Origin of the sequence: Mycobacterium avium subsp. avium, from assembly GCF_009741445.1 — a bacterium.
Lineage (GTDB): Bacteria > Actinomycetota > Actinomycetes > Mycobacteriales > Mycobacteriaceae > Mycobacterium > Mycobacterium avium.
This window is the reverse complement of sequence record NZ_CP046507.1, coordinates 4,281,785-4,337,958: the sequence shown is the minus strand read 5'-3', so window position 1 is coordinate 4,337,958 and position 56,174 is coordinate 4,281,785. Positions and strand designations below refer to the sequence as shown.

56 protein-coding genes and 2 pseudogenes (2 of these 58 running past the window's edge) are annotated in these 56,174 nt (G+C 71.8%); 34 read left to right on the top strand and 24 right to left on the bottom strand.

Annotated elements, in window-relative coordinates; all coding sequences use genetic code 11:
• The 5 genes in view from hemC to MAA44156_RS20260 are tightly spaced (at most 55 nt apart) and all read left to right on the top strand, a layout consistent with a single transcriptional unit that may run on beyond the window.
• Positions 1–336: the 3' portion of a hydroxymethylbilane synthase gene (hemC, locus tag MAA44156_RS20280; protein ID WP_003873693.1), read on the top strand. The gene continues 612 nt to the left of window position 1, outside the view; the window shows 336 of its 948 coding nt (coding positions 613–948); its start codon lies off the left edge, out of view; its stop codon occupies positions 334–336.
• A 23-nt stretch (positions 337–359) separates the two neighbouring features.
• Positions 360–2,018, top strand: coding sequence for a bifunctional uroporphyrinogen-III C-methyltransferase/uroporphyrinogen-III synthase (locus MAA44156_RS20275; protein ID WP_023880599.1), 1,659 nt, complete (start codon positions 360–362; stop codon positions 2,016–2,018).
• A gap of 6 nt (positions 2,019–2,024) precedes the next feature.
• Positions 2,025–3,005, top strand: coding sequence for a porphobilinogen synthase (gene hemB, locus MAA44156_RS20270; RefSeq protein WP_009979289.1), 981 nt, complete (start codon positions 2,025–2,027; stop codon positions 3,003–3,005).
• A gap of 55 nt (positions 3,006–3,060) precedes the next feature.
• Positions 3,061–3,579: a transport-regulating membrane protein Mce1N gene (locus MAA44156_RS20265; protein WP_009979288.1), complete on the top strand. Its 519-nt coding sequence runs from the start codon at positions 3,061–3,063 to the stop codon at positions 3,577–3,579.
• Positions 3,576–3,836, top strand: a complete 261-nt coding sequence (locus MAA44156_RS20260; RefSeq protein WP_003873689.1) for a hypothetical protein — start codon at positions 3,576–3,578, stop codon at positions 3,834–3,836. The genes MAA44156_RS20265 and MAA44156_RS20260 overlap by 4 nt, the downstream gene beginning before the upstream one ends.
• Here MAA44156_RS20260 and MAA44156_RS20255 read toward each other — a convergent pair.
• Complete coding sequence (locus MAA44156_RS20255; protein WP_009979287.1) at positions 3,820–4,260, bottom strand: STAS domain-containing protein; 441 nt, start codon at positions 4,258–4,260, stop codon at positions 3,820–3,822. The genes MAA44156_RS20260 and MAA44156_RS20255 overlap by 17 nt on opposite strands.
• Positions 4,261–4,625: 365 nt before the next feature.
• Here MAA44156_RS20255 and MAA44156_RS20250 point away from each other — a divergent pair, with 365 nt between their 5' ends.
• Complete coding sequence (locus tag MAA44156_RS20250) at positions 4,626–5,864, top strand: acyltransferase family protein (protein ID WP_009979286.1); 1,239 nt, start codon at positions 4,626–4,628, stop codon at positions 5,862–5,864.
• A gap of 90 nt (positions 5,865–5,954) precedes the next feature.
• Positions 5,955–6,644 carry an Rv0518 family GDSL lipase gene (locus tag MAA44156_RS20245; protein ID WP_003873686.1) on the top strand — a complete coding sequence of 230 codons (690 nt, stop codon included), beginning with the start codon at positions 5,955–5,957 and terminating at the stop codon, positions 6,642–6,644.
• Between the two features lie 190 nt (positions 6,645–6,834).
• Here the strand turns inward: MAA44156_RS20245 and MAA44156_RS20240 are convergent, their stop codons facing one another.
• Together MAA44156_RS20240 and MAA44156_RS20235 are read right to left on the bottom strand one after the other, a co-directional pair.
• The gene (locus MAA44156_RS20240; RefSeq protein ID WP_009979283.1) at positions 6,835–8,955 is read right to left on the bottom strand and encodes an acyltransferase family protein; all 2,121 of its coding nucleotides are present in this window, start codon (positions 8,953–8,955) and stop codon (positions 6,835–6,837) included.
• A 51-nt stretch (positions 8,956–9,006) separates the two neighbouring features.
• Positions 9,007–9,870: an alpha/beta hydrolase gene (locus MAA44156_RS20235; RefSeq protein ID WP_100226200.1), complete on the bottom strand. Its 864-nt coding sequence runs from the start codon at positions 9,868–9,870 to the stop codon at positions 9,007–9,009.
• A 458-nt stretch (positions 9,871–10,328) separates the two neighbouring features.
• On the opposite strand from MAA44156_RS20235, the gene MAA44156_RS20230 reads away from it, so the two are divergent.
• The 3 genes and pseudogenes from MAA44156_RS20230 to MAA44156_RS20220 all read left to right on the top strand — a co-directional run bounded on the left by MAA44156_RS20230 (position 10,329) and on the right by MAA44156_RS20220 (position 14,239).
• A complete protein-coding gene (locus MAA44156_RS20230; protein WP_009979281.1) occupies positions 10,329–11,474 on the top strand; it encodes an LLM class flavin-dependent oxidoreductase in 1,146 nt (381 codons plus the stop codon).
• 5 nt (positions 11,475–11,479) lie between these two features.
• Positions 11,480–12,829 (top strand): annotated as a pseudogene (locus MAA44156_RS20225) (MFS transporter).
• Positions 12,830–12,889: 60 nt separating this feature from the next.
• Positions 12,890–14,239, top strand: a complete 1,350-nt coding sequence (locus MAA44156_RS20220; protein WP_029248619.1) for an amino acid permease — start codon at positions 12,890–12,892, stop codon at positions 14,237–14,239.
• A 70-nt stretch (positions 14,240–14,309) separates the two neighbouring features.
• Here MAA44156_RS20220 and MAA44156_RS20215 read toward each other — a convergent pair whose 3' ends face one another.
• Genes MAA44156_RS20215 through MAA44156_RS20205 form a run of 3 tightly spaced genes read right to left on the bottom strand, consistent with a single transcriptional unit; the run spans position 14,310 to position 16,811 of the window.
• Positions 14,310–15,227 carry a ketopantoate reductase family protein gene (locus MAA44156_RS20215; protein ID WP_011726161.1) on the bottom strand — a complete coding sequence of 306 codons (918 nt, stop codon included), beginning with the start codon at positions 15,225–15,227 and terminating at the stop codon, positions 14,310–14,312.
• Positions 15,224–16,408, bottom strand: a complete 1,185-nt coding sequence (locus MAA44156_RS20210; RefSeq protein WP_023880603.1) for a mandelate racemase/muconate lactonizing enzyme family protein — start codon at positions 16,406–16,408, stop codon at positions 15,224–15,226. The genes MAA44156_RS20215 and MAA44156_RS20210 overlap by 4 nt, the downstream gene beginning before the upstream one ends.
• 7 nt (positions 16,409–16,415) lie before the next feature.
• Positions 16,416–16,811, bottom strand: a complete 396-nt coding sequence (locus tag MAA44156_RS20205; protein WP_003873669.1) for a nitroreductase family deazaflavin-dependent oxidoreductase — start codon at positions 16,809–16,811, stop codon at positions 16,416–16,418.
• Positions 16,812–16,885: 74 nt separating this feature from the next.
• Between MAA44156_RS20205 and MAA44156_RS20200 the strand changes: the two genes are divergently transcribed.
• From MAA44156_RS20200 to MAA44156_RS20165, 8 genes are read left to right on the top strand one after another with little or no spacing between them, the layout of a single operon-like run.
• A complete protein-coding gene (locus MAA44156_RS20200) occupies positions 16,886–17,230 on the top strand; it encodes a hypothetical protein (protein WP_009979275.1) in 345 nt (114 codons plus the stop codon).
• Positions 17,231–17,288: 58 nt separating this feature from the next.
• Positions 17,289–18,626, top strand: a complete 1,338-nt coding sequence (gene hemL, locus MAA44156_RS20195) for a glutamate-1-semialdehyde 2,1-aminomutase (RefSeq protein WP_009979274.1) — start codon at positions 17,289–17,291, stop codon at positions 18,624–18,626.
• Entirely contained in the window at positions 18,626–19,234 is a 609-nt protein-coding gene (locus MAA44156_RS20190; protein WP_003873664.1) for a histidine phosphatase family protein, read from the top strand. The genes hemL and MAA44156_RS20190 overlap by 1 nt, the downstream gene beginning before the upstream one ends.
• Positions 19,235–19,251: 17 nt before the next feature.
• Entirely contained in the window at positions 19,252–19,824 is a 573-nt protein-coding gene (locus tag MAA44156_RS20185; RefSeq protein ID WP_003873663.1) for a TlpA disulfide reductase family protein, read from the top strand.
• The gene (locus MAA44156_RS20180; protein ID WP_003873662.1) at positions 19,821–20,600 is read left to right on the top strand and encodes a cytochrome c biogenesis CcdA family protein; all 780 of its coding nucleotides are present in this window, start codon (positions 19,821–19,823) and stop codon (positions 20,598–20,600) included. Before MAA44156_RS20185 ends, MAA44156_RS20180 begins: the two co-directional genes overlap by 4 nt.
• The gene (resB, locus tag MAA44156_RS20175; protein ID WP_009979268.1) at positions 20,600–22,240 is read left to right on the top strand and encodes a cytochrome c biogenesis protein ResB; all 1,641 of its coding nucleotides are present in this window, start codon (positions 20,600–20,602) and stop codon (positions 22,238–22,240) included. The genes MAA44156_RS20180 and resB overlap by 1 nt, the downstream gene beginning before the upstream one ends.
• Complete coding sequence (gene ccsB / locus MAA44156_RS20170) at positions 22,237–23,214, top strand: c-type cytochrome biogenesis protein CcsB (protein WP_009979267.1); 978 nt, start codon at positions 22,237–22,239, stop codon at positions 23,212–23,214. Before resB ends, ccsB begins: the two co-directional genes overlap by 4 nt.
• Before the next feature lie 44 nt (positions 23,215–23,258).
• Complete coding sequence (locus MAA44156_RS20165; protein WP_009979266.1) at positions 23,259–24,557, top strand: MinD/ParA family ATP-binding protein; 1,299 nt, start codon at positions 23,259–23,261, stop codon at positions 24,555–24,557.
• 34 nt (positions 24,558–24,591) lie between these two features.
• Here MAA44156_RS20165 and MAA44156_RS20160 read toward each other — a convergent pair whose 3' ends face one another.
• Positions 24,592–24,753: a hypothetical protein gene (locus MAA44156_RS20160; protein WP_003873658.1), complete on the bottom strand. Its 162-nt coding sequence runs from the start codon at positions 24,751–24,753 to the stop codon at positions 24,592–24,594.
• 55 nt (positions 24,754–24,808) lie between these two features.
• Between MAA44156_RS20160 and MAA44156_RS20155 the strand changes: the two genes are divergently transcribed.
• On the top strand, positions 24,809–25,135 hold the full coding sequence (locus MAA44156_RS20155; protein ID WP_003873657.1) for a DUF4229 domain-containing protein: 327 nt from the start codon (positions 24,809–24,811) through the stop codon (positions 25,133–25,135).
• A 55-nt stretch (positions 25,136–25,190) separates the two neighbouring features.
• On the opposite strand, the gene MAA44156_RS20150 is transcribed toward MAA44156_RS20155, so the two are convergent.
• Positions 25,191–26,147 (bottom strand): beta-ketoacyl-ACP synthase III, encoded by a 957-nt coding sequence (locus MAA44156_RS20150; protein WP_009979265.1) that lies wholly within the window; start codon positions 26,145–26,147, stop codon positions 25,191–25,193.
• A gap of 83 nt (positions 26,148–26,230) precedes the next feature.
• Positions 26,231–27,103 (bottom strand): 1,4-dihydroxy-2-naphthoate polyprenyltransferase, encoded by an 873-nt coding sequence (locus tag MAA44156_RS20145; protein WP_121035796.1) that lies wholly within the window; start codon positions 27,101–27,103, stop codon positions 26,231–26,233.
• A gap of 69 nt (positions 27,104–27,172) precedes the next feature.
• Here MAA44156_RS20145 and MAA44156_RS20140 point away from each other — a divergent pair, with 69 nt between their 5' ends.
• Both MAA44156_RS20140 and MAA44156_RS20135 read left to right on the top strand, forming a co-directional pair.
• Positions 27,173–27,949 (top strand): S-methyl-5'-thioadenosine phosphorylase, encoded by a 777-nt coding sequence (locus MAA44156_RS20140; protein WP_009979257.1) that lies wholly within the window; start codon positions 27,173–27,175, stop codon positions 27,947–27,949.
• The gene (locus MAA44156_RS20135; RefSeq protein ID WP_003873653.1) at positions 27,946–28,974 is read left to right on the top strand and encodes an NAD-dependent epimerase/dehydratase family protein; all 1,029 of its coding nucleotides are present in this window, start codon (positions 27,946–27,948) and stop codon (positions 28,972–28,974) included. Before MAA44156_RS20140 ends, MAA44156_RS20135 begins: the two co-directional genes overlap by 4 nt.
• Before the next feature lie 3 nt (positions 28,975–28,977).
• Here MAA44156_RS20135 and MAA44156_RS20130 read toward each other — a convergent pair whose 3' ends face one another.
• Complete coding sequence (locus tag MAA44156_RS20130; protein ID WP_065370853.1) at positions 28,978–30,705, bottom strand: DUF7937 domain-containing protein; 1,728 nt, start codon at positions 30,703–30,705, stop codon at positions 28,978–28,980.
• A 309-nt stretch (positions 30,706–31,014) separates the two neighbouring features.
• On the opposite strand from MAA44156_RS20130, the gene MAA44156_RS20125 reads away from it, so the two are divergent.
• The 3 genes from MAA44156_RS20125 to MAA44156_RS20115 are packed head-to-tail and all read left to right on the top strand — an operon-like array spanning position 31,015 to position 34,034.
• Entirely contained in the window at positions 31,015–32,715 is a 1,701-nt protein-coding gene (locus tag MAA44156_RS20125; RefSeq protein ID WP_065370852.1) for a DUF7159 family protein, read from the top strand.
• 3 nt (positions 32,716–32,718) lie between these two features.
• Positions 32,719–33,381 carry a glycosyltransferase family 2 protein gene (locus tag MAA44156_RS20120; protein WP_003879339.1) on the top strand — a complete coding sequence of 221 codons (663 nt, stop codon included), beginning with the start codon at positions 32,719–32,721 and terminating at the stop codon, positions 33,379–33,381.
• Positions 33,378–34,034 (top strand): TIGR04282 family arsenosugar biosynthesis glycosyltransferase, encoded by a 657-nt coding sequence (locus MAA44156_RS20115; protein WP_065370851.1) that lies wholly within the window; start codon positions 33,378–33,380, stop codon positions 34,032–34,034. The genes MAA44156_RS20120 and MAA44156_RS20115 overlap by 4 nt, the downstream gene beginning before the upstream one ends.
• An 8-nt stretch (positions 34,035–34,042) precedes the next feature.
• On the opposite strand, the gene MAA44156_RS20110 is transcribed toward MAA44156_RS20115, so the two are convergent.
• From MAA44156_RS20110 to MAA44156_RS20065, 10 genes are all read right to left on the bottom strand, one after another.
• A complete protein-coding gene (locus tag MAA44156_RS20110) occupies positions 34,043–35,419 on the bottom strand; it encodes a hypothetical protein (protein WP_029248618.1) in 1,377 nt (458 codons plus the stop codon).
• A gap of 11 nt (positions 35,420–35,430) precedes the next feature.
• Complete coding sequence (gene menE, locus MAA44156_RS20105) at positions 35,431–36,522, bottom strand: o-succinylbenzoate--CoA ligase (RefSeq protein WP_009979239.1); 1,092 nt, start codon at positions 36,520–36,522, stop codon at positions 35,431–35,433.
• Between the two features lie 68 nt (positions 36,523–36,590).
• Positions 36,591–36,893, bottom strand: coding sequence for a DUF3349 domain-containing protein (locus MAA44156_RS20100; protein WP_003873645.1), 303 nt, complete (start codon positions 36,891–36,893; stop codon positions 36,591–36,593).
• A 56-nt stretch (positions 36,894–36,949) separates the two neighbouring features.
• Entirely contained in the window at positions 36,950–37,258 is a 309-nt protein-coding gene (locus tag MAA44156_RS20095) for a hypothetical protein (RefSeq protein ID WP_009979238.1), read from the bottom strand.
• On the bottom strand, positions 37,255–38,496 hold the full coding sequence (locus MAA44156_RS20090) for an inorganic phosphate transporter (RefSeq protein WP_003879342.1): 1,242 nt from the start codon (positions 38,494–38,496) through the stop codon (positions 37,255–37,257). Before MAA44156_RS20090 ends, MAA44156_RS20095 begins: the two co-directional genes overlap by 4 nt.
• Positions 38,497–38,593: 97 nt before the next feature.
• Positions 38,594–39,001, bottom strand: coding sequence for a VOC family protein (locus MAA44156_RS20085; protein ID WP_003873642.1), 408 nt, complete (start codon positions 38,999–39,001; stop codon positions 38,594–38,596).
• A gap of 27 nt (positions 39,002–39,028) precedes the next feature.
• The gene (locus tag MAA44156_RS20080) at positions 39,029–39,925 is read right to left on the bottom strand and encodes an SDR family oxidoreductase (protein ID WP_009979236.1); all 897 of its coding nucleotides are present in this window, start codon (positions 39,923–39,925) and stop codon (positions 39,029–39,031) included.
• Between the two features lie 157 nt (positions 39,926–40,082).
• Positions 40,083–40,985 (bottom strand): 1,4-dihydroxy-2-naphthoyl-CoA synthase, encoded by a 903-nt coding sequence (locus MAA44156_RS20075; RefSeq protein ID WP_023862203.1) that lies wholly within the window; start codon positions 40,983–40,985, stop codon positions 40,083–40,085.
• 4 nt (positions 40,986–40,989) lie between these two features.
• Positions 40,990–41,445, bottom strand: coding sequence for a nitroreductase family deazaflavin-dependent oxidoreductase (locus MAA44156_RS20070; RefSeq protein ID WP_003879345.1), 456 nt, complete (start codon positions 41,443–41,445; stop codon positions 40,990–40,992).
• On the bottom strand, positions 41,432–42,352 hold the full coding sequence (locus tag MAA44156_RS20065; protein ID WP_009979231.1) for an aldo/keto reductase: 921 nt from the start codon (positions 42,350–42,352) through the stop codon (positions 41,432–41,434). Before MAA44156_RS20065 ends, MAA44156_RS20070 begins: the two co-directional genes overlap by 14 nt.
• An 88-nt stretch (positions 42,353–42,440) precedes the next feature.
• Here MAA44156_RS20065 and MAA44156_RS20060 point away from each other — a divergent pair, with 88 nt between their 5' ends.
• The gene (locus MAA44156_RS20060) at positions 42,441–42,980 is read left to right on the top strand and encodes a TetR/AcrR family transcriptional regulator (RefSeq protein ID WP_009979230.1); all 540 of its coding nucleotides are present in this window, start codon (positions 42,441–42,443) and stop codon (positions 42,978–42,980) included.
• 236 nt (positions 42,981–43,216) lie between these two features.
• Here MAA44156_RS20060 and fadD8 read toward each other — a convergent pair whose 3' ends face one another.
• Entirely contained in the window at positions 43,217–44,851 is a 1,635-nt protein-coding gene (fadD8, locus tag MAA44156_RS20055; protein WP_394818175.1) for a fatty-acid--CoA ligase FadD8, read from the bottom strand.
• A gap of 85 nt (positions 44,852–44,936) precedes the next feature.
• On the opposite strand from fadD8, the gene MAA44156_RS20050 reads away from it, so the two are divergent.
• From MAA44156_RS20050 to MAA44156_RS20025, 6 genes are all read left to right on the top strand, one after another.
• A complete protein-coding gene (locus tag MAA44156_RS20050; RefSeq protein WP_009979228.1) occupies positions 44,937–46,541 on the top strand; it encodes an amidohydrolase in 1,605 nt (534 codons plus the stop codon).
• Positions 46,538–47,518 (top strand): o-succinylbenzoate synthase, encoded by a 981-nt coding sequence (locus MAA44156_RS20045; RefSeq protein WP_009979226.1) that lies wholly within the window; start codon positions 46,538–46,540, stop codon positions 47,516–47,518. Before MAA44156_RS20050 ends, MAA44156_RS20045 begins: the two co-directional genes overlap by 4 nt.
• Positions 47,515–48,300 carry an alpha/beta fold hydrolase gene (locus tag MAA44156_RS20040; protein ID WP_009979225.1) on the top strand — a complete coding sequence of 262 codons (786 nt, stop codon included), beginning with the start codon at positions 47,515–47,517 and terminating at the stop codon, positions 48,298–48,300. The genes MAA44156_RS20045 and MAA44156_RS20040 overlap by 4 nt, the downstream gene beginning before the upstream one ends.
• A 95-nt stretch (positions 48,301–48,395) precedes the next feature.
• Positions 48,396–50,033, top strand: coding sequence for a 2-succinyl-5-enolpyruvyl-6-hydroxy-3-cyclohexene-1-carboxylic-acid synthase (gene menD / locus MAA44156_RS20035; RefSeq protein ID WP_003879350.1), 1,638 nt, complete (start codon positions 48,396–48,398; stop codon positions 50,031–50,033).
• The gene (locus MAA44156_RS20030; protein WP_023862207.1) at positions 50,030–50,554 is read left to right on the top strand and encodes a DUF3592 domain-containing protein; all 525 of its coding nucleotides are present in this window, start codon (positions 50,030–50,032) and stop codon (positions 50,552–50,554) included. Before menD ends, MAA44156_RS20030 begins: the two co-directional genes overlap by 4 nt.
• 51 nt (positions 50,555–50,605) lie before the next feature.
• Complete coding sequence (locus tag MAA44156_RS20025) at positions 50,606–51,760, top strand: glycosyltransferase family 4 protein (RefSeq protein WP_009979219.1); 1,155 nt, start codon at positions 50,606–50,608, stop codon at positions 51,758–51,760.
• Positions 51,761–51,776: 16 nt separating this feature from the next.
• On the opposite strand, the pseudogene MAA44156_RS20020 reads toward MAA44156_RS20025, so the two are convergent.
• Positions 51,777–51,980, bottom strand: a pseudogene (locus MAA44156_RS20020) (short-chain dehydrogenase); the annotation flags it as partial.
• A gap of 64 nt (positions 51,981–52,044) precedes the next feature.
• On the opposite strand from MAA44156_RS20020, the gene MAA44156_RS20015 reads away from it, so the two are divergent.
• Positions 52,045–52,737 carry a demethylmenaquinone methyltransferase gene (locus tag MAA44156_RS20015; protein WP_003879353.1) on the top strand — a complete coding sequence of 231 codons (693 nt, stop codon included), beginning with the start codon at positions 52,045–52,047 and terminating at the stop codon, positions 52,735–52,737.
• Positions 52,738–52,744: 7 nt separating this feature from the next.
• On the opposite strand, the gene MAA44156_RS20010 is transcribed toward MAA44156_RS20015, so the two are convergent.
• The gene (locus MAA44156_RS20010; protein ID WP_009979216.1) at positions 52,745–53,149 is read right to left on the bottom strand and encodes a DUF732 domain-containing protein; all 405 of its coding nucleotides are present in this window, start codon (positions 53,147–53,149) and stop codon (positions 52,745–52,747) included.
• Positions 53,150–53,181: 32 nt separating this feature from the next.
• On the bottom strand, positions 53,182–54,420 hold the full coding sequence (gene menJ / locus MAA44156_RS20005; protein ID WP_031348247.1) for a menaquinone reductase MenJ: 1,239 nt from the start codon (positions 54,418–54,420) through the stop codon (positions 53,182–53,184).
• 22 nt (positions 54,421–54,442) lie between these two features.
• Here menJ and grcC1 point away from each other — a divergent pair, with 22 nt between their 5' ends.
• Both grcC1 and htpX read left to right on the top strand, forming a co-directional pair.
• A complete protein-coding gene (gene grcC1, locus MAA44156_RS20000) occupies positions 54,443–55,450 on the top strand; it encodes a nonaprenyl/(2E,6E)-farnesyl/geranylgeranyl diphosphat synthase (RefSeq protein WP_009979212.1) in 1,008 nt (335 codons plus the stop codon).
• A gap of 93 nt (positions 55,451–55,543) precedes the next feature.
• A protein-coding gene (gene htpX / locus MAA44156_RS19995; protein ID WP_003879358.1) for a zinc metalloprotease HtpX crosses the window boundary here: on the top strand, positions 55,544–56,174 show its 5' portion. Its footprint extends 233 nt past the window's final position; 631 of the gene's 864 nt are visible here — the first part of the coding sequence; its start codon is at positions 55,544–55,546; the stop codon falls past the right edge of the window.

Sequence of the window (56,174 nt, the reverse complement as noted above, 5' to 3'; positions counted from 1 at the left end):
GCCGCGGTGCTGGCGGAGCTGGACGATGCCGACACGCGCGCGTCGGTCACCGCGGAGCGAGCCCTGCTGGCCGAACTGGAGGCCGGTTGCTCCGCACCGGTGGGCGCGATCGCCGAAGTGGTCGAGTCCATCGATGAGGACGGCCGGATCTTCGAAGAGCTGTCGCTGCGCGGTTGCGTGGCGGCGCTGGACGGGTCCGACGTGATCCGCGCGTCCGGCATCGGCACTCCCGGTCGGGCCCGAGAGCTGGGGCTTTCGGTCGCCGCCGAGCTGTTCGAGCTGGGCGCGCGCGAGTTGATGAGCGGAGCGCGGCACGACCCGGCGCGAGGAAATTAAGTGCGAGTTACCTGGGAGCGACAATGACGACGCGAGGGCGTAAGCCGACACCCGGCCGCATCACGTACGTGGGCTCCGGCCCGGGTGACCCGGGACTGTTGACGGCCCGGGCCGCGACGGTGCTGGCGAACGCCGCGCTGGTGTTCACCGACCCCGATGTGCCCGAGCCGGTGCTGGCGCTGATCGGCAAGGACCTGCCGCCGGTGTCCGGCCCGGCGCCGGCCGAGCCGGCGTCCAACGGCGAGGGCTCCGGCTCCGAGCAGGGGCAGGCGCAGCCGGCGGTGATCTCCGGTGGCCCGGACATCCGCCCGGCGCTGGGTGATCCGGCCGAGGTGGCCAAGACGCTGACCGCCGAGGCGCGCACCGGCGCCGACGTGGTGCGGCTGGTGGCCGGTGACCCGCTGACCGTCGACGCCGTCATCACCGAGGTCAACGCCATCGCCCGCAGCCACCTGCACATCGAGATCGTGCCCGGGCTGGCGCCCACCAACGCCGTCCCGACCTACGCGGGCCTGCCGCTGGGCTCCTCGCACACCATGGCCGACGTGCGCGGTGACGTGGACTGGGAGGCGCTGGCCGCCGCGCCCGGCCCGCTGATCCTGCAGGCCACCGCGTCGCACCTGGCCGACGCGGCGCGCACCCTGATCGAACACGAACTGGCCGAGAACACCCCGTGCGTGGTCACCGCGCACGGCACCACCTGCCAGCAGCGCTCCATCGAGACCACGCTGCAGGGGCTGACCGACTCGGCGGTGCTGGGCGGCACCGACCCCGCCGGCCCGCTGACCGGTCCGCTGGTGGTGACCATCGGCAAGACGGTGAGCGCCCGGGCCAAGCTGAACTGGTGGGAGAGCCGCGCCCTGTACGGCTGGACCGTGCTGGTGCCCCGCACCAAGGACCAGGCCGGCGAGATGAGCGAGCGGCTGACGTCGTACGGCGCGCTGCCGATCGAGGTGCCGACCATCGCCGTCGAGCCGCCGCGCAGCCCCGCGCAGATGGAGCGTGCCGTCAAGGGATTGGTCGACGGCCGCTTCCAGTGGGTGGTGTTCACCTCCACCAACGCGGTGCGCGCGGTGTGGGAGAAGTTCGGCGAGTTCGGTCTGGACGCGCGCGCGTTCTCCGGGGTCAAGATCGCCTGTGTGGGCGAGTCGACGGCCGACCGGGTGCGGGCGTTCGGGATCAGCCCCGAGCTGGTGCCGGCGGGCGAGCAGTCCTCGCTGGGTCTGCTCGACGACTTCCCGCCCTACGACAGCGTTTTCGACCCGGTGAACCGGGTGCTGTTGCCGCGGGCCGACATCGCCACCGAGACGCTGGCCGAGGGGCTGCGCGAACGGGGTTGGGAGATCGAGGATGTCACGGCCTACCGGACGGTGCGGGCCGCGCCGCCGCCGGCGGAGACCCGGGAGATGATCAAGACCGGCGGCTTCGACGCGGTGTGCTTCACGTCCAGCTCCACGGTGCGCAACCTGGTCGGCATCGCCGGCAAGCCGCACGCCCGGACGATCATCGCCTGCATCGGTCCCAAGACCGCCGAGACCGCCGCCGAGTTCGGCCTGCGGGTGGATGTCCAGCCCGAGACCGCGGCGGTGGGCCCGCTGGTCGACGCTCTGGCCGAACACGCCGCGCGGTTGCGCGCCGAGGGGGCGCTGCCACCGCCGCGCAAGAAGAGCCGCAGGCGCTAGCGTCTCATGGCTTACCCGCGGCAGCGTCCGCGCCGGCTTCGCTCGACCCCGGCGCTGCGCCGCCTGGTGGCCCAAACCTCCTTGGAGCCAAGGCATTTGGTGCTGCCGATGTTCGTCGCCGACGGTATCGACGAGCCGCGTCCGATCGCCTCGATGCCGAAGGTGGTGCAGCACACCCGCGACTCGCTGCGCGCCGCCGCCGCCAGCGCCGTCGCCGCCGGGGTGGGCGGTCTGATGCTGTTCGGTGTGCCGGGCGACGAGGACAAGGATCCGATTGGTTCGGCCGGCACCGACCCCGACGGCATCCTCAACGTCGCGCTGCGCGATCTGGCCAAGGACCTCGGCGATGCCACCGTGCTGATGGCCGACACCTGCCTGGACGAGTTCACCGACCACGGGCACTGCGGCGTGCTGGATGACCGGGGCCGGGTGGACAACGACGCCACGGTGGCGCGCTACGTGAATCTCGCTGTGGCGCAAGCGGAGTCGGGCGCCCACGTGGTCGGGCCGAGCGGGATGATGGACGGTCAGGTGGGCGCGATTCGCGACGGACTGGACGCCGCCGGCTTCACCGACGTGGTGATCCTGGCCTACGCCGCCAAGTTCGCCTCGGCGTTCTACGGCCCGTTCCGGGAGGCGGTCAGCTCCAGCCTGTCCGGGGATCGGCGCACCTATCAGCAGGAGACCGGTAACTCCCGCGAGGCGCTGCGCGAGATCCGGCTGGACCTCGACGAGGGCGCCGACATCGTGATGGTCAAGCCGGCGATGAGCTATCTGGACGTGGTGGCCGCCGCGGCGGAGGTCTCGCCGGTCCCGGTGGCCGCCTACCAGGTGTCGGGGGAGTACGCGATGATTTGTGCTGCGGCCGCGAACAATTGGATCGACGAGCGCGCCGCGGCGCTGGAGTCTCTGACCAGCATCCGACGCGCCGGAGCCGATATCGTTCTGAGCTATTGGGCCGCGGATGCGGCAGGGTGGCTGTCGTGAGACGGGGCTTGCGTTGACATCAGACACGACCGGGGACGACGTCCAGCCGAAGCGGTTGTTCTACGAGCCGGGGGCCAGCTGGGGGTGGGTGGCCTGCGGGCCGGCGTCCGCGGCGGCCATGGTGCTGATCGAAATCTGGAGCGGCGCCAAGGTGTCGCTGGTGGTGCCCGCGATCTTTTTGGTGCTGGTGTCGGCGTTCGTGGGCTTGCAGGTGAAGGCGGCGCGCATCCACGTCTCGGTCGAGCTCACCGAGGAGGCGTTGCGCCAGGGCACCGAGACGATCCTGGTGCGCGAAATCGTCAAGGTGTACCCGGAGGCCGAAAACAACGAGGCCTCCGGCAAGGAGCTGGCGCGCTGGCAGTCGGCGCGGGCGCTGGGCGAGCTGGTCGGGGTGCCGCGCGGGCGGATCGGCATCGGCCTCAAGCTGACCAACGGCCGCACCGCCCAGGCGTGGGCACGCCGTCATCGCCAGCTGCGCGCCGCGCTGACCCCGCTGGTGCAGGAGCGGGTGGAACCGAGCCGCACGGACGTGCTGGACCGCGATCCCGACGACGACGCCGGGACGGCGCAATGATCGCCGGCTCCCGCGCGGTCGTCGAACTCGTCCTGGCCGTCGCCGCGCTGGCCGGGTCGGCGGTGAGCTGGGTGCGCTCGCATCACAGCGTGGCCGTCGCGCCCATCGCCGACGGGCAGCCGTTCACCACGTCGGTGGTGTACGACCCGCAGCTGCTGCTGCTCACACTGGTGTTGTTGACGAGTGCCGGGGTGTTGGCCGTGGTCGGGATCACCCGGCTGCGGCGCGCCCGTTCGGCCGCTACGACGTCTTCTTGACCAGCGGCAACGCCATCCGGCGGCGGACCGCGATGGCGTCGGCCCGATCCCGCAGCACCTCGTGAACCGAGCGCATGATCGGGAAGCTGGCGTCGTGACCGGTGTCGTCGAGCACCGCGGTGACCGCCGAGCTGGCGACCAGCGTCCACTCCACCTCGGCGGCGCGACAATCGGCGTCGAAGGCGTACAGCAGCGAGATGCCGGCCTCAGCAAATTGGGAGACATCGGCGACGTCGAGCACCACCGGGTTTTCGCCGAGGGTGAAACGCCGAATGTGGTGGCTGATCCGGTCCACGTTGGCGTCGTCGATCACGCCGCGGATGTGCACCACGGTCGCCAGGTGACGGTGATGTGCCCGGACCTGAGCGCCGTCGCAGTCAAACACGCAGTTGTCGTGGCGCGTCTCGGTACCTGCGATCGTCATGAGGACCCCTCACTCGCCGTGGCGCTCGCGCTGCCTTCGAAGGGCGCCTCCACACCCACCGAAGCTGCCTCAAACGCTAGGCCGCAAGCCTAAGGAGACCGGTAGCCGCGTCTAACTCTTTGCTAAGAAGCCGCTGAGGCCGCCGCGACGGCCCCGGCCCAGCGAAACCCGAGCAAACGCCGCCCGGCCAAAGGCCCGGGTGAACGCGGTGTGGCACACCACAACCGTCCACCCATCGGGGCGATTGCGCTGCTAGGCTGCCATGGCTGCCGGTTGCCGGTCGGGGGCTGGTGAGACGGCCGCCGCGCCCGCTCAGCCGGGCGGCACGAGAACGCAACAGCAGGATCCAGACGGGAAAGAGCAACGTGCGGGGCGGAGAGATCAGGGGCGAGATCAAAGCCCTGACGGGACTCCGTATCGTCGCCGCGCTGTGGGTGGTGCTGTTTCACTTCCGGCCCATGCTCGGCGATGCCTCACCCGATCTGCGCGACGCGCTGGCACCGGTGCTCAATTGCGGCGCCCAGGGCGTCGACCTGTTCTTCATCCTCAGCGGATTCGTGCTGACGTACAACTATCTCGACCGGATGGGCCGGTCCTTCTCGACGCGGGCCACGCTGCATTTCCTGTGGCTGCGGCTGGCGCGGGTGTGGCCGGTGTACCTGGTCACGTTGCACCTGGCCGCGCTGTGGGTGATCTTCACGCTGCACGTCGGGCACGTGCCGTCGCCGGACGCCGCGTCGCTGACCGCGATCAGCTACGTGCGCCAGATCCTGTTGGTGCAGTTGTGGTTTGTGCCGTTCTTCGACGATTCCAGCTGGGACGGCCCGGCCTGGTCGATCAGCGCCGAATGGCTGGCCTACGTGCTGTTCGCCGGTATGGTGCTGGTGCTGCTGCGGATGAAGCAGGCGACCCGGGCGCGCAGCCTGATGGTGCTGGCGTTCGCGGCGTCGCTGCCGCCGGTGGTGATGCTGCTGGCCAGCGGCCACTTCTACACGCCGTGGAGCTGGTTGCCGCGCATCGTCACGCAGTTCACCGCCGGCGCGCTGGCGTGCGCGGCGGTGCGCAGGTTGCGGCTGACCGACCAGGGCCGCCGGATCGCGGGCTACATCTCGCTGCTGCTGCTGGCCGCCATGGTGGGCGTGCTGTATTGGTTTGGCGCACACCCGATATCGGGTGTGGTCGAGAACGACAGCGGCGGCGTCGTCGACGTGTTGTTCGTCCCGCTGGTCATCTCGCTGGCCGTCGGCCTGGGCAGCCTGCCGCGTGTGTTGTCGGCCCGGGCGATGGTCTACGGCGGCAAGATCTCGTTCTGCCTGTACATGGTGCACGAGCTGGTGCACACCTCGTGGGGATGGGCGGTCGAGCAGTTCGAGCTGGTGACCCAGGACAACCCGTGGAAATGGAACGTCATCGGCCTGCTCGCGATCGCCCTGGCCGGCGCGGTCGTCTTGTATCACGGCGTGGAAGAGCCCGCCCGCCGGTGGATGCGCAAGATGGTCGACGTGCGAGCCGTCAGCGCGAGAAGCGACCCCGGCGAACCGGCCAACACCAAGCTGCATCCGATCGACCGTCCGCTGGAAGCGATTTCGGCCCGCGCGGTGTGATGGCCGCCTTAGCGGCCGGCCGCGACCTACTGGCAGTATTCGGTGAGAACGCGGCGGCGCCCGACCATGCCGTTGACAGTGGAGGTAGGAGTGAGTCGTCTGGCCACCTTTCTCATCGGGGTGAGTCTTCTGCTGGGCGTGGGCCTTGTGGCATACCCGGCGCAGCTGCGCACGTACGAGACGCTGACGCTGGACTTCCGGCTGAATCATGTGGCAGTGATTGGGGATTCGTACACCACCGGGACCAACGAGGGCGGCCTGGGCGCCAGGTCGTGGCCGTCGCGCGCGTGGCAGGTGCTCAGCGCGCGCGGGTCACGGGTGTCGGCCGACGTGGCGGCCGAGGGCAGGGCCGGTTACGCCGTGACCGGCGACCACGGCAGCATCTTCGAGGATCTGACCGCCCGCGCGGTGCAGTCCGATGACGCGCTGGTGGTGTTCTTCGGCTCCCGCAACGACCAGGGGGTCGATCCCGGGCTGCTGATCGAAAAGACGCACGCCGCTTTGGATCTGGCCCGCCGGCTGGCGCCGGCCGCGCGCCTGCTGGTGATCGGACCGCCGTGGCCGACCGCCGACGTGCCGCCGTCGATGTACCTGATCCGCGACATCCTCGGCGGCGCGGCCGGGGCGGCCGGGGCGACGTTCATCGACCCGATCGCCGAACACTGGTTCGTCGGCCGGCCCGACCTGATCGGCGCGGACGGGGTGCACCCGAATGACGCGGGGCACCAATACATGGCGGACAAGATCGCACCGCTGATCCGCACCCAGCTGTCGACCTGACCGGGGCGTCAGTCGTCGGCGTGCCGCTCGTAGTCCCAGCGTTCCAGCCGGGCCTGCAGCTGCAGCAGGCCGATTCCGGCGAAGGGTGCGGCGACGGCCACACAGACCAGCAGCAGCGGAGACATGTCCTACAACCTCCAATAACCCTTCACTGATCTGACGTTCGACGGCGCCGAGCGGTTCATCGCGCTCACCCGTCCGCCAGGGCGCGGTCGGCCAGCGCGCCCAGCACCGGCGCCAGCAGCCGCGCATACTCGGTCGTCACATGGTTGTCGTCGCGGAACACCAGGGTGTTGCCGACGATCAGCGGGCACCGGTCGGGCGTGCAGAACAAATCGGACAAATCGGCGTAGTGACCGCCGTTGCCCAGCGTCGCCGCCTGCTCGGCGGCGACGCCGTCGCCGTCGATCGCCGCGGATCTGGTTGGCGCACAAGCGGTTACATCGTCGAGATGAGCGGACAGGCAGACCGGTGCCGACGAATGCGGGTCGGGCGCGGGCCCCAGCACCAGCACGGTCGCGCCGGTGCCGCGCAGCTGCGCCACGGTGCGGCCCAGGGTGTCGATCCAGGCCGGGTCGTAGGAGGTGAAACCGAAGTCGGCGCCGTAGCGCCGGCTCATGTCCAGCACGACCAGCCGCGGGTGGTCGGCGTTCATCCGGGCCATGATCTGGGCACGCCACTGCTCGCATTCGGTGTACTCGCGGCCCAGATACGGGCTGACGATGTGCAGCTCGGCCAGTGGGCAGGTCACCTTCGCCAGGGTTTCCAGCCGCCAGTGCCGTTGCCCGGCCAGCTGCTCGAAGGCCGGATTCCACATGGCGGCGTGCGAGTCGCCGATCAGGGGCACGGTGGTCGGCGAGGCGGTGTCGCCGGTCGCGCACTCGCTCTGGCCGACGTCGCGCCAGGACCGCACGCAGCCGTTGACGAACACCGCGGCCTTGTCGGCGGGTGCCTGGGCCAGCGGCGGGTCCAGGTTCGACGGGACGGCCCGCACGCCGGCGGCGGCCGCGAGGATGACCCGGGCCTGCGCGAAGGCCTGACGAACCGCGGCCTCCTGCGCGCTGACGGCGGGGACGTTGGACGGGGGCGTCGCGATGATGTTCGCGCGGGGAGCGGCCACGCCGTGCCCCACCGGGGCGGGTATCACGTTGAGCAGCACGAGGCATGCGCACGCGGTGGCGGCACTCGCGCCGCCCGCGACCACCAGGCTGACTTTCGCCGAGCGGCGCAGCGCGGCGGCGAAGCGGCCGGGATTCTCCACCAGATGCAGGGTGAGCACGGCCAATCCCGCCGACACCGCCGTCGCGCTCAGCCGGGCCGGCAGCCCCGCGGGCTCGCCGAGCAGCGCGGGCATCAGCAACAGCACCGGCCAGTGCCACAGGTACCAGGAATAGGAGATCCGGCCGATCGCGCGCATCGCCGGGCGGCACAGCAGCCGGCCCGGCCCGAGCCCGCCGGTGACGGCGCCGCCACCGATGATCAGCGCGGTGCCCAGCACCGGCAGCAGCGCCTCGGTGCCGGGATACGGGGTATGGGCGTTGAGCTGGGTGCAGGTCAGCAGGATCAACGCCAGACCGCCCCACCCGGCGATCGACGCCGTTCGCAGCGACAGCCGGCGCCACTGCTGGATCGACAGGGCCACCAGGCCGCCGGCCGCCAGCTCCCAGGCCCGGGTGGGCAGCGAGAAGAACGCCCACGACGGCGAGGTGCGGGTCCACAGCACGCCCGCGACCAACGACGCCGCCCCGATCAGCGCCAGCACCACCGCGTACGGCACCGGGCGCGGCGTCGCCCGCAGCGGCCGGACACGCCGCACCGACGCCGCGACGGCGATGATGAGCAGCGGCCACACCAGATAGAACTGCTCCTCCACCCCCAGCGACCAGTAGTGCTGGAACGGCGACGGCGCGTCGGCGGTCAGGTAGTCGGTGCCGCGCAGCGCGAACCGGTAGTTGCCGACGTACAGGGCGCTGGCGACGCCGTCGAGGAACACACTGCGGGCCTGCAGCGGCGGCAGCACCGCGGCCGCGCCGATGGCGGTGACGGTGCCGACGATGGCCGCGGCCGGCAGCAGGCGGCGGGCCCGCGCACCGTAAAAGCGGCCCAGCGCAACGGTATTGGTGGTGGACGCTTCCCGGAAGAGCAGGCCGGTGATGAGGAAGCCGGAGATGACGAAGAAGACGTCCACGCCGATGTAGCCGCCGCCGATCCCGGGAATGCCGGCGTGGTAGAGCACCACGGCGATCACCGCGACGGCGCGCAGTCCCTCGATGTCGGGCCGGAATCCCCTTCGGAAGCCCCGCCGCTCCACGGGCTGTGGGCTGCTGGCGAGCGATTCCGGCCGGGGTGTCATCTGCGTGGGCTAGGTCGCCATCCAGGCCAGTTCGGCGGGGAGTTGACTGCGCCAGAAGGCGATATCGTGTCCGCCGAGGGAGAAGCTGCCTGCCGGTGGTGTCTTCAACTGGTAGACGAATTGCTTTGTGGCGAAATAGAAGCGGTCGAAGTTGCCGCAATCCACCCGCAGCGGAATCGAATTCAGCGCGGGCAGGCCCAACACGCTGTTCTGCACGAAGTCCTCGTTGCTGTCGAACGCCCCGGGCGCACTGGTGGCGTACGAGGTGTACAGCGCCGGGCTGATCGCGCAGATGCCGGCGGTGCGCGACGGGCCCAGCTTGGCGCCCAGGCGAAGCGCCCCGTAGCCGCCCATCGACCACCCCATGAACCCGACCCGGGAGGTGTCGAAGCCCATGGTGGACAGCATCGGCAGCAGCTCGTCGAGCACCATCGCACCCGAGTCCTCGCCGGAAGTCCTTTTGTGCCAATAGGTGTTGCCGCCGTCGACACCCACCACCGCGAACGGCGGCTTGCCGGCCTTGACCAGCTGGGCCAGCCCGTCGGGCACGCCCATGTCGAGCATCTGGTTGGCGTCGCCGTCCACGCCGTGCAGCGCGATCACCGGACGCAGCATCCCGGTCTGCCCGGGCGGGATGGCGATCACGTAGTTGGTCTTGATGCCGCCGCGCGCCGCCGACACGAACGATCCGGTGAGCCGGGTCGGCAGCGTCTTGCCCGCCGTCGGCGGCTCGAACGGCGCCGGGGCCTGCGGCAGGGTGGCGGCGCGCGCCGTGCCCGGATCCAGCAGGGCGCTGAGCGCGAACACGCCGGCGGCGCCGAGGCTGGCACCGGCGCCCATCCGGAGCACCGCCCGGCGTGTGAGGTCAGGCATGATCGCAATAATGCCGCGCCCGGCGGGCATAACCCGCCGAGCCACGCCGTATTGCAAGCATTGTGTGATCTGACGTGACCTTGCGGTCACGAACCGGTGATCATTCGCCGCGAGCGACGCTCGATTTGCGCGGTCGGCCGTAGTCATCCTAGCGCCCCGCGCGGTGGCCGCCGTCACTTTCCGCGGGTCCGCATGTTCCGGCGCGCCCACCGCGTGCCGCGCGGCAAAACGCGCAGTCGCGCTTGACTTCTGGCGCGGCGGCGGCCGCCTCCGGTCCCGCCGCCGCAACGACACCCCGGCCGTCACCGCCGCCGCTGGCGCGCCCCGACGCCGGCGCTGATCGCGGCGGCGCGTGGGGATGCAATCTCGAAGGTTTCAACCCTGGCCCGCCGGCGGCACCGCGACCAGGATGGAACCCCTGTGCACGGGGGCGAACGCGCAACGAAGAGGATTGTGAATTGAGTCTGGCGTTTCACTGGTTTCTGCCGACCTACGGCGATTCGCGGAACCTGGTCGCGGGCGGGCACGGCACGCCGATGTCCGGTGACCGGCCGGCCACGCTGCGGTACCTGCACCAGATCTGCTCGGCCGCCGAGGACAACGGCTTCGAGGCCGTCCTCACGCCGACGGGATTGTGGTGTGAGGACGCGTGGTTGACGACGGCGATGCTGGTCGAATCGACCGAGACGCTGAAGTTTCTGGTCGCGTTCCGTCCCGGGCTGTTGAGCCCGACGCTGGCCGCGCAGATGGCCGGCACCTTCCAGCGGCACTCGCAGGGACGGCTGCTGCTCAACGTGGTCACCGGCGGCGAACCGCACGAGCAGCGCGCCTACGGCGACTTCCTGGACAAGGAGGCGCGGTACGCGCGCACCGCCGAATTCCTGCACGTGGTGCGGCAACTGTGGACCTCGCCACAGCCGGTCACCTTTGCGGGAGAACACATCCGGGTCGAGGGCGCGCAACTGAACAACCCGCCCGACCCGATACCCGCGGTGTTCTTCGGCGGCTCCTCGGCGTCGGCCGGGCCGGTGGCCGCCAAGCACTCCGACGTCTATCTCACCTGGGGTGAACCGCTGACCGCGGTCGCCAAGAAGCTGGACTGGGTCCGCGGGCTGGCCGTCGACGCCGGGCGAATCCTGCAGTACGGCTTGCGGATTCACGTGATCAGCCGCGACACCTCGGACGCGGCGTGGGCCGAGGCCGACCGGCTGCTGTCGGCGATCGACCCGGCCGACATCGAGCGGGTGCAGGCCAGCCTGGCGCGCAGCGAGTCCGAGGGCCAGCGCCGGATGCGGGAGCTGCACGGCGGCGACAGCGGCAAACTGCTTGTCGGCCCGAACCTGTGGGCCGGGGTCGGCCTGGTGCGCGGGGGAGCGGGCACCGCCCTGGTCGGCTCGCACGCCGAGGTCGCCGAGCGGCTGGCCGAATACGCCAAACTGGGCATCACCCACTTCATCCTGTCGGGGTATCCGCATCTGGAAGAGGCCTACTGGTTCGGCGAGGGCGTGCTGCCGTTGCTGGAGCGGATGGGGTTGTGGCGGCATCCCAATCGTCGGTCGCGTCCGGCGGCGACGACGCCGTTCGCGGTGGCCTCGGCGCACTGACGGCCATGGCAGCCACCTTGCCCGCGCCGGCGCCCGCCGGGCTCGCCGACGGCCGTCCGCTCGACGAATCCGCCGAGCAGCAGCGCCGCCGACTGCGCATCGTGGTGGCCGCCAGCCTGCTGGGCACCACCGTCGAGTGGTACGACTTCTTCCTGTACGCTACGGCGGCCGGGCTGGTCTTCAACAAGGTATTCTTCCCGAACGAAAGTTCTTTGGTGGGAACGCTATTGGCGTTCGCGACGTTCGCCGTCTGATTCGTCATGCGGCCCATCGGGGGCCTGGTGTTCGGCCACATCGGCGATCGGATCGGCCGCAAGCGCAGCCTGGCGCTGACCATGCTCATCATGGGCGGCGCGACCGCGCTGATCGGGGTGTTGCCGACGGCCGCGCAGATCGGGGCCTGGGCGCCGGTGCTGCTGCTGGTGTTGCGGGTGCTGCAGGGGTTCGCGCTCGGCGGCGAGTGGGGCGGGGCGGTGCTGCTGGCCGTCGAACACAGCCCGGGCGACCGGCGCGGCCGCTACGGGGCGGTGCCGCAGGTCGGGCTGGCACTCGGATTGGCTTTGGGCACAGGCATATTCGCTTTCCTGCAGATCGTGCTGGGCCCGGCCCGGTTCCTGTCCTACGGCTGGCGCATCGGGTTCCTGTTGAGCGTGCTGCTGGTGGCGATCGGCATCGTGGTGCGGTTGCGGGTGGAAGAGACACCGGCGTTCCGGGAACTGCAGGACCTGCAGGCCGCGTCCACCGTGCCGATCCGGGACATCCTGCGCGAGCGGCGTTCCCGGCGTAACACGGTGCTGGGGCTGCTGTCACGGTGGGCCGAGGGCTCGGCGTTCAACACCTGGGGCGTGTTCGCCATCAGCTACGCCACCGGGGCGCTGGGACTTAACCGGGTCTCGGTGCTGATCGCGGTGACCATCGCCGCATTGCTGATGGCAGTGCTGCTGCCGGTGTCCGGCGTCCTGACCGACCGATTCGGTGCCCGCCGGGTGTATCTGGCCGGCATCGCCTGCTACGGCCTGGCCGCGTTTCCGGCCTTCGCGTTGTTCGGCACCAAGAAGCTGCTGTGGTTCGGGCTGGCGATGGTCATCGTGTTCGGCGTCGTGCACGCGCTGTTCTACGGTGCCCAGGGCACCCTGTATTCCGCGCTGTACCCGACCAACACCCGCTACACCGGGCTGTCGTTCGTCTACCAGTTCTCCGGTGTCTACGCCTCCGGGGTCACCCCGATGATCCTGACCGCGCTGATCGCCGCGCTGGGCGGCGCGCCGTGGCTGGCGTGCGGCTACCTGGTGGCCACCGCGGTCATCAGCGTGCTGGCGACCGCGCTGATCCGCGATCGCGATCTGTACCTCTAGCCGCGCCAAGCGCGGCCCTCGGCTGGCGCTGCCGATCCCGATGTGCTGTGGTTGATGCTCATGGCGGGCACTTCGCAACTGCGCCAAGGGCTGTCGCAGCGGCAACTGAGCATGATCGCTCTGGGCGGGGTGATCGGCGCCGGCTTGTTCGTCGGGTCCGGCGTGGTGATCAAGGACACCGGGCCGGCCGCGTTCCTCACCTACGCCCTGTGCGGCCTGCTCATCGTGCTGGTGATGCGGATGCTCGGCGAGATGGCGGCCGCGAACCCGTCCACCGGATCGTTCGCCGACTACGCGGCCGCGGCGCTGGGCCGCTGGGCCGGATTCTCGGTCGCCTGGCTGTATTGGTACTTCTGGGTGATCGTGGTCGGCTTCGAGGCGGTCGCCGGCGGCAAGGTGCTCAACTACTGGTTCCACGCCCCGCTGTGGGTGCTGTCGCTGGGCCTGATGCTGTTGATGACCGCGACCAACCTGTTCTCGGTGTCGTCGTTCGGCGAGTTCGAATTCTGGTTCGCCGGAATCAAAGTCGCCACCATCGTCATCTTCCTGGTGGTGGGCGCGGCCTATGTCGTCGGATTGGTGCCGGGGCATCACGACGGCCTGACCAACCTGGTGTCGCACGGCGGGTTCTTTCCCCGCGGGGTGGGCGCGGTGTTCGCCGCCATCGTGGTGGCGATCTTCTCCATGGTCGGCGCCGAGATCGTCACCGTCGCCGCCGCGGAAAGCCGCGACCCGCGGCGGGCGGTGCAGAAGGCGACCAGATCGGTCGTCACCCGGATCGGGATCTTCTTCGTCGGCTCGGTGTTTCTGCTCGTGGCGATCCTGCCGTGGGACTCGGTGGAACTCGGCGCCTCGCCGTATGTGGCCGCGCTCAAACACCTGGGCCTGGCGGGAGCCGATCAGGTGATGAACGCAGTCGTGCTCACCGCGGTGTTGTCCTGCCTGAACTCCGGGCTGTACACCGCGTCACGCATGTTGTTCGTCCTCGCCGAGCGGGGCGAGGCACCCGCCCGGTTGGTGCGGCTGAGCGGGCGCGGCGTTCCCCACATCGCCATCCTGTGCTCCTCGGCGGTCGGCTTCCTGTGCGTCGTCATGGCCCGGGTCGCACCCAACACCGTGTTCCTGTTCCTGCTCAACTCCTCGGGCGCCATCATCCTGTTCGTGTACTGGTTGATTGCGTTGTCGCAGATCGTCCTTCGCCGCCGGACGCCGGCACAGCGGCTGAGCGTGAAGATGTGGTTCTTCCCGGTGCTGTCGGTTCTCACCCTGGCCGGCATCACCGCGGTGCTGGTGCAGATGGCCTTCGACGCCACGGCGCGCAGCCAGTTGTGGCTCAGCCTGTTGTCCTGGGCGGTGGTGGTGGCGCTGTACTTCGTGGCGCGCTCGCGCGGCCGGGTCGCCGCGCGGTGACCGCGCTCAGCCGGTGTGCGCGCCGGCGCGGTGCCGTATACCCGCCCCGGCCCGTTCTAGCGGAGCCCGGTCAGCGCCACCGCCGTTCGATGGACTTGACCACGGCCGTCAGCGTCGCATTCACCGGCGCGTCGACGCCGACCCGCGCGCCCTGCCGCGGCACCGCGCCGTTGATGACGTCGATCTCGCTGACCCGGCGGGCCTCGTGATCCAGCAGCGCCGAGGGTTTCGCGTCGGGCATCTGCGCCCCGAAGGCGCGGACATGCTCGACCGCGTCGGCGACGGCGATCGCGACACCGGACGCGCGCGCCACCGACCACGCCTCGGTGGCCGCCGCCCGGCTGACCGGACCCATCTCGGCGTCGTCCATCACCTGGCCGACCGTCATGCCGGTCAGCGCGCACGGCGCGCTGTAGGCGACGTTGCAGATCAGCTTCTCCCACTGCATCGCGGCGATGTCGGTGACCGCGGCCGCGTCGAACCCGGCGTGCGCCCAGGTCCGGGCGATCGATTCCACCCTCGCGTGCGGCAGCGACGAGTAGGGGCCGAAGCGCATCGCCCGCATGGCGTTGTGGTGGACATGGCCCGGCGCCACCCGGGACGCGCCGAACCCGCTGGCGATCCCGACCGCGACCCGCTGTGCACCGACGACGCCGGCGACGGTCTCCGCCGACCCCAGGCCGTTCTGGATGGTCAGCACCGCGGTATCCGGCCCCAGCATCGGAAGTGCTTGGCGCGCAGCGGCTTCCACGTCGGCCGCCTTGACCGCCAGCACCACCAGGTCCATCGTCTCGTCGACCGCGCCGGTGCTGGCCCGCAGCGGCACCACCTGGTCGCAGCCGGGGCCGGTGACGCGCAGCCCGTCCCGGTTGATCCGCTCCACACTGGGCCGGTGCCGGTCGACCGCCAGCACCTGCTCGCCCGCGGCGGCCAGCTTCGCAGCGTAGATCGAACCCATTGCACCGCAACCGATTACCGCGATCTTCATCGGCGGTCTCCCGTCAGCTCGGCGATCAGTTCGGCCAGGCCGGGTTTCTGCTCCAACCCGAACCCGGCGGCGTCCGGCGGCGCGATCATGCCCGACGAGACGACGCAGCCGTCCGGATAGCCGCCGAACGGCGCGAACACCCCCGGGTAGGCCTCGCAGCCACCCAGCCCCAGCCCGGCCGCGACGTGCAGGTTGATCAGATGCCCGCCGTGCGGGAACGCGCAGCCGCGGTCGAAACCATGATCCGCCAGCACGTCGAGCATCCGCAGGTACTCGGACAACCCGTAGCTCAGGCCCGGATCCATCTGGAACACATCGTGATCCGGCCGCATGCCGCCGTAGCGGACCAGGTTGGTCACGTCGGGCACCGAAAACAGGTTCTCGCCGGTGGCCACCGGGCCGTCATAGCAGTCCGTCACCGCGCGGTGCAGCGCGTAATCCAGCGGGTCGCCCGGCTCCTCGAACCAGCGCAGGCCGTAGCCGGCCAGCGCGCCCGCCCACCGGATGGCCTCGGCCCGGCCGAACCTGCCGTTCGCGTCGACCGCGACCCGTCCGGCGTCGCCGACGACGTCGATGACGGCCTCGACCCGGGCCAGGTCCTCGCCCAGCGCGGCGCCGCCGATCTTCATCTTGACCGCCCGATAGCCCAGCTCGAGATACTCGCCCATCTCCCGGCGCAACGCATCAACGCCGCCCGCCGGGCGGTAGTAGCCGCCGGCGGCGTACACCGGCACCGCCGGCGCGGGCTGCCGCCCGGCGTGCCGGGCGATGGTCACGCAGGCGGGTTCGTCGCGCAGCTTGGCGTTCAAATCCCAGCACGCCAGCTCCAGCGCGGCCACCGCCGCCGCCCGGTCGCCGTGGCCGCCGGGTTTCTCGTCGGTGAGCGCGCACGCCGCCACCGCGGCCGGGTCGAGGAACCCGGAGCCGTCCAGCAGCGCGTCGGGGGCGGCGGCCAGCACCCGCGGGATCAGCCGGTCGCGCAGGATTCCGCTCTGGGCGAACCGCCCGATCGAGTCGAACGCCACGCCCGCCACCGGCCGCCCGCGCCGCACCGCGTCGGTGAGCACCGCCACCAGCGAGACCGTGTGGCCGGAGAAGTCGACCACCGCATTGGCCGGCCCGCCGCGGCCGGGCGCGTCGAGACGAACCGCCCGCTCGACGATCCCGGTGATCCGCACCAACGGGGGTTCAGGGCGTCCGGGTGAGCAACACCGCCTGCTCGAACGGCAGCCGGGCGAACACGCCGCGCACCCCGGGCCGCAGGTGCGACGCCGCCTCGGCCTTGCTGACCACGCGCGGATCGGCGACGCCGAACGTCTTGCCCCGGCTGCGAATCCGGCCGCCGCCCGCCGCGGTCAGGTTCTTCAGCCAGTCCCGGTCCGGGCCGTAGGTCAGCAGGATGGCCACCCCGGGCTTGCCGTCGACGTCGGCGCTGAACAGGTTGACGGGGGTGCGGTACGGCTTGCCCGAACGCCGTCCCACGTGCTCTACGATGCCGAACGGCGGGAGCCAACCGGCCCACATCCGCTGAATCGGGTTGGTGACGTGACGGTTGAACCGGGCAAGCCCTTGTGGGAGTTGCATACCGCCATCCAACTCGCAGGCGCCGGGCGACATCAACCCGATCTTTTCCCCGCCGCAGCGACTAAGGTCAGGTGATGGGCGACACACCGGGAATCGCGGCGGGCCGTCGCGGCTCGGAGCTGTCGCGCCGGGGCCGGGACCTGGCCGCCGGGAAGGTCATCACCGCGGCCGACGTGCAGTGCGCCGCCGAGCGCGCCGAGACGTCCCGTCAGCGTGACCTGGATGCGCACCGCCGCGACGAGCACCGCCACTATCAGGCGGCCATCGCCCACGAGCGGGTCGCCGAGGTCGAGGACAGGGCCGTCGCCGAGGGCCTCGGCGACGTCGCCGCGCACCAACGGGCCGCGGACCGGGAACGCGAGGCCGCCCGGCGCAACTTCATGGCGGCCCAGCAAGCCAACTCCTACGACGCCGACTAGCACCCTTCTGCTACACCCTGTAGTTGGAGGGGTGGCGAAGGCTGGGACACTGGTCGTCATGGGAAGCAGTGATCAGGCGACCGCGCACGCCAGGGCCCAGGCTGCCTCGGCGCGGTTGTTCGACGACGCCTGCGCCGTCATCCCCGGCGGGGTGAACTCACCCGTGCGGGCGTTCACCGCGGTGGGCGGGACGCCGCCGTTCATCACCGCCGCGCGCGGCTGCCGGCTGACCGACGCCGACGGCAACCACTACGTGGACCTGGTGTGCTCATGGGGGCCGATGATCCTGGGGCACGCGCACCCGGCCGTCGTCGAGGCCGTCGCCAAGGCCGCCGCGTCCGGGCTGTCCTTCGGGGCGCCCACCCCGGCGGAGAGCGAGCTGGCCGCCGAGATGATCGCCCGGGTGGCGCCGGTCGAGCGGATCCGGCTGGTCAACTCCGGCACCGAGGCCACCATGAGCGCGGTGCGGTTGGCCCGCGGCTTCACCGGGCGCGCCAAGATCGTCAAGTTCTCCGGCTGCTACCACGGCCACGTGGACGCGCTGCTCGCCGACGCCGGCTCCGGGGTGGCCACCCTGGGGCTGCCGTCCTCGCCGGGCGTCACCGGCGCGACGGCCGCCGACACGATCGTGTTGCCCTACAACGACATCGACGCCGTGCGGCAGGCGTTCGCGGAGTTCGGCGACCAGATCGCGGCGGTGATCACCGAGGCCAGCCCCGGCAACATGGGGGTGGTGCCGCCGGCGCCCGGCTTCAACGCGGCGCTGCGCGCGCTCACCGCCGAGCACGGCGCGCTGCTGATCGTCGACGAGGTGATGACGGGCTTCCGGGTCAGCCGAAGTGGTTGGTACGGAATCGATCCGGTGGACGCCGACCTGTTCACCTTCGGCAAGGTGATGAGCGGCGGCCTGCCGGCGGCCGCGTTCGGCGGCCGGGCCGAGGTGATGGAACGGCTGGCGCCGCTGGGCCCGGTGTATCAGGCCGGCACCCTGTCGGGAAACCCGGTCGCGGTGGCCGCCGGGCTGGCCACGCTGCGCCACGCGGATGCCGCCGCCTACGCCGCGCTGGACGCCAACGCCGATCGGCTGGCCCGGCTGCTGTCCGACGCGTTGACCAATGCCGGTGTGCCGCACCAGATTCCGCGGGCCGGGAACATGCTCAGCGTGTTCTTCACCGACACCCCGGTGACCGACTTCGCCTCCGCGCGGGCCACCCAGACCTGGCGCTATCCGCCGTTCTTCCACGCGCTGCTGGACGCCGGCGTCTACCCGCCGTGCAGCGCCTTCGAGACGTGGTTCGTCTCCACCGCGCTGGACGACGACGCCTTCGACCGGATCGCGGCGGCCCTGCCCGCCGCGGCCCGCGCCGCCGCGGGCGCCGACGAGGGGAATTCCTGATGGGCGAGCAGACCCGGGTGCACGTGGTGCGGCACGGCGAGGTGCACAACCCCGACGGCGTGCTGTACGGGCGGCTGCCCGGGTTTCACCTGTCCGAGGCGGGCCGGGCGCAGGCGGCCGCGGTGGCCGAGGCGCTGGCGCCGCGCGACATCGTCGCGGTGATCGCCTCACCCCTGCAACGGGCCCAGGAGACCGCCGCGCCCATCGCCGCGCGGCACGGCCTGGCCGTGGACACCGACCCGGACCTGATCGAATCGGCCAACTTCTTCGAGGGCCGGCGCATCAGCCCCGGCGACGGCGCCTGGCGCGACCCGAGGGTGTGGTGGCAGCTGCGCAACCCGTTCCGGCCGTCCTGGGGTGAGCCCTACACCGAGATCGCGGCCCGGATGGAGACGGCGGTGGACAAGGCCCGCGCCCGCGGCACCGGCCACGAGGTGGTGTGCGTCAGCCACCAGCTGCCGGTGTGGACGCTGCGGCTGCACCTGACCGGCCGGCGGCTGTGGCACGACCCGCGCAAGCGGGAATGCGGGCTGTGCTCGATCACCACCCTGGTCTACGACGGCGACCGGCTGGTCGACGTCGAGTACTCGGAGCCGGCGGCGCCTTGAGCGCGCGGGTGCTGGCGATGGCCGGGGCGGTGCTGGCCGGGTTGCTGACCGGCTGCTCGTCCGGTCACGATGCCGTCGCCCAGGGCGGCACCTTCGAATTCGTCTCGCCCGGCGGCAAGACCGACATCTACTACGACCCGCCGTCCAGCCGCGGCCGCCCCGGCCCGCTGTCCGGCCCGGACCTGGCCGACCCCGCGCACACGCTGTCGCTGGACGACCCGATCTTCGCCGGCCGGGTGGTCGTCATCAACATCTGGGGGCAGTGGTGCGGACCGTGCCGGTCCGAGGTCAGCCAGCTGCAGCAGGTGTATGACGCCACCCGCGGCGCCGGCGCGTCCTTCCTGGGCATCGACGTCCGGGACAACAACCGGCAGGCGGCGCTGGACTTCGTCAACGACCGTCACGTCACGTTCCCGTCCATCTACGACCCGGCGATGCGCACCCTGATCGCGTTCGGCGGCAAGTACCCCACCACGGTGATCCCGTCCACGCTGGTGCTGGATCGCCAGCACCGGGTCGCGGCGGTCTTTCTGCGCGAACTGCTGGCAACCGACCTGCAGCCGGTGGTGCAGCGGGTGGCCCAGCAGTGACCGGGCTGACCCAGATCGCCGCCGCCGGCCCGCTGCTGGCGGCCCTCGGCGTGTGCCTGCTGGCGGGCTTGGTGTCGTTCGCCTCCCCGTGCGTGGTGCCGTTGGTGCCCGGCTACCTGTCCTACCTGGCGGCCCTGGTCGGGGTGGAAGAGCAGCCGCAGGCCGGCGCGGTGCAGGCCCCGCCGGGCGCCCGCTGGCGGGTGGCCGGCTCGGCCGCGCTGTTCGTCGCCGGGTTCACCGCGGTGTTCGTGCTGGGCACCGTGGCCGTGCTGGGCATGACGACCACGCTGATCACCAACCAGCTGCTGCTGCAGCGGGCCGGCGGCGTGCTGACCATCGTGATGGGGCTGGTGTTCGTCGGCCTGATCCCGGCCCTGCAGCGGCAGGCCCGGTTCAGCCCGCGGCAGCTGACCACCGTCGCCGGGGCGCCGCTGCTGGGCGCGGTGTTCGCGCTGGGCTGGACGCCGTGCCTGGGGCCGACGCTGGCCGGCGTGATCACCGTCGCCTCGGCCACCGACGGCGCCAGCGTGGCGCGCGGCATCGTGCTGGTGATCGCCTACTGCCTGGGCCTGGGCATCCCGTTCGTGCTGCTGGCCTTCGGCTCGGCGGGCGCGGTAGCCGGCCTGGGCTGGCTGCGCCGGCACACCCGGGCCATCCAGATCTTCGGCGGCGTGCTGCTGATCACAGTCGGCGCCCTGCTGGTCACCGGGCTGTGGAACGACTTCGTCTCCTGGCTGCGCGACGCGTTCGTGTCCGACGTGAGGCTGCCGATTTGATGGCGCTCGCCACCCTTCGCGCCACGGCCCGCAACACCTGGCGGGCGCTGACCTCGATGGGCACCGCGCTGGTGCTGCTGTTCCTGCTCGCGCTGGGCGCCATCCCCGGCGCCCTGCTGCCGCAGCGCAATCTCAACGCCGGCAAGGTCGACGACTACCTGAAGGCCCACCCGGTGATCGGGCCCTGGCTGGACCGGCTGCAGGCGTTCAACGTGTTCTCCAGCTTCTGGTTCACCGCCATCTACGTGCTGCTGTTCGTGTCGCTGGTCGGCTGCCTCACCCCGCGGATGATCGAGCACGTCCGCAGCCTGCGCGCCACCCCGGTGGCCGCCCCGCGCAACCTGGCCCGGCTGCCCAAGTACGCCGGCCACCGCATCGCCGCCGACGCCGAAGACCTGAACACCCTGGCCAACACCCTTGTCGGCCGGCTGCGCGGCTGGCGCACCGCCATCCGCCACCACGACGGCGCCGGCCCCGACGCCGTGGAGGTCTCCGCCGAGAAGGGCTACCTGCGCGAATTCGGCAACCTCGTGTTCCACTTCTCGCTGCTGGGCCTGCTGGTCGCCGTGGCCGTCGGCAAGCTGTTCGGCTACGAGGGCAACGTCATCGTCATCGCCGACGGCGGCCCCGGCTTCTGCTCGGCCTCGCCGGCCGCGTTCGACTCGTTCCGGGCCGGCAACACCGTCGACGGCACCTCGCTGCACCCGCTGTGCATCCGGGTCGACGACTTCGACGCCCACTACCTGCCATCCGGCCAGGCCGTCTCGTTCGCCGCGAACATCGACTACCAGTCCGGCGCCGACCTGGTCGCCAACACCTGGCGGCACTACCGGCTGCAGGTCAACCACCCGCTGCGGCTCGGCGGCGACCGGGTCTACCTGCAGGGCCACGGCTACGCGCCCACCTTCAGCGTCACCTTCCCGGACGGGCAGATCCGCACCGCGACCGTGCAGTGGCGCCCCGACAACCCGCAAACCCTGCTGTCGTCGGGGGTGGTGCGCATCGACCCGCCCGCGGGCAGCTATCCCACCGCCGCGGAGCGCCGCCAGCACGAGATCGCCATCCAGGGCCTGCTGGCGCCCACCGAGCAGCTGGACGGCACGCTGCTGTCGTCGCGGTTCCCGGCGCTCAACGCCCCGGCGGTGGCCGTCGACATCTACCGCGGCGACACCGGGCTGGACACCGGTCGCCCGCAGTCGCTGTTCACCCTGGATCCCCGGCTGATCGAGCAACATCGGCTGACCAAGGAGAAGCGGGTCAACCTGCGCGCCGGGCAGGCAGTCCGCATCGACCAGGGGCCCGCGGCGGGCACCGTGATCCGCTTCGACGGCGCCGTGCCGTTCGTCAACCTGCAGGTCTCCCACGACCCGGGCCAGACCTGGGTGCTGGTGTTCGCCGTCACGATGATGGCCGGCCTGCTGGTGTCGCTGCTGGTGCGCCGCCGCCGGGTGTGGGTCCGTCTGACACCGGACGCCGGCGGCGCGCCCGGTACGGTGAACGTCGAACTGGGCGGCCTGGCGCGCACCGACAACTCCGGTTGGGGGGACGAGTTCGAGCGGCTGTCGCAGCGGCTGCTGGACGGACTGGCCGAGCCCGCGTCCCGAGCGTCCCAAAGGAGTACCGAGGTGGACGTCAAATGAATACCGTGCACGTCAACATCGAGCTGGCGCGCTACTCCGACTGGGCGTTCACGTCGGCGGTGGTGGCGCTGGTGATCGCGCTGCTGCTGCTGGCCTTCGAGCTCGCCTACGCCGGCGGACGCCGCGCCGATGCGCGGGCCCGGGTGCTGGCCGGGGCGGTCAGCGCCGACTCGGCGACACCCGGGGTGGTGGACGAGGTGCCCCGCCGGCCCGTCGACGAGCGCGCCGGCCGCGCCGGCCTGGCCGTGGTGTACCTGGGCACCGGCCTGCTGCTGGCCTGCCTGGTGCTGCGCGGCCTGGCCACCCTGCGGGTGCCGTGGGGCAACATGTACGAGTTCATCAACCTGACCTGCCTGTGCGGGTTGGTCGCCGGGGCGATCGTGCTGCGCCGCCCGCAGTACCGCCCGCTGTGGGTGTTCCTGCTGCTGCCCGTGCTGATCCTGCTCACGGTGTCCGGGCGCTGGCTCTACACCAACGCCGCGCCGGTGATGCCCGCGCTGCAGTCCTACTGGCTGCCCATCCACGTGTCGGTGGTCAGCCTGGGCTCCGGGGTGTTCCTGGTCGCCGGCATCGCCAGCATCCTGTTCCTGCTGCGCACCTCGCCGCTGGGCGACCCCGGCAACGACAGCGCGCCGGCCCGGCTGGTGCGGCGGTTCCCGGACGCGCAGACCCTGGATCGCATCGCCTACCGGACCACCATCTTCGCGTTCCCTGTGTTCGGCTTCGGCGTCATCTTCGGCGCCATCTGGGCCGAAGAAGCCTGGGGCCGGTACTGGGGCTGGGACCCCAAGGAGACGGTGTCCTTCGTCGCCTGGGTGATCTACGCCGCCTACCTGCATGCCAGGTCGACGGCCGGATGGCGGGACCGCAAGGCCGCCTGGATCAACGTCGCGGGGTTCGTGGCCATGGTCTTCAATTTGTTCTTCGTTAACCTGGTCACCGTGGGTCTGCATTCCTATGCGGGCGTGGGTTGACATTGGATAACCGAGGTAACTAGCGCACAACGAGGGGGAGTGCCGTGTCCGAGCATCCGACGGCGGGCGTGGGGGCGCCCGAAGAACAGACAACGCAAATCCCCCCAGCCGCCGCAGCGGGCGACGACAAGAAGGACGCCGCCGAACCGCAGCCGGAGCCCGGCGGCGACGCCCCGACCAAGGCGTTCGCCGGGTTCCGCACCGAACGCCGGGTCCCCGAGCGGGAGCCGGCGCCACCCACCGCGCCGCGGCCCGGCGGCATGCCGCCGTGGGACTCCACCCCGGTCACCGGCATCCCGCGCGTCGACCCGACGGCGTACGGCGCCTACTACGCCGGCCCGGACGCCCCGCCCACCCAGATCCAGGGCCCGCCGCCGCGTCAGGAGCACCTGCCCCACACGCCGTACCCGGAGCTGTCCACCGGGATGCTGCTGCGCCCGGTGCAACCGCCGCCGTCCGAGGGCTGGCGGCTGCTGCTCTACAAGCTGTCCGGCGGGCTGATCAACCTGGGCGAAAGCCCCCGCGCCGCCCGGTACAACAACCTGGTCGCCCAGGTGAACCGGCCGCTGCGGGGTTCCTACCGGGTGACCTTCCTGTCGCTCAAGGGTGGGGTCGGCAAGACCACCATCGCGGCGACGCTGGGCGCCACCTTCGCCTCCATCCGCGGGGACCGGGTGGTGGCGGTGGACGCCAACCCCGACCGCGGTACGCTGAGCCAGAAGATCCCGCTGGAGACGGCGGCGACGGTGCGCCAACTGCTGCACGACGCCGGAACCATCGAGCGCTACAGCGACGTGCGCCGCTACACCTCCAAGGGCCCCAGCGGGCTGGAGGTGCTCGCCTCGGAGACCGATCCCGCGGTCTCGGAGGCGTTCAGCGCCGACGACTACGTGCGGATCCTGGACATCCTGGAGCGCTTCTACGGCCTGGTGCTCACCGACTGCGGTCCCGGACTGCTGCACTCGGTGATGAAGTCGGTGCTGGACAAGGCCGATGCCCTGGTGGTGGTCAGCTCGGCGTCCATCGACGGCGCGCGCAGCGCGTCGGCCACCCTGGACTGGCTGGACGCGCACGGGCACGAGGACCTGGTCCGCAATTCGATCGCGGTGATCAACGGGGTGCGGCCGCGGCCGGGCAAGGTCGACATGAACAAGGTGATCGACCACTTCTCCCGGCGCTGCCGGGCGGTCCAGCTGGTGCCCTTCGACCCGCATCTGGAGGAGGGCGCCGAGATCGACCTGGACCGGCTGCGCCGCGGCACCCGCGAGGCGCTCACCGAGCTGGCCGCCATCGTCGCCGACGGATTCCCCGGCGCGCAGCGCAACCCGGGCGTGCTCGGTTAACCGGTGCAGCGGGGCCTAAATAGTCCTACAAGGTCTAAAAGGGATTGTTGTCGCCGTGGCCCAACCGCCGCAGGAAATCCGGATCGTCGTCGGGCCCGATGACGCGGGTCTTGGGCCGGGCGGCCTGCGACCGCGCCGCACGCCAGCCGACGTAGATCAGCGTCCCCAAAATCAGGACGAGCAGCAGGTAGACCACGCAAAACCTCCTCGGGACCTCCATCGCGAATATACCCGCGCCGTAGGCTTTGGCTGTGTCACAACAAGGTAGCGACGGATCCACCCCGGGCCCGGGCGGCGCCGTCGTCCCGGTCCTGGCCTACGCGGCGGCGCGGCTGCTGCTGGCGGTCGTGCTCACCGGCGTGATCTACGGCGTCGCGCGGCTGGCCGGCATCACCGAGTTCCCCGTCGTGGTGGCCGCGCTGTTCGCGCTGGTCATCGCCATGCCGCTGGGCATCTGGGTGTTCGGGCCGCTGCGCCGGCGCGCGACCGCCGCGCTGGCCGTCGCCGGCGAACGGCGGCGCCGGGAGCGCGAGTTGTTGCAGGCCCGGCTGCACGGGGACGTGCCCCCCGAACGGTGACGGCTCAGCCCGGCGGCAGCCGCACCACCTGCGCGGCGTAGCTCAACCCCGCGCCCTAGCCGATCAGCAGCGCCAGGTCGCCGGCCTTGGCCGCCCCGGTCGCCAGCACCTCGGCCATGGCCAGCGGTATCGACGCCGCCGAGGTGTTGCCGGTGTGCTCGATGTCGTTGGCGATCACCGCGTCCGGCCGCAGCTCGAGGCTCTTGGCCAGGATCTCGTTGATCCGGCTGTTGGCCTGGTGCGGCAGGAACACGTCGATCTCGTCGGGCCGCACCCCCGCCGCGTCCATCGCCTGCTGGCCGACCTTGCCCATCTCGAATGCGGCCCAACGGAATACCGCGCTGCCCTCCAGCCGCAGGAACGGGCGCGGCCCGGTGGGCCGGTCCAGGTAGTCCATCCAGTCGATGTCCTGGCGAATCGCGGTGGCCTGGGTGCCGTCGCTGCCCCACACCGTCGGCCCGATCCCCTGGGTGGGCGTCTCGCCCACCACCACGCCCGCGGCGCCGTCGGCGAAGATGAAGCAGTTACTGCGGTCGGTCATGTCGACCGTGGGCGACAGCTTCTCCGACCCCAGCACCAGCACCTTGCCGGCCGTGCCGCCGCGCACCATGTCGGCCGCCACCCCCAGCGCGTAGCCGAAGCCGGCGCAGCCGGCCGAGATGTCGAAGGCGGGCACGCCGGTGGCGCCCAGCGCTGCCGCGACCGCCGGGCCGCACGCCGGGGTCTGCAGGAAATGGGTGCTGGTGGCCACCACGACGCAGTCGATGTCGGACGCCTCCAGGCCGGCCTTGGCGATCGCCTCACGTCCGGCCTCGGTCGCCATCGAGGCCGTGGACTCGTCGCGCGCGGCGAATCGGCGTGTCTTGATGCCGGTGCGCGAATAGATCCACTCATCGGAGGAGTCGATGTTCTGGCACAGCTCGTCGTTGGTCACCACGCGCTGCGGCCGGTACGACCCGACGCTGAGCAAGCCGATGTTGGTGGGCCCGCTGGTCGCGGAAATCTGCTTCATTGCGGTCCTTCGCTATCCCCCGAGCAGACGCAAAAGTACCCCAAAAGCGCGGTGCGCGGGCGCCTTTGCGTCTGGTCGCACTGTCAGGTACCCCACGTCAACGCCGCCGCCACCGCGACCGCCCACACCACCATCGCCAGGCCGGTGTCGCGCAGCACCGGGATCAGCTCGGCGCCGCCGCGCCCCGACCGCACCGGGGTCGCCGCGCGCAGCGCCAGCGGCGTGGCCACCAATCCCGCGGCGCACCACGGCGTGGCCGCCACGAGCACCAGGGTCAACGCGACGGCGGCGGAAAGCAGCGCCTGGTACAGCACCCGGGTGCGGGCGTCGCCCAGCCGCACCGCCAGGGTGATCTTGCCCGACCGGGCGTCGGTGGGAATGTCGCGCAGGTTGTTGGCCACCAGCACCGACGACGACAGCGCCCCGACCGCCACCGCCAGCACCAGGCCCACCCAGTCCACCCGCAGCGCCTGGGTGTACTCGGTGCCCAGCACGGCGACCAGGCCGAAGAACACGAACACCGCGACCTCGCCAAAACCGGTGTAGCCGTAGGGTTTCGACCCGCCGGTGTACAGCCACGCCCCGGCGATGCACGCCGCCCCCACCGCGATCAGCCACGGCGCGCTGGACAGCGCCAGGGCCAGCCCGGCGAGCGCCCCGACGGCCAGGCTGGCGATCGCGGCGCCCAGCACCGCGCGCGGCGCCGCCAGCCGCGAGCCGACCAGCCGCACCGGGCCGGCCCGGTCGTCGTCGGTGCCGCGGATGCCGTCGGAGTAGTCGTTGGCGTAGTTGACGCCGACCGTCATCGCGACCGCGGCGACCAACGCCAGCAGCGCCTTCCACCACACCGCGGCGTGCAGCCACGCCGCCGCGCCGGTGCCGGCGACCACCGGCGCCAGCGCGTTGGGCAACGTGCGCGGCCGCGCACCGGAGATCCACTGCCCGAGATTGGCCACACCGACATCCTGCCAGGATGCGCGGCCGGGCCCTGCGATCAGCCCGCGCTCATGCACCACAATGGTCGGATGCTCGGAGTCATCGGCGGCAGCGGCTTCTACATCTTCTTCGGATCCGACGCCGACGACGTCACCGTCGATACCCCGTACGGGCCGCCCAGCGCCCCGGTCACCGTCGGCGCCGTCGGCGGGCACCGGGTGGCCTTCCTGCCCCGGCACGGCGCCCGGCACGAATTCTCCGCGCACACCGTGCCGTACCGGGCCAACCTGTGGGCGCTGCGCAAACTCGGTGTGCGCCGGGTGCTGGCGCCGTGCGCGGTCGGCAGCCTGGTGCCCGAGCTCGGCCCGGGCGCCGTCGTGGTGCCCGACCAGCTGGTCGACCGCACCCGCGGGCGCGCCGACACCTATTTCGACTCCGGGGCCGTGCACGTCGACTTCGCCGACCCGTACTGCCCGGCGCTGCGCGAGGCGGTGACCGGGCTGCCGGGGGTGGTCGATGGCGGCACCATGGTGGTGATCCAGGGGCCGCGGTTTTCCACCCGCGCCGAGAGCCGGTGGTTCGCCTCGGCCGGGTTCTCGCTGGTGAACATGACCGGCTACCCGGAGGCGGTGCTCGCCCGGGAACTGGAAATGTGCTATGCGGCAATCGCTTTGGTCACGGATCTGGACGCCGGTGTGAGCGCCGGTGAGGGAGTGAAGGCGGTTGAGGTGTTCGCCGAGTTCGAGAAGAACATCGAGCCGTTCAAGAAGCTGGTGCGCGACGCCATCGGCCGGGTCGCCGCCGAGCGCAGCTGTACGCAGTGCTCACCGCACGCCGGGGTGAGCCTGCCGATCGAGCTGCCATGAGGGTGCTGGTGACGGGGGCGGCCGGGTTCATCGGCTCGCGGGTGGCCGCCGCGCTGCGGGCGGCGGGCCACGACGTCGTCGCCGTCGACGCGTTACTGGCCGCCGCGCACGGGCCGAACCCGTTGCCGCCCAACGGGTGTCACCGCGTCGACGTGCGCGACGCCGACGCGCTGGCCCCGCTGCTGGCCGGGGTGGACGTGGTGTGCCACCAGGCGGCGATGGTGGGGGCGGGGGTCGACGCCGCCGACGCCCCGGCCTACGGCGGCCACAACGACCTGGCCACCACGGTGCTGCTGGCCCAGATGTTCGCCGCCGGGGTGCGCCGGCTGGTGCTGGCCTCGTCGATGGTCGTGTACGGGCAGGGCGGTTACCGCTGCGAGCGGCACGGGCCGGTGCACCCGCTGCCGCGGCGGCGTGCGGACCTGGACGCCGGGGTCTTCGAGCACCGGTGCCCGATCGGCGGTGAGGAGCTGCGCTGGCAGCTGGTCGACGAGGACGCCTGCCTGCGGCCACGCAGCCTGTACGCCGCCAGCAAGACCGCCCAGGAGCATTACGCGCTGGCCTGGTCGGAGGCCACCGGCGGGTCGGTGGTGGCGCTGCGCTACCACAACGTGTACGGCCCCGGCATGCCGCGCGACACCCCGTACTCCGGGGTGGCGGCGATCTTCCGCTCGGCGCTGGAAAAGGGTGAGCCGCCAAGGGTTTTCGAGGACGGCGGGCAGATGCGCGACTTCGTCCACGTCGACGACGTGGCCGCCGCCAACCTCGCGGCGCTGGCTTGCCGCGACGGCTTCACCGCAGTGAATGTCTGCTCGGGGCAACCCATTTCGATCTTGCAGGTGGCGACCGCGCTGTGCGACGCCCGCGGCGGCGCGGTCGCGCCGGTGGTCACCGGCCAGTACCGCAGCGGCGACGTCCGCCACATCGTCGCCGACCCGTCGCGGGCCGCGCGGCTGCTGGGGTTTCGCGCCGCCGTCCAACCCGGCGACGGGCTGCGCGAATTCGCGTTCGCGCCGCTGCGGTGACGGCTACTGCTGCGGCGGCCGGTAGATCTGGGGCTTGGGCACCGGGATCTGCCGCGTCCCGGAGTCGTCGCCGCGGAAGATCCGGGGCGACCCGGCGAGCGGGGGGATCTCGGTGGTGGGCGGCTCGTGGTCCGCGCCGGGGCCGCCGGTGGCGATCCGGGTGGTCGCCGCGGCCGACGGCGCGGCGCCCTGGCTCACCGGGATACGCGTCGTCGGCGCCGCCGCATTCGCCTGCGCCGCGCGCCGGCGGGCGGCGCGACGGGCCCGGCGCCGACGGCCCAGCTGCCCGGCCACTACGGCGGCCACCAGAATGCCCAGGGCCAGCCCGCACAGCGTCACGTCGAACACGCTGGTGATCTGCTGGGCCAGGTTGTTGCCGTAAACCGGGTGGTGCACAGGCGAATTGGGGGTATCGGCGAACCGCGGCGCCAACTGCACGCCGACCACCACGCGGGCGACGGCGAGCGCGGCGACCAGCCCGCACAGCGAGGTGACCAGTCGCGCGGCCAGGTTGGCCAGCCGGCGGCGCAGCCAGATCGCCAGCACCGCGGTCACCAAGTCGAAGGCGGCCAGCACCAGGCTGTCGTACCGGGAGAACGGATAGTTCAGCGTCACCGCGACGGCCAGGTCGGTGATCCGCATCGCCATCGACCCCAACGCCCACACCGCGATCAGCAGCAGGCCGCTGCGGGCCGTGGCCCGCCACGCGGATTCCTCGGTGTGCGAAGGGGTTCGGCGTTCGAACAGGGTACGGGGGGCGAACAGCGCCGCGCCGGCGGCCCAGGCCAGGTAGCCCTCGAAGCCCACCCCGGCCGTCGAGGTGTTCTGTGCGATGCCGTGGAAGGCGTCGAGGTCCCGCCCGGCGGGCAACAGCCACACCAGGATTCCGGCGCCCAGCGTGGACGTGCCCAGCGCGATCGTCGTCAGCCGGCTCGCCCGGTCGGAGCGCAGCAGCCACCGGGAGGCGACCAGCACCGCGACCAGCGCCACCACGCCGTACACCACCGCGGTCGCGATGACCGCGATGTTCTCCTTGCCGAATTGCGCTGCGCCGCCGGAACTCTGCAGCGCGTAGCGCACCCGCCAGTACAGGTTGAAACCGAAGCTGAGCACCGCCGCGAGCATCGACAGCGCGCCGATGATCCGCGCGGCCCGATGCCAACCGGTGGCCTCGTCGCCGGCGGGGGTGCCCGGCACCGGCACGGCCGCCGTGCCGGCCGGCACCGCCTGGGCGCTCAGCAGCGCGCCGGCGATGCCCACCCAGGCGCCCGGCCCCACCCCGCCCGGCACGTCGACCGTGCCGCCGAAACGGACCGTCTGGACGGCGTCGAACCCGACGAAGGCGAGCACCAAAAGCAGGTAGGGGACGTTGAGCGCCAACCGAAGCCGGGCCGCCCGGGCCGGGTCGAACCGGGCGCCGCCCGCCCGCCAGGAACCGGCCACCGCGACCGCGGCCAGCGCCAGCGCCGTCATCGCGACCAGGACCGCGAACACGATCGGGTTGCTGTCCGGGATGCCGACGCCGAAGTAGAGGTTCCACGGCAGCAACACCGCGGCGAGCAGCAGCGCCACCGCGGTCAGGTCGGCGGCGACGCGCCGGCCGGTGGTCGCCGGGCCGGGCGGCGGCGTGGCGCCGGTGGCGTGCGACCGGATGATGCGGGGCGCCGCCGGTTGCCGGGGCTGGCCGGCGATGGGGCCGGTCGGAGTGTCGTCGCTGCTCTGGCTCACCATGCCCCCCGGAATTCAAGGACGACTGCTGTCGGCGCGGTTTCGGGTGTTCGGTCCGAAAGTACCCGGCCGAACCCCGTGCACTGCTCGCTTGCGAACATATTCTCCGTTCGGGTGCCCTGGCAGTGGCGGGCGACCGGCAGCGCAGCGGAGGTGATTCCGCGGCGACCGTCCGGTCCTTCGAAAAGCTGGTTACGCTGCGCTAGTAGGCGAAGCTTGACGCCCGAATGACTGATACTGCCAACGGTATCGCAAGTGTAATGCTGCCGGGACATGCTGGTTGCGGGGTCGCCGGGGTGAAGGAGAACCGGGATGGACGTGGTTTTGGGGGTTGCGGTCACCGGCCCCGTCGCCCGCTTGGCGCTGGTCGGCTCGCGGGGCACCGACGTGATCGACCAGTCCGTCGTCGACCTGGCCGACAACCCGATCGAGACCCTCACCGAGACGGTAGTCGGCACCAATCGGCTGCTGGCCGGCGAGAACCACCGGCTGGTCGGCACCCGGCTGTGTTGGACCGATCACCCGCGGGCCGACCAATTGCGCAGGGCGCTGGAGGACTCCGGGGTGCACAACGTCGCGGTGCTCTCCGAGTCGCAGGCGGTGGCCGCGCTGATGCGTGCGGCCGGCCAGCCCGGCGCCGCGCTGGTGATGGACGACGCGACGGGCACCCTGTCGATGGTGAGCCCGGCCGCCGGCGACCCGGACGCGCCGCCGACCCTGCTGGCCCGCCAGCCGCTGGGCGGGGCCGTGGGCGGCGATGTGACCGCCGCGCTGCAGACGATGATGGCGAACCTGAGCGCCCACCCGGACGCGCCCGGGGAGGTGTATCTGGTGGGCGCCTCGCCCGACCTGGACCGGGTCGCCGAACAGCTGCGCGACGCGTCGACCATGCGGGTGCAGGTCGCCGACGATCCCACCTTCGCGCTCGCCCGGGGCGCGGCGATCGCCGCCGCGCCCGCCCTTGCCGCCGGGGACGCGACCGCGATGGCGCCCGCGGTCGGGGTGACCGGGGACGCGACGGCGATGGCGCCGGCCGCGGGGGACGCGACGGCCCTGGCGCCCGCCGCGGGGCTGACCGGCGACGAGACGACGGCGGTGCCGGCACCGGAGCTCGCCGAACCGCAGGACCAGCAGCTGGCCTACTCGATGGCCGACGACGCCGGCATCTATCCGGGCGAAATGGACGAGTACGACCCGGAATTCGACGACTACGACGCCGACTATGACGACGCCGAAGAGGCCGCCCCGGCCAAGCTGTCGCGACGGTCGTTGGTGATCGGCAACGCCGTCATCGCCTTCGCCGTCATCGGGTTGGCGTCGCTGGCCACCGCGATCGCCGTCGCCGTCGAGCCCACCGCCAGCCGGCAGCCGGTGGTGGGGGTGCAGAACGGCACCCCCGGCAAGTTCATGCCGATCCTGCCCAGCCAGCAACAGGCGCCGCTGCCGCCGCCCCCGGCCGACGCGCCCAATGCCGGGTTCCAGGGCGGCGTCGTCCAGGCCCCGAGCAACGCCCCGGCCCCGCAGCCGGCGGTTCCCGCGCCGGCCAACCCCGCGCCCGAGGCGCCGAGCAACCCCGGCGTCGTCCCCAATCCCAACCCCGGTTGGGCGCCCAACCCGAATCCCCTTGTGCCCGTTCCCATCCCGATCCCCGTTCCGATCCCGGGATGGAACCCGCCCTACAACCCGCCGTACACCCCGCCCTACAACCCGACGACGCCCTACACACCGCCGACCACCACGTACGAGCCGCCGACGACCACCTACCAACCCCCGACCACCACCTACCAGCCCCCGACGACCACCTACCAACCCCCGACCACCACCTACCAACCGCCGACCACGACCTACCAGCCGCCCACCACCACGCACGAACCACCCACCACGACCTACCAGCCGCCGAGCACCCGGGCGACCACCGAGGCGCCGCTGCCGACGCACACCCAGCAGACCGTGCCGCCCACGCATTCGCAGCCGCTGTTCCCGCAGGAGCCCCACACCCACCGCGGGTTCTGACCCGTGCCCGGCACCGACGGTCGGGTCACGGTGGTCCTGCCCTGCCTCAACGAAGAGGAGTCGCTGCCGGGGGTGCTGGCCACCATCCCCCCCGGCTACCGGGCATTGGTGGTCGACAACAACAGCACCGACGACACCGCCGGCGTCGCGCGGCGGCACGGCGCCCAAGTGGTCACCGAGACCCGGGCCGGATACGGGGCGGCCGTGCACGCGGGCGTGCTGGCGGCGACGACGCCCATCGTGGCCGTCCTCGACGCCGACGGCTCGATGGACGGCGCCGACCTGCCCCGGCTGGTCGCCGCGCTGGAGGCGGGCGCCGACCTGGTCACCGGCCGGCGCCGGCCGGTGCCCGGGCTGCGCTGGCCGTGGGTGGCCCGGGTGGGCACCGTGGTGATGAGCTGGCGGCTGCGCACCCGGCACGGGCTGCCGGTGCACGACATCGCGCCCATGCGGGTGGCCCGCCGCGACGCGCTGCTGGGGCTCGGCGTGGCCGACCGGCGTTCGGGCTACCCGCTGGAACTGCTGGTGCGCGCCGCGGCCGCCGGCTGGCGCGTGGTCGAACTCGACGTCCGCTACGGCCCCCGCACCGGCGGCAAGTCGAAGGTCAGCGGTTCGCTGCGGGGCAGCATCACCGCGATCCTCGACTTCTGGAAGGTGATTTCGTGATCCCGGTGACCCTGCTGGTGGTGGCCAAGGCCCCCGAGCCGGGCCGGGCCAAGACGCGGCTCGCGGCGGCGGTGGGGGAGCGGGCCGCCGCCGAGATCGCCGCCGCCGCCCTGCTGGACACGCTGGACGCCGTGGCCGCCGCGCCGGTGGCGGCCCGGGTGGTGGCGCTGACCGGCGACCTGGACGGCGCCGCGCGCGGCGCCGAGATCAGGGCGCGGCTGGCGTCGTTCACGGTGATCGCCCAGCGCGGCAACGACTTCGGTGCCCGGCTGGCCAACGCGCACGCCGACGCCGCGGACGGGTTGCCGGTGCTGCAGATCGGGATGGACACCCCGCAGGTGACCGCCGAGCTGTTGGCCGGTTGTGCGCGTCGACTGCTGGACGCGCCGGCCGTGCTGGGCCTGGCCCGCGACGGCGGCTGGTGGGTGTTCGGCGTGGCCGCGCCGGCGCTGGCCGACTGCCTGCGCGCCGTGCCGATGTCGGCCGCCGACACCGGGGAGCTGACCCTGAAAGCGTTGCGCGACAACGGAATCGAGGTCGCCACGGTGCAGACGCTGGCCGACGTCGACGTCGTCGGCGATGTCGCGGTGGTGCGCGACGCCTGCCCGCCCGCCAGCCGGTTCGCCCGGGCCACCCGGGCGGCCGGCCTGTAAGCACGGCGCTACCAGTGCGTGAGGATGATCGTGTTGACCGCCAGGGCGCCGACGGCGTTGAGCGCCAACCAGATTCGATGCGTCCGCACCGGCAGCAGCGCGGCGGCCGCGGTGAGCCAGATGGTGAACGGCAGCCAGATGCGTTCCACCTCGGCCTTGCTGAGCATGCTCAGGTCCGCGCAGGCGGCGGCGGCCAGCACCGCCAGCAGCAGCAACGGGAAACCGCTGCGCCGGCGGATCGCGGCCCGGTCGAACACCCGGCCGACCCCCGCGACGCCGCCCAAACCGATCGCGCACACCACGCAGGCCAGGTTGGCCCAGCTCCAGTACTGGAACGGCCGGTCTTTGGCGATGCCCTGCCAATAGCGTTGCTGCACAAGGGTATAGCCGTCGAACCAGTAGAACCCGGCGACGGCGAAGGCAACCGCCACCGCGATCGCGGCCAGCGCCGCGGGGCCCAGCGCCCGCAGCACCGCACGCCACTGCGTCCAGCCGTCGCGAGGCGGCCGGGGGGCCGCGGCCAGCACCGCCGCTGCCGGCAATCCCATCAGCATCAGGCCGTAGTTGCAGAACACCCCCCAGCCCAGCAGCAGCCCGGCGCCGGCGGCGGTCAGCGCCGGGAACCGCACCGGACGGTGCACCGCCACGGCCAGCAGCGCGATGCCCCACGCCGCCACCCCGGCGAAGTACCCGTCGGCCGAGACCGCCACCCAGATGGCGGTGGGCGCCAGCGCGACGAACGGGGCGGCCCGCCGCGCGGTCGGCTCGTCGGCCAGCGCCCGCACCCCGATCAGCACCGCGGCGGCCGCGCTGGATCCGGCCAGCAGGCACAGCAACCCGGCCCAGCCGCCGCCGTGCAGCCCCAACCGGTCCAGCCAGACGAAGGTCAGCAGCGCGCCCGGCGGATGCCCGGACACGTGCGTGGTCCACGAGTGCGGCTGGTAGTCGACGATCCGGCTGGAAAACGTGCGCACCGCGGCCGCGATGTCGGTGACGCGCGGCACCTCCCACAGGTATTCGTCCCGGGTGGTCAGCCGGCCGGCGAAGCCGCGCTGCCAGCCGTCGATCATCGCCAGCGCGAACGCCCACCCGGCCGCGACGGCCCAGCTGCCCAGCGTCAACGCCCGCCACGAAAGCCGTTGTGCCAGAACGGGTCCCCAGGCCACGACGGCGGCCGCGAGGGCGACGGCCGGGCCGGTTCCCCAGCCGGCGTGGATCAGCCACTCACCGAAGATCGGCGCGGCCCCGGCGTGGGTGGCGAATCGCTCCGGGCCGACGTCCAGCCGCGGCCGCACCCCGAGGTTCAGCCGCGGCAGCAGGAACGCCGCCGCCACCAACGCCGCCCCGACCGCGGCCGCCACCGCGTCCCGCCGAGCGATTCTCACGGAGCAACAGCCTATTGTTCGCCGCCCCCGGCGAATCGGCGCACCAACGCCGCCCGGTCCACCTTGCCGATGCCCCGGCGCGGCAGCGCGGCGACAACGTGCACCTCGCGCGGCGCGGCGGTGGCGTCCAGGGTGCGGCTCAGGTGGGCGCGCAGCGCGTCCGGGCTCGGCGCCGCGCGGCCGTCGCGCAGCACGATCGCGGCGACCACCCGCTGCCCCAGCCGGTCGTCGGGCAGCCCGAACACCGCGGAGTCGGCCACCGCGGGATGCGTGCACAGCGCCGCCTCGACGGGTTGCGGCAGCACGGTCAGCCCGCCGGTGCTGATCGCGTCGTCGGCGCGGCCGAACACGGTGAGCACGCCGTCGTCGTCGACGGCGCCCAGATCGTCGGTGAGGAACCAGCCGGGGTCGGCGAACGGATCGGGATCGACCGGATTGCGGTAGCCCTTGGCCAACGTCGCGCCGCTCAGCGCGATGCGCCCGTCGCTCACCCGCACCCGCACCCCGTCCAGCGGGACGCCGTCGTACACGCACCCGCCGGCGGTCTCGCTCATCCCGTAGCTGCGCACCACCGTGATGCCCGCGGCGGCGGCCGCCTGCAGCACCGGCCGCGGCGCGGGCCCGCCGCCCAGCAGCACGGCGTCCAGTTCGGCCAGCGCGGCCGTGGCCGCCGGGTCACCCAGCGCCTTGGCCAGCTGCACGGCCACCAGCGACGCGTACCGGCGTCCGGTGCCCAATGCCCTTGTCGCAGCGGGTAATTGGGTGACATCGAAGCCTCGGGAGACGTCGAGTTCAACGGGCGTCGAGCCGGCCAGCAGGCTGCGCACCAGCACCTGCACCCCGGCGATGTGGTGTGCCGGCAGGGCCAGCAGCCAGCTGCCCGGCCCGCCCAGACGCACGTGCGTGGCCGTCGCGCTCGCCCTCAGCGCGGCGGCGGTCAGCATCGCACCCTTGGGGGCACCGGTGGTGCCCGACGTCGCCGCCACCAAGGCAACGTCGTCGTCGACGGGTTCGCCGACCCGTAGCCCCGCCCGAAGCGTCGCGGACTCGCGGTCGCCGGGCGGGCCGAGCACCACCAGGGCGGAATCGCGCCCGTCCAGCACCCGCCGCAGGGCCGGCAGCAGCGTCGGGACCGCCGCGCCGGGCGGGACGTGCAGCGCGCGCAGTGCGGCTATGCCGGGTCCCCGGCCTGGTCGGCGTCGTCGAACGGCCAGCCCTGGGCGGCCAACCGCACCCGGACCCGCTCGACGTCGTCGGGGGTGGGCAGCTCGTCGGTGATCTGGGTGATCAGCACGCCGATGTCGACGTCGTCGAACTCTCCGCGCCGGATCAGCTCGCTGGCAACGTCTTTGACCTCGTCGCCGGACAGCCGGCGCGCCAGCAACGCGAGCACCGGGAAGGTGTCGGTCGGCGGCACGCCCTCTGGATATCCCGCGCGGAGCCAGGAGACGATCGAACTGAGAAATCCGTTCACGCTCTGACAACACCCCCCGGTGTGTGGCTTAGCAACTCGGTGGGCACCTATCGATGCTACTTGGCTTTGGCTCCGAGGAACGGGTAGCCGGTGTGGTGGGCGATGAAGTCCCGGGCGATGTAGAGCAAAGCCAGCGTGATCACCGCGATGACCAGCGCGTAGATCGCCCACGCCAGCCCGGTCAGCAGCGGGTTGCGCCGCGCGGGCCCGCCCTCGGCGCCGTCCAGGGTGATGTCACCGGCCCCGGCCGACTGCAGCCGGATGCCCAGGGCGAACAGCCCCGGCAGCGCCGCGCCGGCCAGCATGGCGAACAGCAGGATCTTCAGGCTGGCCTGGTAGTTGAACCAGTCGCCGATGTGGCTCATGACGCGCTCGCCTTGAGCGTCGGGTCGTCGGACTGGTACCGGTCGCCCGGCCCGCCGAACGGGGGCCCGGCGTCCGGGGGCGGGGAGTGGTCGTCGGCGCCTTCCAGCCCGGTGGTCAGGTCGCCCTTCCACTCGGCGTTGACGTTGTGGTGGTCCACCTTCACCTTGCGCGAGCGCAGGTAGATGGTGGCCGACACCGCGACCAGCAACGCGAAGCCGATGATCGCGCCGGGGTAGCCGCCGATCAGGTGCACGATCCAGTAGGTGACGGCGCCGACCAGCCCGGCCAGCGGCAGGGTGACCAGCCAGGCCACCCCCATCCGGCCGGCCACGCCCCAGCGGACCTCGCCGCCGGGCTTGCCCAGCCCGCTGCCCAGCACCGAACCCGTGCAGACCTGGGTGGTGGACAGCGCGTAGCCGAAGTGGGCGGACAGCAGGATCACCGCGGCCGACGACGACTCGGCCGCCATGCCCTGCGGCGACTGGATCTCCACCAGGCCCTTGCCCAGGGTGCGGATGATCCGCCAGCCGCCCAGGTAGGTGCCGGTCGCCATGGCCAGCGCGCAGCTGACGATCACCCACAGCGGCGGCATGGCCGCGGTCTTGCTGACCGAGCCGTAGGAGATCAGCGCCAGGAAGATGATGCCCATCGTCTTCTGCGCGTCGTTGGTGCCGTGCGCCAGCGAGACCAGCGACGCCGAGCCGATCTGGCCGCGCCGGAAACCGGCCTCGGTGCGCTTCTTCGGGACGCCGCGGGTGATCCGGTAGACCAGCCAGGTGGCGACCGCGCCGACCAGGATGGCCAGGATCGCCGAGACGATGGCGGGGATGATGGCCTTGGAGATCACGCCCTTCCAGATCACCCCGTGCGCGCCGACGGCGGCGATGGTGGCGCCGACGATGCCGCCGATCAGTGCGTGCGACGAGCTCGACGGGATACCCAGCAGCCAGGTCAGCAGGTTCCAGACCACGCCGCCGACCAGGCCGGCGAACACCAGCTCCAGCGTGACGATGTTGGAGTCGATCAGGCCCTTGGCGATGGTGGCGGCGACGGCGGTGGACATGAAGGCGCCCACCAGATTCAGCACCGCCGAGAGCGCGACCGCGGTCTTGGGCTTGAGCGCACCGCTGGCAATCGAGGTGGCCATCGCGTTGCCCGTGTCATGGAAGCCGTTGGTGAAATCGAAAGCCAATGCCGTGATTACGACAATGATCAAGAGGAACAATTGGATGTTCACAGCGCCTGATTCTGGTGGTAGGGGCAATCCATTGTCGAATGCGGCATGACCCGAAACGCGGGTGTACCTTGAGTCGTCGCCAGATGTTACCTCTCAGTTAACCGGGCTTCGCTTGCCGTTCACCTCGGGTGTCGCGGCGCAGCGGGTGATCTGCGGGGATCTGGATGAAGATGAGCGTGATGCCGTCCGGGTCGACGACGTGCATCTCGTGCAGGCCCCACGGCTCCTGGCGGGCCTCGCGGGCGATGGCCACCCCGCGCCCGCGCAGCTCGGCCTGGGTGGCCTCGAGGTCGCGGACCTGCAGCCACAGCGCGCCGGGAAACGGGCCGCCGGAGTGGTCCGGGGCGCCGTAACCGGCCAGTTCCAGCAGCGACTGCCCCGCGAAAAAGACTGTGCCGCCGCTGTATTCGCGGGCTATCGCCAGGCCGATCCGGTCGCGGTAGAACGTCAACGACTGCTGATAGTCCGCCGGCCGGAGCAGCATCCGGCTGGCCAGGATCTCCATAGCCTCGTGTCTATCACACGCGCCGAATCAGGCCCCGGCTTCGCGGTTGGGCTGGACGGTCTGGCGCTGCATGACGGCGTTGACCCAGCGCGGGCCGAAGGTGTCCAGCGCCTTGGCGGCGATCGCCATCCGCGGGGCGATGCGCACCGGCCGGGTGCGCGCGGCGGTGATCATCCACCGGCCCGCCTCCTCCGGCGTCAGCGCCGGCACCCCCTGGTAGGCCTTGGTCGGCGCGATCATCGGGGTGGCCACCAGCGGGTAGTACAGCGTGGTGGAGTGCACCCCCTTGTCGCCCCACTCGGTTTCGACGACCCGGCTGACGGTGGACAGCGCGGCCTTGGAGGCGTTGTAGACCGCGAACAGCGGCGAGGCCTCCGAGAGCACCCCCCACGTCGAGACGTTGATGATGTGGCCGTCGCCGCGCTCGATCATGCCCGGGGCGATGCCGCGGATCAGCCGCAACGGCGCGTAGTAGTTGAGCACCATGGTCCGCTCGACGTCGTGCCAGCGTTCCAGCGACTCGGCCAGCGGGCGGCGGATGGACCGGCCGGCGTTGTTGATCAGGATGTCGACGCCGCCGAGCTGCTGTTGCACGTCGGCCACCAGCGCGTCGGCGGCGTCCAGGTCGGAGATGTCGCAGGGCATCGCGATGGCCTCGCCGCCGGCCCGGGTGATGCGCTCGGCCAGCGCGTCCAGCAGGTCCTTGCGGCGGGCGACGACGACCACCCGGGCGCCCTCGCGGGCGAACTGTTCGGCCGCCGCCTCGCCGATCCCCGACGAGGCGCCGGTGAGCAGCACGCGCTTGCCGGCCAGCTCGACCGGCTTGATCAGCGGCCGGTTGACCAGCACCTGCGGGGCCATGGGCGGTCGCATGGTGGCCAGCACCAACTGGTCGGCGACCCGGCGAAGCGGACTCTTGCTCACGGGACGCGAGTCTAGGCGGCGCCGCCGTGAGGCCCGTACGCCGCCGAGCGTCACGCCAGCGTGACGCGCGCCGCCGAGCGTCACGCCAGCGTGACGCTCGGGCGCCCCAGCGCGGCGCGCGGGCGCGGCGGCCCCAGCGCGGCGCCAGCGCGGCGCCTCAGAAGTAGCGCGGGAACCGGCTGTAGTCCGGCGGCCGCTTTTCCAGGAAGGCGTCGCGGCCCTCGACTGCCTCGTCGGTCATGTAGGCCAGCCGGGTGGCCTCGCCGGCGAACAGCTGCTGGCCCACCAGGCCGTCGTCGAGCAGGTTGAACGCGAACTTCAGCATGCGTTGCGCCTGAGGCGATTTCGCGTTGATCTCGCGCGCCCACTCGATGCCCGCCCTTTCCAGCTCGGCGTGCTCGACGACGGCGTTGACCGCACCCATGCGGTGCATCTGCTCGGCGGTGTATTCGCGGCCCAGGAAGAAGATCTCGCGGGCGAACTTCTGCCCGACCTGGCGGGCCAGATAGGCGCTGCCGTAGCCGCCGTCGAAGCTGCCGACGTCGGCGTCGGTCTGCTTGAAGCGGGCGTGCTCGCGGCTGGCCAGGGTGAGGTCGCAGACCACGTGCAGGCTGTGCCCGCCGCCGGCCGCCCACCCGTTGACCAGACAGATCACCACCTTGGGCATGAACCGGATCAGCCGCTGCACCTCGAGGATGTGCAGCCGGCCGGCCCGCGCCGGGTCGACGGTGTCGGCCGTCTCGCCGGAGGCGTACTGGTATCCGCTGCGCCCGCGGATGCGCTGATCGCCGCCGGAGCAGAACGCCCAGCCGCCGTCCTTGGGCGAGGGGCCGTTGCCGGTCAGCAGCACCACCCCGACGTCGGGGGACATCCGGGCGTGGTCGAGCACCCGGTAGAGCTCGTCGACGGTGTGCGGCCGGAACGCGTTGCGCACCTCGGGCCGGTCGAACGCCACCCGCACGGTGGCGTCGTCGACGTGCCGGTGATAGGTGATGTCGGTCAGGTCGTCGAAGCCGGCCACGGGTTGCCACTGGCCGGCATCAAAAGGGTTGTCGCTCATCGGATTACGCCGGGTCCAGCCGGAACACCGCGCAGCGGCCGGCCAGCGCCTCGAACTCCTCGGGCCGCCCGTCGGTGACCAGTCCCGCCCGCTTCATGAAACCGACGCCGGTGGGCACCTCGGTGGGGAAGGCGCGCAGGACCGGCCGCGCCTCAGCCGCCGACAGCTCGGTCATCCGCACCCGCTCGACGTGGCGGCCGCGGGCGATGGTCGCCTGCTTGGCGGCGCGGGCGTTGGCCACCCAGTCGGCGCCGGGAAAGCCGGCCACGACGTAGCGGCGGCCGTCGAGGGTCAGCGGCGTCACCGGGGTCGACCGCGCCGCACCGGATTTGCGGCCCGGCACGGTCAACACGACCGGGCTCTCGCCGCCGAAACTCAGTCCCAGCCGCGACAGTCGGATGAAGAGCTTGTTGGCCGGCTTCAGCCACCAGGGTGGCCGGACGTGTTCACTGGTGCCCACCCGTGACAGCGTAGTCATGGCCCGCCGCCGAGCCGACGGCGTCGAGCCGGGCGATCGCCTCGGCGCTCAGCGTGACGCCGGCCGCGCCGATGTTCTCCTCGAGATGGGTGATCGATCGAGTGCCCGGGATCAGCAAGGTGTGGGGGGTGCGCGCCAGGATCCAGGCCAACCCGACTTGTGCCGGTGTGACCCCGAGTTCGCCCGCGATGTCCACCACGACGGCGTTGTCGGTGACCTTCGGCAGACCCGGGAACGCCGACCCCAGCGGGAAATACGGAACCCATGCGATCCCCTCGGCCGCGCAGACGTCGACCATCGCCTCCTGGGAGCGGTCCAGCAGGCTGTAGGCGTTCTGCACGCACACGATGCCGGCGGGCAGGGCGCGCCGCAGCACCTCGAGCGGCACACTGCTGATCCCGATACCGCCGATCTTGCCCTCGTCGCGCAGGGCGATCATCTCGGCGAGCTGGTCGTCGAGGTCGACGTCCTGGTTGCCATTGGTGGCCGCGCTGGGGCCGAGGTCCATCCGCCGCAGATTGACCACCGGGATGCGGTCCAGGCCGAGCTGGCTCAGGTCGTCCTCGACGGCGGCGCGCAGCTCGGCGGGTCGTTGCGCGGAAGCCAGTGGAATCGGCTGCTCGCCCGTGTAACGGGCGCCGACCTTGCTGACGATGACGAGGTCGTCGGGGTAGGGGGCCAGCGCGGCGCGGATGCGCCGGTTCACCTCGCCGGGGCCGTAGAACGACGCCGTGTCGATGTGGTTGACCCCGAGTTCGACGGCGCGGCGCAGCACCGCGGCCGCCTCGTCGGGCGACGTGTCGAACAGCTGCATGGCGCCGTAGCCGACGCGCGCGACGGGCAGGCCGCCGAGATCGCCGATACCGCCGGGGCGTGGTTTGTCTGTCATGGCGGCTCCTGAAGGATGCGGTGAGACACTGGAGAAAGCGGAGGGTCCTCCGCATTCGCAGCCTAGCAGAAACGGAGGAGCCTCCGCTTTGGTTGGAAGGTCGGACGCGCGCCGCAATCGCCAGCGGCTGCTGGAGGCGGCCACCGCGGCGTTCACGGCACACGGCGCATCGGTCTCGCTCGAATCGATCGCCCGCGACGCGGGGGTGGGCATCGGCACGCTCTACCGCCATTTCCCCAATCGGGAGGCTCTCGTCGAGGCCGTGTACCGCGCCGAGCTCGCCGAGGTGGCCGCGGCCGCCGCGCAGCTGCTCGAACGTCATCCCCCCAAGGCCGCGCTGCGGCGCTGGATGGACCGCTATGCGAGCTTCGTCGCCACCAAGCGCGGCATGGCCGAATCCCTGCAGGCGATCTTCGAGTCCGGCGCTCTGGTGCCGAGCCAGACCCGCGACAGCATCGTCGGCGCCGTCGAGACGCTGTTGCGCGCCGGCGCCGACGATGCCAGCCTGCGCGCCGACGTGCAGGCCGACGACGTGGTGTCCAGCCTGATCGGCATCTTCCTGGTCAGCGGTTCACCGGAGCAGACCGGACGCATGCTCGACCTGCTGGTCGCCGGGGTCACGCGCTGACTTCCACTCGCCGGGCGTCCTCACCCGCCGCGGCGTCACTCGCCCGCGGCGTCTCCCGCCTCGGCCTCACTCGCCGAACGTGAAGCTAGTTTCACGTTCGCACGCGAGCGTGAAGTTAACTTCACGCTCGGCGGTAGGGGCGGGGCCGGCGCGGGCGGGGCCGGGCCGGCGCGACGGGCGCCGGGCGATAGCCCGGGCGAGCCCACACGCCAGACGCCCACACGCCACACGCTCACCTAGCCGACGGCGCGGCCGGCGCCCTCCCAGAACCGCGCGCGCACGGCCTTCTTGTCGGGCTTGCCCAGCGCGGTCACCGGCACGGAGTCGACGACGATCACCTGCTTGGGCGATTGCACCGAACCCTTGCGCTCCTTGACCGCCGCCTGGATCTCGGCCGTCACCTTCGCCACCGACTCCTCGTCGGAGGGATGGTCGGGCCGCAGCACGATCACGGCGGTGACGGCTTCGCCCCACTTCTCGTCCGGCGTGCCGATCACACAGACCTGCGCGACGGCGGGGTGCTCGGCGACGACGTCCTCGACCTCGCGCGGAAACACGTTGAAGCCGCCGGTGACGATCATGTCCTTGACCCGGTCGACGATGAACCAGAAGCCGTCCTCGTCCTCGCGGGCCATGTCGCCGGTGTGCAGCCAGCCGTCCTTGAACGTCTTGGCCGTCTCCTCCGGCAGGTTCCAGTACCCGCCGCTCAAAAGCGGCCCGGACACGCAGATCTCGCCGACTTCGCCCTGCGGCACCGGGTTGCCGTCGGCGTCCAGCAGCGCGGTGCGGGCGAACAGGGTGGGCCGCCCGCAGGAGGTGAGCCGCTTCTCGTCGTGGTCTTTTTTGGCCAAGTACGAGATCACCATCGGCGCCTCGGACTGCCCGTAGTACTGGGCGAAGATCGGCCCGAAGCGGCGGATGGCCTCGGCCAGCCGCACCGGGTTCATCGCCGAGGCGCCGTAGTAGACCGTCTCCAGCGAGGACAGGTCGCGGGTGTGCGAATCGGGGTGGTCCATCAGCGCGTAGATCATCGACGGCACCAGCGTGGTCGCGGTGATCTTCTGCTCCTCGATCACCCGCAACACCTCGGCCGGGTCGAACTTGGTCAGCACCACCAGCTCGCCGCCCTTGATGATGGTCGGCACGAAGAACGCGGCCCCGGCATGCGACAGCGGGGTGCACATCAAAAAGCGCGGGTTCTCCGGCCACTCCCATTCGGCGAGCTGGATCGTGGTCATCGTGGTGATCGACTGGGCGGTGCCCAGCACACCCTTGGGCTTGCCGGTGGTGCCGCCGGTGTAGGCCATCCCGCCGATGTGATCGGGCGGAAGATCGGCCGCCACCAACGGTTTCGGCGCATACTTGGCGGCCTCGGCCACCAGGTCCACCGCGGAACCGCTCAACGCCTCGGGCACCGGGCCGATGGTGAGGATCTGCTTGAGGCCGGGCACCTTCTCCAGCAGGCCCAGCGCCCGCTCGACGAACGCCGGGGTCGGGTCGATGATCAGCGACGTCACGCCGGCGTCGTCCAGCACGTAGGCGTGGTCGTCGAGCGAGCCCAGCGGGTGCAGCGCCACGCGCCGATACCCCTGGGTCTGGCCGGCGCCGATGATCATCAGCACCTCGGGCCGGTTCAGCGACAGCAACCCGACGGTGGCGCCGGTGCCCGCGCCGAGCGCCTCGAACGCCTGGATGTACTGGCTGATCCGCTCGGCGAGCTGACCCCCGGTCAGCGTGGTGTCGCCGAGATGCAGCACCGGCTTGTCTTTGTTGCGCTTGAGCGCACCGACGGTCAGGTGTCCGGAATGAATGGGATGGCGCAGCAGCTCGTCACCCATGGCGTGGCTCCTCCTCATCGCTTGGCTCTGCATCGTCGCCGGCGCGACTCATGGGGCCAGACTAGAACGTGTTGCAATTCCGGTCAGCCGCACCCTCGGACCGATAGCATCCGTGCACATGGGGCAGGCAGATCTAGTCCTCACCGGAACCGTACTGACCGTCGACGAGGCGCGGCCCACCGCCGAGGCGCTGGCCATCGCCGACGGCCGCATCGTCGCCGTGGGAACCCGCGCCGAAATCGCGGCGCACGTCGGCCCGCACACCCAAACCGTCGACATCGGCGACGGCTGCGTGATGCCGGGATTCGTTGAGGCGCACGGGCATCCGCTGATGGAGGCGGTCGCGCTGTCGGACCGCATCGTGGACATCCGCCCGGTCACCCTGGCCAACGCGGACGACGTCGTCGCCGCCGTCAAGAGTGAGGTCGGCAAGCGGGGCGAAGCCGGTGCCTACCTCAACGGCTGGGATCCGCTGCTGCAGCAGGGACTTCCGCAACCGACGCTGGCCTGGCTCGACGACATCGCGCCCGACGGCCCGCTGGTGATCATCCACAACTCCGGGCACAAGGCATTCTTCAACTCCCGAGCCGCCCAGCGGCACGGCCTGAACCGCGACACCCCAGACCCCAAGGGCGCCCGCTACGGCCGCGACGCGGACGGCGAACTCGACGGCACCGCCGAGGAGACCGGCGCGGTGTTTCCGCTACTCGACGGCGCCATCGACACCGCCGGCTACCCGCGGATGCTGCACGCCGAGTGCGCCCGGCTGAACCGGGCCGGGCTGACCACCTGTTCGGAGATGGCGTTCGACCCGCGGTTTCGGCCGATGGTCGAACAACTGCGCGGGCAGCTGACGGTGCGGCTGCGCAGCTACGAGATCTCCAACCCGCAGCTGCGCACCGACGCCACCCCGGGCGAGGGCGACGACATGCTGCGCCAGGTCGGCATCAAGATCTGGGTGGACGGCTCGCCCTGGATCGGCAACATCGCGCTGTCGTTCCCCTACCTGGACACCGAGGCCACCCGCACCATCGGCGTCACCCCCGGCTCCTGCGGCTGCGCCAACTACACGACAGAGCAGTTGCGCGAGATCGTCGGCGCCTACTTCCCGCTGGGCTGGCAGCTGGCCTGCCACGTGCAGGGCGACGCCGGCGTCGACACCATCCTCGACGTCTACGAGGAGGCCCTCAAACGCCATCCACGCGACGACCACCGGCTGCGGCTCGAGCACGTCGGCGCCATCCGGCCCGATCAACTCCAAAGGGCCGCCGACCTCGGAGTCACCTGCAGCATCTTCGTCGACCAGATCCACTACTGGGGCGACGTCCTCGTCGACGGCCTGTTCGGCGAGGAACGCGGATCCCGTTGGATGCCAGCGGGTTCCGCGGTGGCCACCGGCATGCGCATCTCGCTGCACAACGACCCGCCGGTCACCCCGGAGGAGCCGCTGCGCAACATCAGCGTCGCCGCCACCCGGAAGGCGCCCAGTGGGCGGGTGCTGGCGCCCGAGGAGCGGCTGACGGTCGAGCAGGCGATCCGGGCGCAGACCCTCGACGCGGCCTGGCAGCTGTTCGCCGACGACGTGATCGGCTCGCTCGAGGTCGGCAAGTACGCCGACCTGGTGGTGCTGTCCGCCGACCCGCGCGCGGTGCCGCCCGAGCGGATCGCCGACCTGCAGGTGCGGGCGACGTATCTGGCCGGCCGCCGGGTGTACCCACAGTGATCCCGCCGCTGCAGGACCTGCTGGACCGGCTGCACGTGGTCGCGCTGCCGATGCGGGTGCGATTCCGCGGCATCACCACCCGCGAGGTCGCGCTGATCGACGGCCCCGCCGGCTGGGGCGAGTTCGGGGCGTTCGTCGAATACGGGCCGCCCGAGGCGGCGCACTGGCTGGCGTCGGCCGTCGAGTCCGCCTACCGGCCGGCGCCGCCGGTGCGCCGCGACCGGATCCCGATCAACGCCACCGTGCCCGCCGTCCCCGCCGCCGCGGTGCCCGACGTGCTCGCCCGTTTTCCCGGCGCCCGCACCGCCAAGGTCAAGGTCGCCGAGCCCGGCCAAACCCTGGCCGACGACGTCGCCCGGGTGAATGCGGTGCGCGATTTGGTGCCCACCGTGCGGGTGGACGCCAACGGCGGCTGGAGCGTGGACGAGGCCGCCCGCGCCGCTCGAGCGCTGAGCGCCGACGGCCCGCTGGAGTACCTGGAGCAGCCGTGCGCGACGGTCGGCGAACTCGCCGAGCTGCGCCGCCGGCCGGACATGCCCGACGTGCCGATCGCCGCCGACGAGAGCATCCGCAAGGCCGACGACCCGCTGGCCGTGGTCCGCGCCCGGGCCGCCGACATCGCGGTGCTCAAAGTCGCTCCGCTGGGCGGGATTTCGGCCCTGCTGGAGATCGCCGCCCGCATCGACATCCCGGTCGTGATCTCCAGCGCGCTGGATTCGGCCGTCGGCATCGCGGCCGGGCTGACCGCCGCGGCGGCGCTGCCGGTGTTGGGTCACGCGTGCGGGCTGGGCACCGGCGGGCTGTTCGTCGAGGACGTGGCCGACGTCGCCGCGCCCGTCGACGGCGCCCTGCCGGTCGGGCCGGTCACCCCCGACCCGGCCCGGTTGCGGGCCCTGGCCGCGCCCCCGCAGCGGCGGCAGTGGTGGATCGACCGGGTCACGGCCTGCCACGGGCTGCTTGTACCGTCGTCCGGGTGATCAACCTGGCTTACGACGACCGCGGCTCCGGTGAGCCCGTGGTCTTTATCGCCGGCCACGGCGGCGCCGGACGGACCTGGCACCCCTATCAGGTCCCGGCCTTCCTGGCCGCCGGATACCGCGTCATCACCTTCGACAACCGCGGCATCGGCGCCACCGAGAACGCGCAGGGATTCACGACGGAAACCATGGTCGCCGACACCGCGGCGCTGATCGAGGGGCTGAATGCGGCCCCGGCGCGCATCGTCGGGATGTCGATGGGCGCCTTCATCGCCCAGGAGCTCATGCTGGCCCGGCCCGAGCTGGTCAGCGCCGCGGTGCTGATGGGCACCCGCGGTCGGATGGACCGGGCCCGGCAGTTCTTCCGCGACGCCGAGGCCGAGCTGGCCGACGGCGGCGTCGCACTGCCGGCGTCGTACGAGGCGAAAATCCGTCTGCTGGAAAACTTTTCCCGCAAGACGCTCAACGACGACACCGCCGTCGCCGACTGGATCGCGATGTTTTCCACCTGGCCGGTCAAGTCCACGCCGGGCATGCGGGCCCAGCTCGACGTCGCCCCCTACACCAACCGGTTGTCCGCCTACCGCAGCATCGCGACACCGGTGCTGGTGATCGGCTTCTCCGACGACGTGCTCACCCCGCCGTACCTGGGCCGCGAGGTCGCCGACGCGCTGCCCAACGGCCGCTACGTGCAGATCCCCGACACCGGTCACCTCGGCTTCTTCGAGCGGCCCGACGCCGTCAACGCGGCCATGCTCAAGTTCTTCGGCGAGCAGCACTAGGCGCCCAACGTCGACTTGTGCGGCGAGATCGCGCCAGCGGGCCGCAGCAACTCCACGTTGGACGCCTCATCGACCGGCTGTGACACGCTGTATGGGTGAACCCCTCGACGACCCAGGCCCGCGTCGTCGTCGACGAGCTGATCCGCGGCGGTGTCCGCGATGTGGTGCTGTGCCCCGGTTCCCGCAACGCCCCGCTGGCCTTCGCGCTGGCCGACGCCGACCGCGCCGGCCGGATCCGGCTGCACGTGCGCATCGACGAGCGCACCGCCGGCTATCTGGCCATCGGCCTGGCCATCGCGGCCGGCGCTCCGGTGTGCGTCGCGATGACCTCGGGCACCGCGGTGGCCAACCTGGGCCCGGCCGTGGTGGAGGCCAACTACGCCCGGGTGCCGCTGATCGTGCTGAGCGCCAACCGGCCCTACGAACTGCTGGGCACCGGCGCCAACCAGACCATGGAGCAGCTGGGCTACTTCGGCACCCAGGTCCGGGCCGCCATCAGCCTGGGCCTGGCCGAGGACGCCCCCGAGCGGCTGGACGCGCTCAACGCCACCTGGCGCTCGGCCACTTGCCGGGTGCTGGCGGCGGCGACCGGATCCCGTACCGCCAACGCCGGCCCGGTGCAATTCGACATCCCGCTGCGCGAGCCGCTGGTGCCCGATCCCGAGCCGCACGGCGCCCCGACCCCGGCCGGCCGCCCGGGCGGCCGGCCGTGGACCTATACCCCGCCGGTCAGCTTCGACCAGCCGCTGGACATCGATCTGTCACCGGACACCGTCGTCATTGCCGGCCACGGCGCCGGGACGCACCCCAACCTTGCCCAGCTGCCGACCGTGGCCGAGCCGACGGCACCCGCCCCGGACAACCCGCTGCACCCGCTGGCGCTGCGGTTGCTGCGCCCCAAGCAGGTGATCATGCTGGGCCGGCCCACCCTGCACCGGCCGGTGTCGGCGCTGCTGGCCGACCCGCAGGTGCCGGTGTACGCGCTGACCACCGGTCCGCGCTGGCCCGACGTGTCGGGCAACTCGCAGGCCACCGGGACCCGGGCGGTCACCACCGGGGCGCCGAGCCCGGCCTGGCTGCACCGCTGCGAACAGGCCAACCGGCACGCCGTGGCCGCCGTGCGCGGCCAGCTGGCGGCGCACCCGCTGACCACCGGCCTGCACGTGGCGGCCGCGGTGGCCGACGCGCTGCGGCCCGGCGACCAGCTGGTGCTCGGGGCGTCCAACCCGGTCCGCGACGCGGCGTTGGTCGGGCTGGACAGCCACCACATCCGGGTGCGCTCCAACCGCGGGGTGGCCGGCATCGACGGCACGGTGTCGACGGCGATCGGCGCGGCCCTGGCCCACGAGGCGGCGCACGACGGGCGCACCGTCGCGCTGATCGGCGACCTGACGTTCGTGCACGACAGCTCCGGGCTGCTGATCGGGCCGACCGAGCCCACCCCGCGCCGGCTGACGATCGTGGTGTCCAACGACAACGGCGGCGGCATCTTCGAGCTGCTCGAGCAGGGTGACCCGCGGTTCTCCGACGTGTCGTCGCGGGTCTTCGGCACCCCGCACGACGTCGACGTGGGGGCGCTGTGCCGGGCGTATCACGTCGAGAGCGCCCAGATCGAGGTCGGCGAATTGGCTGCCGCCCTCGACGAACCCGGGCCCGGGATGCGGGTGCTGGAGGTCAAGGCCGACCGCTCGTCGCTGCGGCAACTGCACGCCGCCATCAAGGCGGCGCTGTGACGATATCCCCAAAAGCATTGCTGCACATCCTGATTCACGGACGCAGCGACCCGCCGGAGACAACCCGGGGTCGGATCGCGTTGCGCTGGGCCAGGATTGCGGTGCTGATCGTCACCGGCCTGGTCACGCTGCAGTCGGTGCTGCTGGTCGCCGGGGCGTGGCGCAACGATCTGGCCATCACCCACAACATGGGGGTGGCGCAGGCCGAGGTGCTCAGTGCCGGGCCGCGCCGGTCCACCATCGAGTTCGTCACCCCCGAGCGGGTCACCTATCGCCCCGAACTCGGCGTGCTCTACCCGTCGCATCTGGCCACCGGGATGCGGATCTACGTCGAATACAACAAGAACGATCCCAACCTGGTTCGGGTGCAGCACCGCAACGCCGGGCTGGCGATCATCCCGGCCGGGTCCATCGCGGTGGTGGGCTGGCTGGGCGCGGCGGTGCTGCTGGTGCTGCTGGCCCTGGCGGACAAATGGCTGGACCGGCGCGGCAAAGGTGCCGGACCTGCAGATTTCGCATGACGTATGCCCGCAGGCAACCTTTCCGACAAGCGGCGCTGACACCGTGATGGTGTGCGCGTTGCCATCGTCGCGGAATCCTTCCTGCCGGAAGTCAACGGGGTCAGCAACTCGGTGATCCGGGTGCTCGAGCACCTGCGCCGGACCGGTCACGAGGCCCTCGTCATCGCACCCGACACCCCGCCCGGGCAGCCCCGGGCCGAACGCATCCACGACGGCATCCGCGTCCACCGGGTCCCGTCGCGGATGTTCCCGAAGGTGACCACGCTGCCGCTGGGGGTGCCCACACCGCGGTTGGTGAGCGTGCTGCGCGGATTCGACCCGCACGTGGTGCATCTGGCCTCGCCGGCGCTGCTCGGCTACGGCGGGCTGCGGGCCGCGCGCTGGCTGGGGGTGCCCACGGTCGCGGTGTATCAGACCGACGTTCCGGGTTTCGCGGCCTCCTATGGCATTCCGATGACGGCGCGGGCCGCGTGGGCGTGGTTCCGCCATCTGCACACGCTGGCCGGCCGCACCCTGGCGCCGTCCACCGTGACGATGGAATCCCTTGTCGCGCACTGCTTTCCGCGGGTTCACCGGTGGGCGCGCGGTGTCGACGTGCTGCGGTTCGCGCCGTCCGCGCGCAGCGAGGCGCTGCGCCGGCGGTGGTCGCCGCAGGGCAAGCCGATCGTCGGCTTCGTCGGCCGGCTGGCGCCGGAAAAGCACGTCGAGCGCCTGGCCGGGCTGGCCGCGAGCGACGCGGTTCAGCTCGTCGTCGTGGGCGACGGCGTCGACCGCGCCAAGCTGCAATCGGCAATGCCCACAGCGGTTTTCACGGGCGCGCTGTACGGCGACGAGCTCGCCGCGGCGCACGCCAGCATGGACGTCTTCGTGCACCCCGGCGAGCACGAGACGTTTTGTCAGGTCGTGCAAGAAGCGCTGGCGTCGGGGTTGCCGGTGATCGCCCCCGACGCCGGCGGCCCACGTGACCTCGTCACCCCGTGGCGCACGGGTCTGCTGTTGGCCGTCGACGAATTCGAGACCAAGCTGCCGGCCGCCGTCGCCCATCTGATCGGCGAACGCCACCGCTACGCGCCGGCCGCCCGGCGCAGCGTGCTCGGCCGCAGCTGGCCGGTCATCTGCGACGAGCTACTCGGCCACTACGAGGCGGTGCTGTCGCCGTTCGTCCGGCGCCAGGTCCGCGCCGGGCGCTACGCGCAAGGCGAATGAGCCGGTCCGGCGCCGGTCAGCCCTGCGCCAGCTCGGCGACCGGCTGCCATTCCTCCCAGGTGCGCAGCCGGCTTTCGTAGTCGGCCTTGGCCGTCTCCAGCGGGGAGGAGCCGAAAAAGACTCGCAGCGGCGGCTTTTCGGCGTCGACCACCTTCATCAGCGCGGCCGCGGACACCCCCGGCTCGATCAGCGTGACATGCACACCGAACGGCGCGATCTCTAGCCACGCAGAGGTGCAACGCTGGCGTCGCCGCGGCATTCCCGCACCGGGTAGCGTCAAGCGGGTGAGCCGCGCGGAGTTGGACAAGAATCCCCGGGACGTCGCGTCGATGTTCGACGGCGTGGCCCGCCGGTACGACCTGACCAACACCGTGCTGTCGCTGGGCCAGGACCGGTACTGGCGCAAGGCCACCCGGTCGGCGCTGGGCATCGGACCCGGCCAGAAGGTGCTCGACCTGGCCGCGGGCACCGCGGTGTCCACCGTCGAGCTGAACAAATCCGGGGCGTGGTGCGTGGCCGCCGACTTCTCGGTCGGCATGCTGGCGGCCGGTGCCGCCCGCCGGGTGCCCAAGGTCGCCGGTGACGCCACCAGGCTGCCGTTCGCCGACGACGTATTCGACGCCGTCACAATCAGTTTCGGGCTGCGCAACGTGGTCGACACGCAGGCGGCGCTGCGCGAGATGGCCCGGGTCACCCGGCCCGGCGGGCGGCTGGTGGTGTGCGAGTTCTCCACCCCCAGCAACGCGCTGTTCGCCACCGTCTACAAGGAGTACCTGATGCGGGCGCTGCCGCGGGTGGCGCGGGCGGTGTCCAGCAACCCCGACGCCTACGTGTACCTCGCCGAGTCGATCCGAGCCTGGCCGGATCAGGCGGCGCTGGCCGACCAGATCGCCGGCGCCGGCTGGGCGGGGGTGCGCTGGCGCAATCTGACCGGCGGCATCGTCGCGCTACACGCCGCCCACCGGCCGCCGCGCTGAGCGGTGCTTACCGGCCGGCCGCCTGGACGACGTCGATGTGCTCGGGGCAGTAGTGGTCCACCGCCGCGCCGAGGAACTGCAGCGACTGGCCCTCGGAGGTGCCGCGCGGCAGGTTGCGCTGGATGAAGGTCGCGGACTGGTGGGCGTCGTGGTCGACGCCGTGGTCCAGCCGGTCGCAGGTGATCTTGCCCAGCCACGCCAACTGGTCCTGCGGCTGGTAGATGCCGAAGCCGTTGACGGTGTTCTTGAACGGCGCGTCGTAGTCGCTCGGCGGCGCCGGTGTCCGCGGCGTCGGGTAGGGCGCCGTCGGCGGGGGATCCGCCTGCGCGGGCGCGGACAGCTGCGCGGGCGCGGCCAGCGCGAAAGCAGCAACGGCGGCGGCACCGATAGTAGCCAGCATCGTTCCCTTCATTAGCCGGACTATACACGCCTGGACAGGGTCGTTCAGCTGAACGGTGCCCGCCGATCGATCAGCCGCGACAGCCGCCCGGCGCCCCGCCACGCCCGCGCCACCCAGTCCGCGTCGTCGTCGGTGACCAGGTTGGCCATCACCCGCACCGCGATCCTCATCAGCGTCGTGGAACGCATCGCGACCGGCCCCGTCGCGGGCAGGAACCGCTGGTAGGTCAGCAGCAACGCCAGCCGGCGCGCCACCGAGAAGCCGCGCGCGTAGTGCTCCCGCAGCAGCGCCGGCCACTCCTGCGACAGGTCCGGGCACCCCAGCAGGCCCGCGGCCAGCCGTCCCGTCTCCATCCCGTAGTCGATGCCCTCGCCGTTGAGCGGGTTCACACAGGCCGCCGCGTCGCCGATCAGCATCCAGTTGGGCCCGGCCACCCCGGACACCGCGCCGCCCATCGGCAGCAGCGCCGAAGCGACCGCCCGGGGTCTGCCGACGAAGCCCCACTCGTCGCGGCGCAGGTCCGTGTAGTGGTCGATCAGCGGCCGCAGCGCCAGCTCGGCCGGTCGCCTCGACGTCGACAGCGCCCCGACGCCGATGTTCACCTCGCCGTTGCCGAGCGGGAAGATCCAGCCGTAGCCGGGCAGCACCTTGTCCCGGGCGCCGTCGGGTCCGCGCAGTTCCAGGTGCGACGTCAGCCACGGGTCGTCGGCGCGCGGGGTGCTCAGGTAGCCGCGGGCGGCCACGCCGTACACCGTCTCCTGATGCCAGCGCCGGCCCAGCGTGCGGCCCAGCGACGAACGCGCCCCGTCGGCCACGATCAGCTGACGGCATTGCACCCCGGTGCCGTCGGCCAACATCAGCGACGTCACCGCGGCCGACGAGTCACGCTGCACACCAACGGCTTTGGTTCCCAGCAACATCCGCGCCCCGGAATCCTCGGCGACCCTGCGGATCCGGTCGTCCAACTCCGTGCGGGCCACCGCGCTGCCGGTGGACGGGAACGACGGGCCGGGCCAGTCGACCTGCACCTGGGCGCCGAACCCGCTCATCCGCAGCCCCCGGTGCCGGATGCGGCTGTCCAGCCAGCCGCCCAGGCCCAGGCGTTCGCACTCGGCGACGGCACGCGGGGTCAGCCCGTCGCCGCAGGCCTTGTCGCGGGGAAAGCGCGCCGCATCGACGACCAGCACGTCATGCCCCGCGCGCGCGGCCCACGCCGCCGCGGCGGATCCAGCGGGCCCGGCGCCCACCACCACCAGATCGGCTCGGGTCGCTGCCGTCGTCATGCACACCAGTATGTTTGGTCGGGTGAATACTCCGGCGACGGTGGTGGCGGGCGTGGATTTCGGTGACCCGGCTTTCGCGGCGACCGTGCGCGACGGCGTCGGGCGCATCGAGCAGCTCATGGACACCGAGCTGCGCAGCGCCGACGACATCATGACCGAGTTGCTGACCCATCTGTTCAAGGCCGGCGGCAAGCGGTTCCGCCCGCTGTTCACCGTGCTGTCCGCGCAGATCGGCCCCGACCCCGACGCCGCCGAGGTGACCATCGCCGGCGCCGTCATCGAGCTGGTGCACCTGGCCACGCTCTACCACGACGACGTGATGGACGAGGCGGAGGTGCGCCGCGGCACCCCCACCGCCAACGTGCGCTGGGGCAACAACGTCGCGATCCTGGCCGGGGACTATCTGTTCGCCACGGCGTCGCGGCTGGTGTCGCGGCTGGGCCCGGAGGCGGTGCAGCTGATCGCCGAGACGTTCGCCCAGCTGGTGACCGGGCAGATGCGCGAGACCCGCGGCCGCAAGGAGGGATCGGATCCGATCGAGCACTACCTGAAGGTGGTGTACGAGAAGACGGCGTGCCTGATCGCCGCGGCGGGCCGGTTCGGGGCCATGTTCTCCGGGGCCGACGCCGATCAGGTCGAGCGGCTGAGCCGGCTGGGCGGCATCGTGGGCACCGCGTTCCAGATCTCCGACGACATCATCGACATCGACAGCGACTCGCACGAATCCGGCAAGCTGCCCGGCACCGACGTGCGCGAAGGCGTGCACACCCTGCCGATGGTCTACGCGCTGCGCGAACCCGGGCCGGACGCGGCGCGGCTGCGCGAGTTGCTGGTCGGGCCGATCGACGACGACGAGGTGGTGGCCGAGGCGTTGACGCTGCTGCGGGCGTCGCCGGGCATGGCCAAGGCCAAGCAGTCGCTGCGCGAGTACGCGGCGCAGGCGCATCGGGAGCTGGACCAGCTGCCCGACGTCCCGGGCCGGCGCGCGCTGCAAACACTGGTCGACTTCACCATCAGCCGGCACGGCTAGCGCGTCGCGGAACCAACCGGGCCGTCTCGAGCGTTCAATTAGCGCAAGTCAGCAAGAGCGCGTGTGTGCCCGTGCACTGCGAGGAGGACAGCGATGACCTGGCATCCGCATGCCAACAGGTTCAAGACGTTCGCCCTGTTGGTCGGCATGTCCGCGTTGATCGTGTTCGTGGGGTCGTTGTTCGGCAGGACCGCGATGTTCTTCGCGGTGCTGTTCGCCATCGGCATGAACGTCTACACCTACTACAACAGCGACAAGCTGGCGCTGCGCGCCATGCACGCGCAGCCGGTCTCCGAGCTGCAGGCGCCGGCGATGTACCGGATCGTGCGCGAGCTGGCCACCGCCGCGCACCAGCCGATGCCCCGGCTCTACATCAGCGACACCAACGCGCCCAACGCGTTTGCCACCGGCCGCAACCCGCGCAACGCCGCGGTCTGCTGCACCACCGGCATCCTGGGCATCCTCAACGAGCGTGAGCTGCGCGCCGTGCTGGGACACGAGCTGTCCCACGTCTACAACCGCGACATCCTGATCTCGTGCATCGCCGGCGCGATGGCGTCGGTGATCACCGCGCTGGCCAACATGGCCATGTTCGCCGGCATGTTCGGCGGCAACGACCGCGACGGCGAGAATCCCTTTGCGCTGCTGCTGGTTTCGCTGCTGGGCCCGATCGCGGCCACCGTGGTGCGGCTGGCGGTGTCCCGGTCGCGCGAATACCAGGCCG

Excerpts from the sequence above, each read along its gene's own strand:
- MAA44156_RS20275 (WP_023880599.1), top strand. The coding sequence starts at position 360 with ATGACGACGCGAGGGCGTAAGCCGACACCCGGCCGCATCACGTACGTG.
- hemB (WP_009979289.1), top strand. The coding sequence starts at position 2,025 with ATGGCTTACCCGCGGCAGCGTCCGCGCCGGCTTCGCTCGACCCCGGCG.
- MAA44156_RS20260 (WP_003873689.1), top strand. The coding sequence starts at position 3,576 with ATGATCGCCGGCTCCCGCGCGGTCGTCGAACTCGTCCTGGCCGTCGCC.
- MAA44156_RS20255 (WP_009979287.1), bottom strand. The coding sequence starts at position 4,260 with ATGACGATCGCAGGTACCGAGACGCGCCACGACAACTGCGTGTTTGAC.
- MAA44156_RS20235 (WP_100226200.1), bottom strand. The coding sequence starts at position 9,870 with ATGCCTGACCTCACACGCCGGGCGGTGCTCCGGATGGGCGCCGGTGCC.
- MAA44156_RS20220 (WP_029248619.1), top strand. The coding sequence starts at position 12,890 with ATGGCGGGCACTTCGCAACTGCGCCAAGGGCTGTCGCAGCGGCAACTG.
- MAA44156_RS20215 (WP_011726161.1), bottom strand. The coding sequence starts at position 15,227 with ATGAAGATCGCGGTAATCGGTTGCGGTGCAATGGGTTCGATCTACGCT.
- MAA44156_RS20205 (WP_003873669.1), bottom strand. The coding sequence starts at position 16,811 with ATGCAACTCCCACAAGGGCTTGCCCGGTTCAACCGTCACGTCACCAAC.
- MAA44156_RS20200 (WP_009979275.1), top strand. The coding sequence starts at position 16,886 with ATGGGCGACACACCGGGAATCGCGGCGGGCCGTCGCGGCTCGGAGCTG.
- hemL (WP_009979274.1), top strand. The coding sequence starts at position 17,289 with ATGGGAAGCAGTGATCAGGCGACCGCGCACGCCAGGGCCCAGGCTGCC.
- MAA44156_RS20190 (WP_003873664.1), top strand. The coding sequence starts at position 18,626 with ATGGGCGAGCAGACCCGGGTGCACGTGGTGCGGCACGGCGAGGTGCAC.
- MAA44156_RS20185 (WP_003873663.1), top strand. The coding sequence starts at position 19,252 with ATGGCCGGGGCGGTGCTGGCCGGGTTGCTGACCGGCTGCTCGTCCGGT.
- resB (WP_009979268.1), top strand. The coding sequence starts at position 20,600 with ATGGCGCTCGCCACCCTTCGCGCCACGGCCCGCAACACCTGGCGGGCG.
- ccsB (WP_009979267.1), top strand. The coding sequence starts at position 22,237 with ATGAATACCGTGCACGTCAACATCGAGCTGGCGCGCTACTCCGACTGG.
- MAA44156_RS20150 (WP_009979265.1), bottom strand. The coding sequence starts at position 26,147 with ATGAAGCAGATTTCCGCGACCAGCGGGCCCACCAACATCGGCTTGCTC.
- MAA44156_RS20140 (WP_009979257.1), top strand. The coding sequence starts at position 27,173 with ATGCTCGGAGTCATCGGCGGCAGCGGCTTCTACATCTTCTTCGGATCC.
- MAA44156_RS20135 (WP_003873653.1), top strand. The coding sequence starts at position 27,946 with ATGAGGGTGCTGGTGACGGGGGCGGCCGGGTTCATCGGCTCGCGGGTG.
- MAA44156_RS20130 (WP_065370853.1), bottom strand. The coding sequence starts at position 30,705 with ATGGTGAGCCAGAGCAGCGACGACACTCCGACCGGCCCCATCGCCGGC.
- MAA44156_RS20125 (WP_065370852.1), top strand. The coding sequence starts at position 31,015 with ATGGACGTGGTTTTGGGGGTTGCGGTCACCGGCCCCGTCGCCCGCTTG.
- MAA44156_RS20095 (WP_009979238.1), bottom strand. The coding sequence starts at position 37,258 with ATGAGCCACATCGGCGACTGGTTCAACTACCAGGCCAGCCTGAAGATC.
- MAA44156_RS20085 (WP_003873642.1), bottom strand. The coding sequence starts at position 39,001 with ATGGAGATCCTGGCCAGCCGGATGCTGCTCCGGCCGGCGGACTATCAG.
- MAA44156_RS20075 (WP_023862203.1), bottom strand. The coding sequence starts at position 40,985 with ATGAGCGACAACCCTTTTGATGCCGGCCAGTGGCAACCCGTGGCCGGC.
- MAA44156_RS20065 (WP_009979231.1), bottom strand. The coding sequence starts at position 42,352 with ATGACAGACAAACCACGCCCCGGCGGTATCGGCGATCTCGGCGGCCTG.
- fadD8 (WP_394818175.1), bottom strand. The coding sequence starts at position 44,851 with ATGCAGAGCCAAGCGATGAGGAGGAGCCACGCCATGGGTGACGAGCTG.
- MAA44156_RS20050 (WP_009979228.1), top strand. The coding sequence starts at position 44,937 with ATGGGGCAGGCAGATCTAGTCCTCACCGGAACCGTACTGACCGTCGAC.
- MAA44156_RS20010 (WP_009979216.1), bottom strand. The coding sequence starts at position 53,149 with ATGAAGGGAACGATGCTGGCTACTATCGGTGCCGCCGCCGTTGCTGCT.
- menJ (WP_031348247.1), bottom strand. The coding sequence starts at position 54,420 with ATGACGACGGCAGCGACCCGAGCCGATCTGGTGGTGGTGGGCGCCGGG.